The following is a 55,638-nucleotide window of genomic DNA, read 5'->3' on the forward strand; positions in this document are numbered from 1 at the left end:
CAGCGTCGTCTTGCCATGGTCCACGTGACCAATCGTCCCCACGTTCACGTGCGGCTTGGTCCGCTCAAACTTGCCTTTTGCCATTTTTCCGATCTCCTGACGGTGCAATGCCGAGGTTGGACGATGAGAGGGAGGTGGTGCCCATGACGCGGATCGAACGCGTGACCTCTCCCTTACCAAGGGAGTGCTCTACCACTGAGCCACATGGGCATCGACACGGGTTTGGGCGCACCCCGAAGGAACACCCAAACCCGTGTCGACGGGTCTTGCTGGAGCGGGAGACGGGAATCGAACCCGCGTCATTAGCTTGGAAGGCTAAGGTTCTACCATTGAACTACTCCCGCAAAGGAGTCGCTTCCCAACTCACCCGTCGCGCCCGTGCGCCAGCAAGATCGCACGAACGCCCAACATCGTTTCGCCTGGTGGAGGGGGCTGGATTCGAACCAGCGTAGGCGTAAGCCAACAGATTTACAGTCTGCCCCCTTTAGCCACTCGGGCACCCCTCCGCGGCGAACCACAGATTATATGTTGAGTTTTCGTCGCTGCCAATGCCCCCACGCGCGATGCGCGCTCACCAGCGGATCTCGCCCCTGCCGCGGCTGCTCAGCCAGGCATTGGCCTGGCTGAAGTGCCGGCACCCCAGGAATGGTGCAGGTGGACGGCGGGCCGACAGCGGCGAGGGGTGATTGCTGGCCAGGATGGCGTGCCGCGTGGTGTCGATCAGCGGGCACTTGGCCTGGGCGCTGGCGCCCCAGAGCAGAAAGACAGTGCCGCAAGAGGCCTCGGAGACGGCGCGGATCAGCGCGTCGGTGAGGCCTTCCCACCCTCGGCCGGCATGGCTGGCGGGCTGACCGTCTTCCACCGTGAGCACGGTGTTGAGCAGCAACACCCCCTGCGCCACCCACCGGCTCAGGTCACCGCTGCTCGGCGATGGATTCCCCGTATCAGCCGAGACTTCTTGATAGATGTTGCGCAGGCTCGGAGGCAGGCGCTGCCCTTCAGGCACGGAGAAGGCCAGCCCCTGCGCCTGCCCAGGGCCGTGATAGGGGTCCTGGCCCAGGATGAGCACCTTCACCGCGCCGGGATCGCCCACCTGCAGCGCGCGGAACACCTGGGCGGGATAGACGATGGCGCCGTCGCGCATGCGCCCATCGACGAAGTCGATCAGGGACCGACCGGCCGGGCTGGCCCGGAAAGCGTCTGTGATGGGGCGCCAGCCCGCGCCCACACGATCGAAACAGGCGCCGAGCGGCTCGCGCAGACGGTTGTCCGCGGTGTGCGCAGCCGCAAACAGCGGGGCCTGAGCGCTCACGCGAAAAGGGCCGCCAGGGCCTCACCAGGGTCGTCGGCGCGCATGAAGGCCTCGCCCACCAGGAAGGCATGGACCCCCGCGTTGCGCATGCGCTGCACATCCGCGCGCCCGAGGATCCCGGATTCGGTGACCAGCAGGCGATCGGCTGGCACGGCGGGCAGCAGGGTCAGCGTGGTGTCGAGGCTCACCTCGAAGCTGCGCAGGTTGCGGTTGTTGATGCCCACCAGCGGGGTCTTCAGGCGCAGGGCCCGATCGAGTTCGGCCCCGTCGTGCACCTCCACCAGCACGGCCATGCCCAGCCCGAGCGCCACCGCTTCGAGATCGGCCATCTGGGCGTCGTCCAGGCAGGCCGCGATCAGCAGGATGCAGTCGGCTCCCCACGATCGCGCCTCGAAGACCTGGTACTCGTCGATCATGAAGTCCTTGCGCAGCACCGGCAGCACGCAGGCGGACCGGGCCTCGCGCAAGTACTGCGGCGCGCCCTGGAAGAAGCGCTCGTCGGTGAGCACCGACAGGCAGGCCGCGCCGTGACGGGCGTAGCTCGCGGCGATCTCGGAGGGCACGAAGCGCTCGCGCAGCACGCCCTTGCTGGGGCTGGCCTTCTTGACCTCGGCGATCACGCCGGCGCCGCCGGCTGCGATGCGTTGGCGCAAGGCGCCGACGAAGTCACGCTGGCCGCCCAGCGCCTCGGCCTCGCGCCGCAGGCTGGGCAGGTCGCGCGCGCGGCGGGCCGCAACCACTTCTTCGCGTTTGACCTCGACGATGCGGTGCAGGATGTCGCTCATCTCAGGCCTTCCCACCCAGCTGCTGCGTGACGGCCACGAACTGGCTCAACTTGGCCAGGGCCTTGCCCGAGGCCACGGCTTCGCGGGCCAGGCGCACGCCCTCAGCGATGGACGGGGCCACGTTGGCGCAGTACAGGGCGCCCGCGGCGTTGAGCAGCACGATGTCGCGCACCGGCCCGTCCTCGTTGGCCAGCGCGCGCTGGATGCACTGCACCGACTCCTCCTTGCTGGCCACGCGCAGCACACGGGCATCGTAGACCGGCAGGCCGAAGTCGGCCGGATGGATGCTGTACTCGCGCACCTCGCCGTCCTTGAGTTCACCGACCAGGGTCTCGCCGGACAGCGAGATCTCGTCCATGCCGTTCATGCCATAGACGATCATCACGTGCTCGGCGCCCAGGCGCTGCAGCACGCGCACCTGGATGCCCACCAGGTCGGGGTGGAAGACGCCCATGAGCTGGTTGGGGGCCCCCGCCGGGTTGGTGAGCGGGCCCAGGATGTTGAAGAGCGTGCGCACGCCCAGCTCCTTGCGCACCGGCGCGGCATGCTTCATGGAGCCGTGGTGGTTGGGCGCGAACATGAAGCCGATGCCGGTTTCGGCCAGGCAGGCCGCCACCTGGTCAGGCGCCAGATTGATGTTGGCACCCAGGGCTTCGAGCACGTCGGCGCTGCCGGTGCTGGACGACACGGCCCGGCCGCCATGCTTGGCCACCCGCGCGCCCGCCGCTGCCGCCACGATCATGGCGGCGGTGGAAATGTTGAAGGTGTGGGCTGCGTCGCCGCCGGTGCCGCACAGATCGACAAGGTGCGCCTTGTCGGCCACGGGCACGGGCGTGGCGAACTCGCGCATGACCTGCGCAGCGGCGGCAATCTCGCCGATGGTTTCCTTCTTCACGCGCAGGCCGATGGCCAGGGCGGCAATCATCACCGGCGACATCTCGCCGCTCATGATGCGGCGCATCAGGGCCAGCATCTCGTCGTGGAAGATCTCGCGGTGTTCGATGACCCGGGTGAGGGCCTCGGTGTTGGTCATGGTCATCGTGGCCTCCTCAATGCAGGTTCAGGAAGTTCTTCAGCATGGCGTGGCCGTGTTCGCTGAGGATGGACTCGGGATGGAACTGCACGCCCTCCAGCGGCGTGCGCGTGCCGGCCAGGGCGGTGTGGCGCACGCCCATGATCTCGCCGTCGTCGGTGGTGGAGGTGATCTCCAGCCCGGCCGGCAGGGTCTCGCGCTCGATGGCCAGCGAGTGGTAGCGCACCACGCTGAACTGGCGCGGCAGGCCGGTGTACACGCCCTTGCCGTCGGTGGTGATGGTGCTGGACTTGCCGTGCATCTGCACTTTGGCGCGCACGATGCGCCCGCCCAGGGCCGCGCCGATGCTCTGGTGGCCCAGGCACACGCCCAGGATGGGCAGCTGTCCGGTGAAGTGGCGGATGGCCTCGACGCAGATGCCGGCCTCGGCCGGTGAACACGGGCCGGGCGAGAGCACGAGGTGATCGGGTTTGAGGCCCGCAATGCCTTCGAGCGTGATCTCGTCGTTGCGGAAGACGCGCACCTCCTGGCCCAGTTCGCCGAAGTACTGCACGAGGTTGTAGGTGAAGGAGTCGTAGTTGTCGATCATCAGCAGCATGACAGTCTCCTTCGCGCTCAGAAGCCTTCTTCGACCAGCTCGGCCGCGCGGATGAGTGCACGCGCCTTGACCTCGGTCTCGCGCCATTCCATCTCGGGCACCGAATCGGCCACCACGCCGGCCGCGGCCTGCACGTACAGGGTGTTGTCCTTGACGATGCCGGTGCGGATGGCGATGGCCACGTCCATGTCGCCGGCGAAGCTGAGGTAGCCGCAGGCGCCGCCGTAGATGCCGCGCTTGACGGGCTCGAGCTCGTCGATGATTTCCATCGCGCGGATCTTGGGCGCGCCGGTGAGGGTGCCGGCCGGGAAGCTGGCGCGCAGCACATCAAGGTTCGTCATGCCCGGCTTGAGCAGGCCTTCGACGTTGCTGACGATGTGCATCACATGCGAGTAGCGCTCCACCACGAACGCCTCGGTCACCTGGACGCTTCCCGTCTGGGCGATGCGGCCGATGTCGTTGCGGGCCAGGTCGATGAGCATGAGGTGCTCGGCGCGCTCCTTGGGGTCGGCCAGCAGTTCCTCTTCCAGCGCCTTGTCCTGTTCGGGCGTGGCGCCGCGCGGGCGGGTGCCGGCGATCGGCCGGATGGTGATCTTTTCACCCTCGGGGGCATGCTCGTGGCGCACCAGGATCTCGGGCGAGGCGCCGACGATCTGGAAGTCGCCCATGTCGTAGAAGTACATGTAGGGCGAGGGGTTGAGCGAGCGCAGCGCACGGTACAGCGACAGCGGTGACTCCGTGTAGCGCTTCTTCAGGCGCTGGCCGATCTGCACCTGCATCATGTCGCCGGCGGCAATGTATTCCTTCGCCCGGAGCACCGCGGCCAGGTAATCGTCCTTGGCGAATTCACGTTCCACCGCGTGCGAGACGCCACGGCGCACGGGCGGGGCGGTGACGCTGTACTTCAGCTTGTCGGTGAGCTCGGCCAGGCGGCGCTTGGCGCGGAAATAGGCCTCGGGCTCGCGCGGGTCGGCATAGACGATGAGGTAGAGCCGCCCCGAGAGGTTGTCGATGACGGCCAGTTCCTCGGTCTGCAGCAGCAGGATGTCGGGGGTGCCGATGCCACCGTCCTTGCGCACCTTGGCCAGCTTGGGCTCGACGTAGCGCACGGTGTCGTAGCCGAAGTAGCCGGCCAGCCCGCCGCAAAAACGCGGCAGGCCCGGACGCAGCGCCACCTTGAAGCGCGCCTGGTACTGCGCAATGAAGTCCAGCGGATTGCCCTCATGGCTTTCGACGACCTGGCCGTCGGTGACCACTTCGGTGGTCCAGCCCGTGGTGCGCAGCAGGGTGCGCGCCGGCAGGCCGATGAAGGAGTAGCGCCCAAAACGCTCGCCACCCACGACCGACTCCAGCAGGAAGCTGTGGCGGCCCTGACCGGCGCCGTAGGCCAGCTTCAGGTAGAGCGAAAGCGGGGTTTCGAGGTCGGCAAACGCTTCGGCGATGAGGGGAATGCGGTTGTAGCCTTGCTGGGACAGGCTCTTGAATTCGAGTTCGGTGATCACGGGGCCCTCCAGGCCTGGACGGGCGCTCCTAAGGAACGGCACCACCCCGGCGGGTCATGGGGAAAGGAATCCTGCGGGATTCCTGGGGCGCCGAACCCGTGCGGGCACGTCAGGACCCAACGGCCCGGCCGCGACACGGTGGACGGCAAACTAAACCGGCGAATGCGGGCGACGCCAGGGCCAAGCTCCCCGGTCGTTCTGACCCCTGGTTAGTTTGCGCGACAGAAACATGGCGTTGAGTGTAGCAGGGGGGCTCGAGGGTCTCTACCCCCACAAAACAACGAACGTTCGTGCGTTTTTACTGATGCGTTTCAGTCCGCGGTTCGGCACCATAAGGTGCCCGCGCAGCTTCGGCGACGGGCACTGTCCTGGAGAGTTGTACGACCATGCCCAAGCGCCCCCTTCCCTCACCCGGCCCGCTGCTGCTGGCGCTGACCCTGATCACGGCCCCGAGTCTGGCGCTCGCCCAGGCCGCTCCTGCATCCACGGCACCGGGCGCCGCCGCAGCCGCGCCGAAGCGGGTGGTCGATGTGCTGGGCACGAAGTTCGATGGCGAGATCGGTGTGGCCGGACAGCGTCTGCAGCTCAACGGGGCGGGCGTGCGCTTTCGCGCCGTGTTCCGGGTGTACGCGGCCGGGCTGTACCTGGCCCAGAAGGCCGAGACGCCCGAGGCCGTGCTGAGTGCCCCGGGCCCGAAACGCCTGAACATCGTGATGCTGCGCGACATCGACGCCAACGAGCTGGGCAAGCTCTTCACCCGCGGGATGGAGAAGAACGCCACGCGCGAGGACTTCGTCAAAGCCATCCCGGGCACCATCAAGATGGGGGAGATCTTCGCCGCCAAGAAGAAGCTGGCCAGCGGCGAGTCCTTCCAGGTGGACTGGGTGCCCGGCCTGGGCACGGTCATCCTGATCAACGGCAAGCCCGCCGCCGAGCCCATCAAGGAGCCGGAGTTCTACAGCGCGCTGATGAAGATCTGGCTGGGCAAGGACCCAGCCGATGCCAACCTGAAGGAGGCCCTGCTGGGCAAGGTGCCGCCGCCGGGGAACGAGACCGGCACCTAAGCCAGCCAGTCCTCGATCTGATCGAGCCGCTCGATGTGGGCCTGCGCCGGCACGGCGCGGACGTCCTCGCCATGGTTGTAGCCGTAGGTGACCAGCACGACCGGGCAGCCCGCAGCGTGGGCGGCCTGGGCGTCGTTGCTTGAGTCGCCGATCATCAGCGTGCGCGAGGGTTCGCTTTCGAGCGCCTCGCAGGTGCGCCACAGCGGCAAGGGGTCGGGCTTCTTGCGCTCGAAGGCATCCCCGCCAAAGACCTGCTCGAAGTAGCCGCACAGGCCCTTGCGCTCCAGCAGGGGTCTGGCAAAGGCCGTCGGCTTGTTGGTGAGGCAGGCCAGCCGCAGCCCACGCGAGCGCAGGCGATCCAGGCCTTCACGCACGCCGGGAAACACCTGCGCATGCTTGCCGTTGATGTCCAGGTAGCGGGCCTGATAGCGGGTCCATGCCGTCTCGTAGAGACCAGCCTGCGCACCGACCTGCGCCAAGGTGCTGCGCAGCAGATGCTCGGAGCCCTTGCCGATCGTCCGCTCGACGAAGGCCCGGTCAACCGAGGGCAGACCCAGGTCGTTGAGGGTGTGATTCAATACCACGACGAAATCACCCAGGGTGTCCACCAGGGTGCCGTCGAGGTCGAGGATGGCCGCGCGGGGCGAGGGAAAGATCGTCGATCGCTTCATAGGCGACACAGTATCCCCGAGCCGCGCGGGATGCGTCGCGACCGGTCTCCAGGTCTCTTGCCCAGATTCACGACAACATGGCAGATGAAGATCGAGGGTGGCGACGTCATGTCGCTCGCTGGCAGCGTTCGCTGCGCAAGCCCTGGCGCCACAAACTGGCCTCGGTGGGGCATGGCCTCAGGCGCTTGATCGGCCCGGCGCACGTGCATTGGCGCTGGCGGCTGAAGGATCGTCAACCGCCCCGCCCTCACGGCCTGCCGGGTGAACTGGTGGTCAGTCTCACCTCGTTTCCTGGACGCTTCGGGCTCCTGCACCTGACGCTGATGAGCCTGCTGTGCCAGACCGTGCGGCCGGACCGTGTGGTGCTGTGGGTGGACGAGGCGTTTGCCGAGCAGGTGCCGGACAAGGTCCGTGCACTCGAACCCCACGGCCTGAGCATCCGGACCTGGCCAGACCCGATCAGAAGCTACATGAAGATCGTGCCGACCCTTGCTCAGTGGCCGGATGCCACCGTGGTGACGGCCGACGACGACATCCACTACTGGCCCACATGGCTGGAGGAGATGCTTGCAGTGTCCTCTGAGGCACCCGGCTCGGTCGTTTGCCACCGAGCCCATCGGATCGTTCACGACGACGCGGGCCGGATGCGTCCCTACAAGGAGTGGCGCTGGGGTGTGGAGGGGCCGGCCCGTGGGCTTGACCTGTTCTTCACGGGCGTCGGCGGCGTGCTTTACCCCGCCGGAGCGCTGGCCCGCTGTGCCGCTGAGGGGGACCGCTACCGCGCGCTGGCGCCGCATGGTGACGACATCTGGCTGAACTGGATGACCCGCCTGCAGGGCTTGGATGTGGTCACCACCGGCCGAGGCCGCCATCTGGTGGCGTGGCTGGGCGGCCAGCGCTCGGGGCTGTACCGTCACAACGTGCGTGGCAACGGCAACGACGAGGCGCTGCGACGCATGACCGAGGCCTATGGTGAGGGGATGTTCCGGCCCGGCGGCGCCGCGCCGGATCAGGCCGACAGCCGCGCGCGCATGGCGTCGATCACCGCCTTGTAGTCGGGCTGGCCAAAGATGGCGCTGCCGGCCACGAAGGTGTCGGCGCCGGCATCGGCCACCTGGCGGATGTTGTCGATCTTGATGCCGCCGTCCACTTCCAGGCGGATGTCGCGGCCGCTGGCGTCGATGAGCTTGCGCACCTGCTCGACCTTGCGCAGCGCCGACGGGATGAAGCTCTGGCCGCCGAAGCCGGGGTTGACGCTCATGATGAGCACGAGGTCCACCTTGTCGAGCACCCACTCCAGCACATCGAGGGGCGTGGCCGGATTGAAGACCAGGCCGGCCTGGCAGCCTTGGGCCTTGATGAGCTGCAGGGTGCGATCGACGTGGGCACTGGCTTCGGGATGGAAGCTGATGAGGTCGGCACCCGCCTTGGCAAAGGCCTGGGCCAGCGCATCGACCGGCTGCACCATCAGGTGCACGTCGATGGGCACGGGGCGGCCGTCGGGCGTCTTGGCATGCGGCTTGAGCGCCTGGCAGACCATGGGTCCGAAGGTGAGGTTGGGGACGTAGTGGTTGTCCATCACGTCGAAGTGGATCCAGTCGGCACCGGCGGCGATGACGTGGCGCACTTCCTCGCCCAGGCGGGCGAAGTCGGCGGACAGGATGGACGGGGCGATGCGATAGGTCATGAGGCACTCCAGGGCAGGCGGATTGTAGAAGTCCGGCCGACACCAGGGAGGGCCCAGGGTTGCTACCATCCCGGGCCATGAGTGCCTACGAATTCAGCGTTGACGTGCAGCCGCGCTACCTGCCGGAGCAGTCTGCCCCGGAGGAGGGCGTGTTCGCCTTCGCCTACACCGTCACCATCCGCAACACGGGCCAGGTGGCGGCGCAGCTGATTTCGCGGCACTGGATCATCACCGATGCCAACGGGCGCGTCGAGGAAGTGAAGGGGCTGGGCGTGGTGGGCCACCAGCCGCTGCTCAAGCCCGGCGAGGGCTTCGAATACACGAGCTGGACGCGGCTGGCCACACCGCGCGGCACCATGGGTGGCAGCTACTTCTGTGTGGCCGAGGACGGCGAACGCTTCGAGGCGCCCATCCCGGCGTTTTCGCTGGCCGCCCAGCGCAACAACCTGCACTGAGCGCATGCCGGGCCTGTTCGCCCCCCGGCCGGCCGTGGCGGTGTGGGATCTCAACTCCCTGCTCGCGGCCCTGGACCCCAAGGCCGAACGCGCCGAGCGCAACCTCTGGCTGGTGCGCCTGGTGGAATGGTTGCGCCATGCGCGGCTGGCACCGAAGCTGGCCGACGGTGACGACCCCACCCAGCCGGCGGCGCCGGATCTGCCGCGTGCCACGCCACGCCCGGTGCTCAAGCTGCGGCATCTGCTCAACCTGCTGGACCGCGAGCCCGAGTACCGGGCGAAACTGGTCGAGCTGCTGGCCCGCACCCTGGTGGACATGGACGCCACGCTGCTGCTGGCCGACTTCGGCTTTGCCTCGCAGATGGCCTTCTTCGGCGAGGTGCTGGAGCGCATCCAGCGCAAGGTCCTGCCGGGCACGCCGGACACCGACGATCTGGCCGAGCTCTTCCAGCTCGCGTTCTCGGATGCCGAGGACGCGCAATGGCTGCAGGCCATCGACGACGACACGCTGGAACGGCTGGCCGCCCTGATGCGCGAGGCCGTGGCCGCCCGACGCCATCCACGCGCAGCCGAAAGCTGGCGCACCTCGCTGCTGGACGCCACCGTGTTCTGCCTGACGCAGGCGCGGGCGCTGGCCTTTTCGGCCGACATCCGCAGCCGCATGACCGGCGAGGCACGTGCCCTGGCGTCGTTTCACCAGCTGTTGCGAGCCTTCCAGGCAGTGCGCCAGGAACTCGAGTCCGACGAGCGCCGCGATGAAACCCTCGTCCCCGCCCTGCGCTACTTCCGCACCCTGCTCGACGCCTGCCGGCGCGATGCCGACACGGTGTACGACGCGCTGGAGGACACCGGCATCTCGGTGGACATCGTGTTTGGCGTGCAGCAGCTCCAGGCACGCCTGGACCGGGCCGGGCACTTGCTCGATGGCCTGCTGAGTGATGCCCCGGCCCGCGCCGTGCGCGACCTGGTGGTGCAACTGGCCGAAACCGCGCAGCGCAGGCGCAGCGTGCGGGCCCTGCTGGCGCGCAACTATTCGCTGCTGGCGCGCAAGATGGCCGAGCGCAACGCCGAGACCGGCGAGCACTACATCACCCGCGACCGGCGGGAGTACCTGCAGATGTTCTGGCGGGCGGCCGGTGGCGGCGCGGTCACGACGATCACGGTCTTCCTCAAGTTCCTCATCGGCCTGCTGGGCTTCTCTGGCTTCTTTGCCGGCTTCGCCGCCGGCCTGAACTACGCCGCCAGCTTCGTGGTGATCCAGCTCGCCCATTTCACGCTGGCCACCAAGCAGCCGGCGATGACCGCGCCGGCCATGGCCCGCAAGCTGGGCGACGTGGCCAGCGACGAGGCCGTGGAGGACTTCGTGGACGAGGTGAGCCACCTCATCCGCACCCAGGTGGCCGGCATCCTCGGCAACGTGAGCGTGGTGCTGCCCTGTGCGCTGGCGGTGCAGTGGCTGTGGGCCCTGGCCTTTGGCTCGCCGCTGATCGGCGCCGACAAGGCGCAGTACGCGGTCGATTCGCTCAGCGCCCTGGGCTGGACGCCGGTCTATGCGGCCTGCACTGGCGTGCTGCTGTTCGCCTCCAGCCTGATCGCCGGCTGGGCCGAGAACTGGTTCGTGCTGCATCGCCTGGGCAGCGCACTGCGCTGGAACCCGGGCATCGTGGCGCGGCTGGGCGCCAACCGGGCCGCACGATGGTCGGTGTGGCTGCAGGGCAATGTGTCGGGCCTGGCGGGCAACATCTCGCTGGGCATGATGCTGGGCCTGGTGCCGGCGGTGGCCGGGTTCTTTGGCATCGGTTTCGACGTGCGCCACGTGACCCTGGCCAGCGGTCAGCTCGGGGTGGCACTGGGGGCTCTCGGCTGGGATCTGCTGTCCACGCCGGGCTTCTGGCTGGCCGTCGTGGGCGTGATGCTGACGGGCGTGCTCAACGTCACGGTGAGCTTCGTGCTGGCCTTCCGGCTCGCCCTGCGCTCGCGCAACATCCGCCTGAAGGACCGGGGCCGCATTTACGCCGCCGTGCGCCTGCGCCTGCGCCAGCGTCCTGCGAGTTTTCTGTGGCCCGGCCGTGAACCCGCGCCCCCCGCGACGGTCTGAGCGAGGTCAGCGGGGCGGCGGCTCGCCGTCATCGGTGCGCTCACCCTTGCGGCGGCCGGAGAACATCGTCCACCACACGATGAGTATCAACAAGACCAGGGCGCCCAGCGCCTCCAGCAAAATCAACCACATGTCCTTGTCCTGTCTGGTGATGCCTGTACGCCCCGCGACGCCCTGGCGGCTGGCGATCGTCGCGGCGATTCTAGGGATGCTGGCGGCCTGCGGCACCACGCCGCCCCAAGCCCCCACGACCGAGCCCCCGCCGTCGGCGGTCACGGTGATCGAGCAGCCGAAGTCGCGCTGGGTTCCCGTGGGCTGGGAGGCCCTGCCGGGCTGGTCGCAGGACCAGACCGTGCTGGCCTGGCCCGCCCTGCTGCGCAGCTGCGCCCGGCCGGCGGCCGGCTGGGAGGCGGCCTGCGCCCGCGCCCTGGCCCTGAGCGAGCCTCACGAGGCCGCCGTGCGGGCCTGGCTGAAGCAGCATCTGCAGCCCTATCGTGTGGAAACGCTCGACGGCGCGCCGACGGACGGTCTGCTGACCGCTTATTACGAGCCGCTGATCGAGGCGCGCCGGGCACCGGATGCCCGCTTCCGGGTCCCGCTGTACCGCGCGCCGGCCGACCTCGCCCAGCGCCGTCCCTACTGGACGCGTGCCCAGCTCGAGACGCTGCCGGCGGCCAGGTCGGCGCTGCGGGGTCTGGAGATCGCCTACGTGGCCGACCCGCTGGATGCCCTGATCCTGCAGATCCAGGGCTCGGGGCGACTGAAACTCACCGAACCCGACGGCCAGCAGCGACTGGTCCGGGTGGCCTTTGCCGCGCACAACGACCACCCCTATCGCTCGGTGGGTCGCTGGCTGGTGGACCAGGGCGCCTTTTCGCTGGAGCAGGCCTCGTGGCCGGCCATCAAGCAATGGGCCCGCGCCAACCCGCGACGCGTGACCGAGATGCTGCATGTGAACCCGCGCTATGTGTTCTTCCGCGAGGAGCCGCTGCCCGACCCGAGCGTGGGCCCGGTGGGGGCACAGGGCGTGCCGCTCACGCCTGGACGCTCGATCGCCGTGGACCGCAACGCCATCCCCTATGGCACACCGGTATGGATCGCCAGCACCGAGCCCCCGCTGCAGCCCGGCGGCGAGCCTCGGCCGCTGCAGCGCCTGATGGTGGCGCAGGACACCGGCGGCGCCATCGTGGGCGCCGTGCGCGGCGATTTCTTCTGGGGTTGGGGCGAAGGCGCCGAGGAGCTGGCCGGGCGCATGAAGCAGCCGCTGAAGATGTGGGTGCTGTGGCCCCGGCCCTGAGGTGGTTCAGTAAGTCTTGTACGGCAGGAACTTGCCGCTCATCGTGATGCTGACCCGGTCGCCCTTCGGGTCGGCCTCGCGCTGCAGGTCCATCCTGAAGTCGATCGCGCTCATGATGCCGTCGCCGAACTCCTCATGGATGAGCTCCTTGAAGGTCGTGCCGTAGACGCTGACCAGTTCATAGAAGCGGTAGATCAGCGGGTCGGTAGGCACGGCGGTGGGCAGGGAGCCCTTGTAGGGCACCACCTGCAGCCACCTGGCTGCTTCGGGGGGCAGTCCGAAGATCTCGACCACGGTGGCGGCCTGTTGTTCGGTGAGCGTCATCTGCCCCAGGCAGGCCGCCGTCGTCCATTCCTTGCTCTGGCCCACGCGTTCGGCCACGGCCTCCCACTTCAGGCCCTTGCGGACCTTGGCTTCGATGATCATCTCGGTGACGTCGTTGCGGTTCATGCGGTGCTCCTTCGCTTGGTGCGGGCAAGACAATCCCCAAGCCCGTCGCAACGCGGGCTTCGAGGGTGGGTGGAAAAGCAGTTCAGGCGATGCGTCGCAGCGCCGGTGGCGCGCCGGCCGCTGGCGGAGGTTCGGCGTCGCCGTCCAGACCCGGGCGCACCACGGTGGGTGTGGCCGGGGCGCGGCCATGCGACAGATCGGCCGAGCGCTCGACGAGGAAGTCCACCAGGTGGTTGCGGATGCGGTAGTACTGCGGATCGTGGTGCATGCCGCTGCGGGTGCGGTCGCGCGGCAGGGTGTTCACCACGGCCTCGGCCACCCGGGCGCGTGGGCCGTTGCTCATCAGCAGAATGCGGTCGGCCAGCAGGATGGCCTCGTCCACGTCGTGCGTGATCATGAAGACGGTCTGGTGCGTCTCGCGGCAGATGCGCAGCAGCTCGTCCTGGATGGTGCCGCGCGTGAGCGCATCCAGCGCGCCGAAGGGCTCATCGAGGAGCAGCATCTTGGGCTGGATGGCAAAGGCCCGCGCAATGCCTACGCGCTGCTTCATCCCGCCCGACAGCTGGGCCGGCTTCTTGTCGATGGCCGCGGTGAGCCCCACCATGGCCACGTATTTCTCGACGTGGGCGTCCACCTCGGCGGCGCTCCAGCGCGGCCAGCGCGAGCGCACGGCAAAGGCGATGTTCTTGCGCACCGACAGCCAGGGCATGAGCGCGTGGCCCTGGAACACCACGCCGCGGTCGAGGCTGGGACCGGCCACCTCGCGGCCGTCCATGAACACATGGCCCTGCGTGGCCGACTCCAGGCCGGCCAGCACGTTGAGGATGGTGGTCTTGCCACAGCCGCTGTGGCCGATGATGCAGACGAACTCTCCGCGGTCGAGGCCGAAGTGGATGCCTTCGAACACCGGCTCGGGCGCACCGGGATAGGTCTTGGTGAGCCCCTCGATCTGCAGGAAGGGCGTGCCGGAGTTTTCAGTCGACATAGGTCACCGCCTTCTGGGCCCGCGCGAACATCAGGTCCAGCAGCATGCCCACCACGCCGATCACCAGGATGGCGAAGATCACGTTGGTGAGCGAGAGGTTGTTCCACTCGTTCCAGACGAAATAGCCGATGCCCGTGCCGCCCACCAGCATCTCTGCCGCCACGATCACCAGCCAGGCAATGCCCATGCTGATGCGCATGCCGGTGAGGATGGTGGGCGCCGCCGCCGGCAGGATCACCTCGAAGGCCTTGCGCATTGGTGAGACCTCAAGCGTGCGCGCCACATTGAGCCAGTCGCGCCGCACGCTGGCCACGCCGAAGGCGGTGTTGATCAGCATCGGCCAGATCGAGCAGATGAAGATCACGAAGATGCCCGAGATGGACGAGTCCTTGATGGTGTAGAGCGCCAGCGGCATCCAGGCCAGCGGCGAGATGGGCTTGAGCACCTGGATGAAGGGGTCGAGCGCCCGGTACACCAGAGGCGACATGCCGATCAGGAAGCCCAGCGGGATGGCCACCGCCGCGGCGATGAGATAGCCCAGCCCGACACGGCCCAGCGAGTAGGCCAGCTGCAGGCCGATGCCCTTGTCATTGGGGCCGTTGTCGTAGAAGGGCTGGGCGAGATGCCCGGCGATGGTCTGTCCCATCTGGCCCAGCGTGGGAAATCCGGAACCGGCCGCCGTGCCTTGCCCCGGGTCCTTGCCCAGCATCTTCGCGTACTCGATCTCCTCGGGCGTCATGGAGGCCGCCGGCCCGCTGGCGGTGGGCAGCGTGGCCAGGTGCCAGATGGCCAGCACCAGGCCCAGCAGCATCAGCGACAGCAGGGCCGACTTCAGGCGGGGGGAAGCGGCAGTCATCGCGTCATGTCCGCTTGATCGCAAAGCCCGAGAGGTAGGCTTCCGGCTTCATCGGGTCGAACTCCCGTCCCATGACCTTGAACTTCGGGTAGGCGCCCTCCGGGGCCTTCTGGTCGAGTTCGGCCATGCGCTTCTTCGCATCGGTGAGGAGGAAGACGCGCTCGGCAATGGCCTTGTAGTCGACCTCACCCTTGAGATAGCCCCAGCGCTTCATCTGCGTGAGCATCCACACCGCCATCGAGTGCCACGGGATGGGGTTGAAGTCCGCGCGGTCGGGCACGTTCTGGATCTTGCCCAGGCCGTCGGCAAACCGCCCGGTGAGCACCTGGGCCACGACGGTCTCGGGCTGGTTGAGGTAGGCCGCCGGTGAGATCACCTTGGCGATGAGCTCGCGGTTGCGCGCCTCGCGGGCCATGGCCGAGGCCGTGAGCACCGCGCGGTACAGCGCCGCGAAGGTGTTGGGGTTTTGCTGGATGAAGGCGGTGCTGGTGCCGAAGGCGCAGCAGGGGTGGCCCTCCCACAGGTCCTTGGTGAGCAGGTGGATGAAGCCCACCTCCTCGAACACGGCGCGCTGGTTGAAAGGGTCGGGGCCCAGGAAGCCATCGATGTTGCCTGCGCGCAGGTTGGCCACCATCTCGGGCGGCGGCACCACGCGGATCTGGATGTCGCGGTCGGGGTCGAGCCCCGCTTCGGCCACGTAGTAGCGCAGCAGGAAGTTGTGCATCGAGTACTCGAAGGGCACGGCGAACCGGAAGCCCTTCCAGTCCTTCGCATCGCGCTTGTCCTTGTGCCGGGTCGCCAGCGTGATGGCCTGGCCGTTGGTGTTCTGGATGGTCGCCACGTTCATGGGGGTGGCGGTGGAGCCCAGGCCCAGCGAGATGGCCAGCGGCATGGGGCTGAGGAAGTGGGTGGCGTCGTACTCGCGGTTGAGCATCTTGTCGCGGATCAGTGCCCAGCCCGCCGTCTTCACCACCTCCACGTTGAGCCCCTGCTTGCTGTAGAAGCCCAGCGGGTGAGCCATGATCAGCGGGGTGGCGCAGGTGATGGGGATGAAGCCGATCTTGAGGTCCTTCTTCTCCAGCGTGCCCTTGTCCTGGGCCATGGCCTGCAGGCTGGCCAGCGGCAGCACGCTGGCGATGGCGGCGCGCGCCGCGCTGGCACCCACCGCCCGCAGGAAGCGCCGGCGCACGGCATCGTGCGGGAACAGCGCCTTCACCAGCGAGGCCTCGACGAACTGGTTGGAATAAGCCTCGAACTCCGCTGTCTCGCTGCGCTGGCGCAGGGTGCCGATCGCGCTCTCTCGGTCGTGGTCGGCCGCATCGTGGTCTGCCCCGCAGCTGCAGCGCAGGCGCAAGGGCCGGTCGGCGTCGTAGGGATCGAAGTGCTGGGCCATCATGGTTCCTTCTTCAGCAGATGGGTTCATGCTAGGCAGCCACGCTGCAACGCGACATCGCGCGTTTCACCAAAGTCCTGTAGGGCTGGCACTACAGGCCCCGACGCTCACACGCTCAGCAGGTTCTGGCGCACGGCATACAGCGCCAGCTCGACGTCGTTCTTGACGCCGGTCTTCTCCAGGATGCGGGCGCGGTAGGTGCTCACGGTGTTGGGTGACAGCGCGAGCTGTTCGGCGATTTGGCCCACGCTGTAGCCCTGGGCGATGAGGCGGAAGACCTGGTATTCGCGGTGCGAGAGGCTGTCATGCGCCGCACCCTCACCCGGCTGGCTGATCGAGGTGGCCAGGGCCTCGGCCATCGCGGGCGTGACGTAGAGCCCGCCCGAGGCCGCCTTGCGCAGGGCGCTGAGCAGGTGATCGGCATCGGCGTTCTTGTTGAGGTAGCCGGCCGCCCCCAGCTTGAGCGAGCGCACGGCGTACTGCTTGTCGGGGTAGGTGCTGAGCATGAGCACCGGCAGGCGCGGGAATTCCTGCTTGAGCTGGCGCAGCACGTCCAGGCCGTCGCGCTGGGGCATGGCGATGTCCAGCAGCACCACGTCCACCCCACCGCCCCCTTCGAGCTGCTCGCGCACCAGGCGCACGCAGTCCGGGCCGTTGGCGGCCTCGCCGGCGACTTGCATGTCGGGTGCGTCGGCCAGGGTCTGCTTCAGGCCCTGGCGCACGATCCAGTGGTCATCGCAGATCAGCACATGGATCATGGCAGCAGCACCTCCTGGGGCTGTGGCTGCGGTGCGGCCATCGCGGGGATGAGCGGCATCACCAGGCGCACACAGGTGCCCTGGCCCGGCGCGCTGTCCACCAGCACCGTGCCGCCAAAGTGGCCGGCACGTTCGCGCATGCCCATCACGCCGTAGGCCTTGGGGCTTTCGAAGGCGTTGGGCGCCGCGCCCCGGCCGTTGTCATGGATGGCGATCGACAGCTGCAGCGGTGCGGCCTCGATGCGGATGCGCACCGCGCTGGCCTGGGCATGGCGCGCCACATTGCTGAGCATCTCCTGGAAGATGCGGAACACGGCCATGGCCTGTGGTGGTGGGGGCTCGGCCGTCGCCGGGTCCACCTCCAGGCGCCAGTCGCACTGCAGTTCGCTGCTGTCGATGAACTCCTGGGCCTGCCATTCCAGTGCTGCCCACAGGCCCTGATGATCGAGGATGGAGGGCCGCAGGTCGGTGATGATGCGGCCCACGTTGTCCACGGCGGTGTCGATGAGCCGGCTCATGGAATGGCACTTGCACTTGAGCTGGGGGCGGTCGTCCAGCCGGCGGTCGAGCCAGGTGACGTCCATCTTCAGTGCCACCAGCAGGCTGCCCAGCTCGTCGTGGATCTCGCGGGCGATGCGTGTGCGCTCTTCCTCGCGCACGGTGTCGAGGTAGGCGGAGAGCTGGCGCAGCTGGGCCAGGGCGTTGCTCAAGGCCTGGGTGCGCTCGGCCACGCGGGCTTCCAGTTCGTCATTGGCCTGGCGCAGCAGCTCCTCGGCCCGCTTGCGTTCGGTGATGTCCACGAAGGTGACCACGGCGCCCAGCACGCGCCCCTCGTCCAGGATGGGGTAGGAGGAATACTCGGCGTGGAAGGCGCTGCCGTCGCGCCGCCACAGCACCTCGTTGTCGATGCGGCAGGGCACGCCGTGGCGAAAGGCATTGAAGATGGGGCATTCGGCGGCCGGGTAGTGGTGGCCGTCGGCATGGCTGTGGTGAATCAGCTCATGCATGTTGCGGTGCAGCACCTCCTCGGGGGTGTAGCCCAGCAGGGCGGCCCCGGCCTGGTTGATGAACACGCACGCGCCGGCCATGTCCACGCCGAAGATGCCCTCGCCGGTGGATTCGAGCAGCAGAGCCAGCCGCTCACGCCAGGGGCGCGACGCCACGTAGGACGAGGTGTGGTGGGCCGGCAGGACTTCGGCGCTGATCTGGCGCATGGCGGCGTCTCCAGGACGGGCTCGGACCCGGAGTTCTGCAATCGCCATACCATCGTCAGGGCATGGAAACGCACGTGAATGGTGCATCACGGGTCGCACACGTCCACCCAACGAGCGCCCGGCGCGTTGAAGGTGGGAACCCGCAGGCCACAGGCTTTACAAACATTCACGTGCGGGATGCACGCCGGACGCACGACACTTGCACCATGCTGGTCATGAAGCTGCCCTCATTCCCCGCCTGCCGCCCCCCCCGGCTTCCCGTCGGTGGACGCACGCTCCTGGTGCTGCCCTTCGCCCTCGTGCTGGCCGCCTGCGCCACGCCGCAGGCCGTGCCCGTGCATCGCCCGGCGCCCGTGGCGGTGAACCAGCCGCTGTACTTCTACCCCATGCGAGGCCAGGACGAACGCACCCAGCAACGTGACCGCTACGAGTGCTATCGCTGGGCCTCGGACCAGACGCGCTCGGACCCCGGCATGACGCCCCTGCGCCACGTGGGCGCTCCGCCCCCCGCCGTGTACTACGACCCCCAACCCGGACGCGACACCGCATTGGGCGCGGCCACCGGCGCCATCATCGGTGGGATGACGGCCTCGTCCCCCCGCCATGCCGGTGACGCGGCCGCCGTGGGCCTGGTCCTCGGGGCGATCATCGGCGCGGCCTCCGACCACGCAAGGGCCGAGAACGCCCGTCAGGCGAACGCCCAGGCCGCGGCCGCCCAGACAAGCTCCACCCGTGTCCACGGCGACTTCCGCCGGGCCATGGCCGCCTGCATGAGCGGCCGCGGCTATGCGGTGCGCTGAACCGGTCCATCAGGAGACCATCATGTCCCCCACCTTCCTTCGCTCCGTGCTGAGTACCCTGCCGGCCTTGGCGCTGCTGACGGGCCTGGGCGCATCGCCCGCCTGGGCACAAGAGGGCTGGCGCGCCCAGGGCCGCGACAGCGGCCGCGGCGAGGCCCAGGACCGTCGCCACCCGATGGCCCGTGCGGCCGACCAGAACCAGGGGCCCCGGGTGGGCGAGCGCTACGGCGAGGGCCAGCGCCAGCCGCGCATCGGCGAGTCGCGGCTCTCCGGCGACCGCCCTCCCCCCGACCGCCGCGGTGAGCGTCCGGCCAGCTTGCGGGACGGATCGGGCAGCGGATGGCAGGAGCAGCGCCGCGACCGCGATCGTGATCGTGATGATGACCGCCGCCACTCCGGTCCGGGCCGCTCCTACCAGTCCAGCGGCCCGGGCTGGCAGCCGATCCCGCGTTCGGCGCCGCCGCGCCCGGGCTACACCGTGTACCACCGGCCGCCGGCCAGCTACCACACGGTCTATCTGGGCTCGCCCTACTGGTTCTACCAGGGGGCCTGGTACAGCCAGCGCGGCAATGCTTACGTGGTGGTGCGTCCCCCCGTGGGCTTGTACATGACCAGCCTGCCCTACTACCACCGCGTGGTGTACGTGGGCCCCTCGGTCTATTACGTCGCCCATGACGTCTATTACGCGCCGGTGGCCACGGGCGGCTACCAGGTGGTGGAGCCCCCCGCCGAGGCCGCCAGTGCCGCCTTCGACTATCCCATCGCCTATCCGGCGCGCAACCAGAGCGCCCAACAGCAGGCCGACGACCAGTTCCAGTGTCACGAATGGGCGGTCCAGCTCAGCCAGTTCGACCCGACCTTGCTGGGCAGCGGCCAACCCATGAACGACAGCCCGACGCTGCGCGACAACTACGTGCGCGCCTGGTCGGCCTGCATGGAGGGGCGGGGCTACAGCGTTCGCTGAGCGGCAATCCGTCATCTGTCACAGGACACCCCCTTTGGGGGGTTTGACATGCGTCAAGGTTTGGGAAAAGGTGCCGTCAGGGCCCTGATGGCGGTTTTCCCATGCAGATCGCACTCTCTGACCTCCTGGCGCGCGAGAACCCGGACGCGATCGTCGTCTTGCTGCCCGACGGGAGGGTCACCGAGTGGACGGCCGCTGCCGAGCAGATCTTCGGCCACACCTCGGCCCAGGCGATCGGCCAACCGCTGGCCGCACTGATCGCCCCGGCCGGCCAGGCCGATGCGATCGCCCAGTCGCTCGCGCAGGCCCGCAGCGAAGGTCTCGCCGTCGAGGAATCCGTGCGGCGGCGGCTCGACGGATCTCATGTCTATGTGAGCGTCTCCACCAAGGCGATCTTTGACGCCGCAGGCAGCCTTCAATGCTATCTGTGCAGGATGAAGGACGTGACGCACCTCAAGGTGCTGCGCGATGCCAAGCTGGTGGAGGCCCGCTACCGCACCCTGCTGGAATTCGTGCCCGACGCCATCGTGATCGTCAACGCCAGCGGGCGCATCGTCTTCGCCAACACCCAGGCCGAGAGGGTGTTCGGCTACCGGCACCGCGAACTGCTGGGTCAGCCGGTGGAGCACCTGATGCCCCTGCGCTATCGCGGGGCCCACGCCACCCATCGGGGCGGCTTCTTCCACGCGCCGCGCGCGCGCACCATGGGCGCCGGACTGGAGTTGCACGGCCAGCGCCGCAACGGTGAGGAGTTCCCGGTCGAGATCAGCCTAAGCCCCATGGAGACCGAAGAGGGCCCGATGGTGCTGAGCGCCGTGCGCGACGTGACCGAACGCCAGGAGGCCCGGCGCAAGGCCGACCGCATGTTCCGCGACCTGCTGGAATCGGCCCCCGATGCCATGGTCATCGTCGATGCGGGCGGGCGCATCGTGCTGGTCAACTCTCAGACTGAGCGGCTGTTCGGCTGGGCCCGCAAGGACATGCTCGGCCAGCCCATCGAGATGCTCGTGCCCGAGCGGCTGCGAGACGCGCACCCCATGCATCGCAGCCGCTTCGTGGCCAACCCCAAGGTGCGCGCCATGGGCGCCGGACGCGAACTGTCCGGGCTGCGCAAGGACGGCTCGGAGTTTCCCGTCGAGATCAGTCTGAGCCCCATCGAAACCGAGGATGGGCAGGTGGTTTCCGCAGCCATCCGCGATGCCACCGAGCGCAAGCGTTTCGAAGCGTCGCTGCATGAAGCCAACCGGCTCAAAAGCGAGTTCCTGGCCAACATGTCGCACGAGCTGCGCACGCCGCTCAACGGCATTCTCGGGTTCTCGGAGCTGCTGGTGGACGAGCTGCCCGGCCCGCTCAATGCCAAGCAGCGCGAGTACGTGCACGACATCCTCGGCTGTGGCCGCCACCTCCTGCGGCTCATCAACGACGTGCTCGACCTGTCCAAGGTCGAAGCCGGCAAGATGGAACTCTTCCCCGAGGTGTTTGCCGTGACCGATGCTGTCGCGGAGGTCTGCACCGTCGTGAACGCCCAGGCGCACAAGAAGTCGATCCGCGTGGCCACCGACATCGCCGACGATCTGCCGGCCGTGTTGCTCGACCGGCAGAAGTTCAAGCAGGTGCTGTTCAACCTCCTGTCCAACGCCGTCAAGTTCACCGAGGAGGGCGGCGAGGTCGGCGTGGAAGCCATGCTGGACGACTCGGCCACGCCGCCGCAGCTGTGCGTGGCCGTGCGCGACACCGGCATCGGGATCGCGCCCGAGCAGATGGGCCGGCTGTTCCAGGCCTTTCAGCAACTTGATTCCGGGTCCGCCCGGCGCTACGAAGGCACCGGCCTGGGGCTGGCGCTCACTCGCAAGCTGGTCGAGCTTCAGGGCGGACGCATCGGTGTGGAAAGCGCGCCGGGCCAAGGCAGCCGCTTCACCGTCTGGCTTCCCATGGCCCCCCAGGTGACGGACGCACGGTCATGAGCGCCACCCTCTTGCTGATCGACGACAACCCGCTGAACCTCAAGCTGGCACGCGATGTCCTGGAGCTCGGCGGCTACACCGTCGTGACCGCGGGCGACGCCGAAGAAGCCTTGCAACTGCTTGCGGGATCGCTGCCTGACCTGATCCTGCTGGACCTGGCCCTGCCCGGCATGGACGGGCTGAGCTTTTGCCGGCTGATCAAGGCCGACCCGCGCTGGCAGCACATCCCGGTGGTGGCCCTGACGGCCTTTGCCATGAAGGGCGACGACCGCAAGGCCCTGGACGCCGGCTGCGCCGCCTACATCACCAAGCCCATCGACACGCGGCGTCTGGCGCACCAGGTCGCGCAGGTGCTGCGCATGGATGCGCAAACGAATGCAAAGGTGCGCATCCTGGTGGTCGAGGATGACCGCATCGACCTGCGCCTGATGGGTGAGGTGCTCGAGATCAACGGCCACATGGTGCTGGCCAACACCTCGGCCGAGGCCGCCGCCCACACGGTGCAGCACAAGCACCCGGACGTGATCCTGCTGGATCTGCAACTGCCCGGCATGGACGGCCTGGCCTTCGTGCGGCAACTCAAGTCACAGCCTGATACCCGCAACATCCCCATCGTGGCCATCACCGCCTTCCACGACCGCTACCGCCGCGACGAGCTGCTCGCTGCCGGCTGCGCCGCCTATCTCGTCAAGCCCGTCGACACACGCGAGCTGGCCCGCCAGCTGGAGGCCGCCGCACGGCTCAGCGGCGCTCCCGCCGTCCCAGATGGTTCAGCGGCAGCGCCCGGCTCGCCTTGACCTCGCCCAGTGAAAAGCTGGTGTGCAGATCCTTCACGTTGGGCAGGCGAAACAGCGTGTCCATGGCCCAGCGTGAGTAGGCTTCCAGGTCGGTGGCCATGGCGGTGAGCTCGAAGGTACCGGTGCCCGAGATGTAGTGGCAGCTGATCACCTCGGGCAGCGCGCGGATGGCGTTTTCCAGCTCCTGCGTCGCGCCGGCGTTGTTGCGCTCGGCATCCACCCGCACGAAGGCCAGCACGCCCAGGCCGATCTTGTGGCGGTCGATCTCGGCCCGGTAGCCCTTGATGTAGCCCTGCTCCTCCAGCCACTTCACGCGCCGCCAGCAGGGCGTGGGCGACAGGCCGATGCGCGCGGCCAGTTCGGCATTGCTCAGGCGCGCGTCTTGCTGCAGCTCGGCCAGGATGGCCACGTCGTAGCGATCCAGGCCTTCGTGAGGTTCAGGGCGCAGCGCCCCATCGTCCGCCCCCGGCGAGGAGATTCGGGTTTTCCCTGATTCTGCAGATTTTGAGGGCACTTGTTTCTCGAAAGGTACGTCGAAGGGTCAATTATTCCTCCAATGACCGCTTGGCTGGCAAAGAAAGGAAAGACTTGTCAGCACGGGCTTTTTACACTGAGAGGCATTCCCAGGTCCTGTGGGCGGGCCACGAGCCCGCCTGCGGGACGGCCACCCCCGGACCACCACAAGGAGTCCCGCGATGAACGCCCCCCTGCCCGACGCCGTGCGCCGAGCGCTCGAATCCGTCACCCTGGACGACAAGTACACGCTCGACCACGGCCGCGCCTTCATGAGCGGTGTCCAGGCCCTGGTGCGCCTGCCCATGCTGCAGCGCCAGCGCGATGCCCTGGCCGGGCTGAACACGGCCGGCTTCATCAGCGGCTACCGTGGCTCGCCGTTGGGCGGCTACGACCAGGCCCTGTGGGCTGCCAAGAAGCATCTGGCGGCGCATCACATCGTCTTCCAGCCCGGCGTGAACGAGGAGCTGGCCGCCACCGCCGTGTGGGGCACCCAGCAGCTCGACCTCTACCCCGAACAGAAGAAGTTCGACGGCGTCTTTGGCATCTGGTATGGCAAGGGCCCGGGCGTGGACCGCTCGCTGGATGTGTTCAAGCACGCCAACATGGCCGGCACCGCGAAACACGGCGGCGTGATCGCGCTGGCCGGCGACGACCACATCGCCAAGAGCTCGACCGCCGCGCACCAGAGCGACCACGTCTTCAAGGCCGTGGGCTTCCCGGTGTTCTTCCCCACCAGCGTGCAGGAAATCCTCGACCTGGGTCTGCACGCCTTCGCGATGAGCCGCTTCTCGGGCCTGTGGGCCGGCATGAAGACCATCCAGGAGATCGTGGAGTCCTCCGCCAGCGTGAGCGTGGACCCCGACCGCGTGAACATCGTGCTGCCCGAGGATTTCATCATGCCCCCCGGCGGCCTGCACATCCGCTGGCCCGACGCGCCGCTGGAGCAGGAAGCGCGGCTGATGAACTACAAGTGGTATGCCGCCCTGGCCTACGTGCGCGCCAACCGGCTCAACCACACGGTCATCGATTCGCCCAACGCTCGCCTGGGCCTGATCGCCTCGGGCAAGGCCTACAACGACACCCGCCAGGCCCTGCACGACCTGGGCCTGAGCGATGAACTCTGCCGCGCCATCGGCATCCGCCTGCACAAGGTGGGGGTGGTGTGGCCGCTGGAGGCCAGCATCACGCGCGAGTTCGCCACCGGACTGGACGAGATCCTCGTGATCGAGGAGAAACGCCAGGTCATCGAGTACCAGCTCAAGGAAGAGCTCTACAACTGGCGCGAGGATGTGCGCCCCAACGTGCTGGGCAAGTTCAACGAACCCGAGGGCGACCACTCCGGCGGCGAATGGTCGATGCCCAACCCGGCCTCGAACTGGCTGCTGCGCGCCCAGGCCGACCTCAACCCCGCGCTGATCGCCAAAGCCATCGCGCAACGCCTGGACAAGACCGGCCTGATGCAGCGGCTGAGCGCCGACCAGCAGGCCTTGGTGCGCGCGCGCATCGCGCTCATCGAAGCCAAGGAGCGCAGCGAACAGACCCTGGTGGCCGCCACCGACCGCACGCCCTGGTTCTGCAGCGGCTGCCCCCACAACACCAGCACGCGTGTGCCCGAAGGCTCGCGCGCGGTGGCCGGCATCGGCTGCCATTACATGACGGTGTGGATGGACCGCAGCACCTCGACCTTCACGCAGATGGGTGGTGAAGGCGTGCCCTGGGTGGGCCAGGCGCCCTTCACCAAGGAGCGGCACATCTTCGCCAACCTGGGTGACGGCACCTACTTCCACAGCGGGCTGCTGGCGATCCGCCAGAGCATCGCCGCGGGCGTAAACATCACCTACAAGATCCTCTACAACGACGCCGTGGCCATGACCGGCGGCCAGCGCGTGGGTGAGCGGCCCGAAGGCCACTCGGTGCTGCAGATCATGCAAAGCCTGGTCTCCGAGGGCGTGGCCAAGCTCGTGATCGTGACCGACGAGCCGGCCAAGTATGCCGGCGTGGCGCTCTCGCCGGGCGTCACCGTGCACCACCGCGACGAGCTCGACCGCCTCCAGCGCGAGTTCCGCGAGATCGCCGGCTGCACCGCCATCATCTACGACCAGACCTGCGCGACCGAAAAGCGTCGCCGCCGCAAGCGCGGCACGATGGCCGACCCGGCCCGGCGGGTGGTGATCAACGAGCTAGTGTGCGAGGGCTGCGGCGACTGCTCCGAGCAGAGCAACTGCCTGAGCGTGGAGCCGGTGGAAACCGAATTCGGCCGCAAGCGCCGCATCAACCAGAGCACCTGCAACAAGGACTTCTCCTGCGTGAAGGGCTTCTGCCCGAGCTTCGTCACCGTGGAGGGCGGGCAACTCAGGTCGGCCAAGACGGCCGCCGACCGGCCCAACCCCCACGTGCTGGCGGCCCTGCCCGAGCCGACCCTGCCGCTGGCCGACACCGCCTACGGCATCGTCGTGGCCGGCGTGGGCGGCACCGGCGTGATCACCATCGGCCAGTTGCTGGGCATGGCGGCCCACTTGGAAGGCAAGGCCGTCGTCACACAGGATGCCGCCGGCCTGGCCCAGAAGGGCGGCAGCACCTGGAGCCATATCCAGATCGCCAACCGCCCTGAGGCCATCCTCACCACCAAGGTGGGCACGGCCGAGGCCGATCTCGTGCTGGGCTGCGACCCCATCGTGGCGGCCACCAAGACCACGCTCTCCGCCATGCGGGAAGGCCGCACCCGCGTGGCCCTGAACGTGCACGGCACGCCCACCGCCGCCTTCGTGCATGACCCGAACTGGCAGTTCCCGGCCGCCACCTGCGACACCGCCATTGCCCAGGCGGTGGGCGACGCCCAGGTGGGCCGCTTCGATGCCGACCAGAGATCTACACCAACCCGATGATGCTGGGCTACGCCTGGCAGAAGGGCTGGATCCCGGTGGGGCATGCCGCGCTGATGCGCGCCATCGAACTCAACGGCGTGCAGGTGGAGAACAACAAGCTCGCCTTCGAGTGGGGTCGCCGCGCCGCGCACGACCTGGCTTCGGTGACGGCCCTGGCCCAGCCGCAGGGCCAGGTGGTGCAGTTCGTGAAGAAGCCGGCCACCACGATCGACGAGATCGTGGCCCGGCGCGTGGACTTCCTCACCGGCTACCAGAACGCCGCCTACGCGAACCAGTACCGGACCTTCGTCGAGCGCGTGCGCGCGACTGAAGCCAAGCTCGGCAGCACCAAGCTCACCGAAGCCGTGGCCCGCTACCTCTTCAAGCTCATGGCCTACAAGGACGAGTACGAGGTGGCCCGCCTGCACACCGACCCGGCCTTCCTGGCCAAGATCGAACAGCAGTTCGAAGGAAACTACACGCTGCGTCACCACCTCGCCCCACCGGCGCTGGCCAAGCGCAACGACCGCGGTGAACTCGTCAAGCAGGCCTACGGTCCCTGGATGCGCACGGCCTTCAAGCTGCTGGCCCGGCTCAAGGGCCTGCGCGGCACCGCGCTCGACCCCTTCGGGCGCACCGAGGAACGCCGGATGGAACGCGCCCTGATCGGCCGCTACAAGGACACGATCGAGGAGCTGATGGCCGGGCTGAACGCCGCCAACCTGACGCTGGCCATCGAGATCGCCCGCCTGCCGGAGCAGATCCGCGGCTACGGCCACGTGAAGGAGCACCACCTGCAGGCGGCGCTGCCGAAGTGGGAGGCGCTGATGGCCCAGTGGCGTGGCGGCGAGGCCGTCTCCAAGGCCGCCTGAGAAGGCTCACCCGATGCCGGCGCCCTGGGCAGGGCGCCGGTCCCACCTCACACCGCAGCCAGAGCGCGGTCGAGGTCCTCGATCAGGTCATCGATGTGCTCGATGCCCACGCACAGGCGCACGGTGTCCTCGCCCACACCGGAGCGGGCCAGCTCCTCGGCCGAAAGCTGGCGGTGGGTGGTGCTGGCCGGGTGCGTGGCCAGGCTCTTGCAGTCGCCGATGTTCACCAGTCGGGTGAAGAGTTGCAGCGCATCGAGGAAGCGTTCGCCCCCGGCCCGTCCCCCCTTCACGCCGAAGGTCAGCAGGCCCGAGGCGCGCCCGCCCATCTGGCGCTGCACCAGCGCGTGGTCGGCATGGTCTTCCAGCCCCGCGTAGTTCACCCAGCCCACCTTGGCGTGCTGCTTCAGATGCCGCGCCACGGCCAGGGTGTTGTCGCAGATGCGGTCCATGCGCAGGGCGAGCGTCTCCACGCCCTGCAGGATCTGCCAGGCGTTGAAGGGCGAGATCGCCGCGCCCATGTTGCGCAGCGGCACCACGCGCGCCCGGCCGATGTAGGCCGCCGGGCCCAGCGCCTCGGTATAGACCACGCCGTGGTAGCTCACGTCGGGTTCGTTCAGCCGCCGAAAGCGCGCCTGGTGCTGGGCCCAGGGGAAGCGCCCGCTGTCGACGATGGCGCCGCCGATGCTCGTGCCGTGTCCGCCGAGGTACTTGGTCAGCGAGTGCACGACGATGTCGGCCCCATGCTCGATCGGGCGGCACAGGTAGGGGCTGGGCACGGTGTTGTCCACGATGAGCGGCACCCCATGACGATGGGCCACCTCCGCCAGCGCTGCGATGTCGGTGATGTTGCCCTGCGGGTTGCCCAGGCTCTCCACATAGACCGCCTTCGTGCGCGCGTCGATGAGCGGCTCGAAGCTGGCGGGGTTGCGGTAGTCGGCAAAGCGCGTTTCGATGCCGTACTGCGGCAGCGTGTGAGCAAAGAGGTTGTAGGTGCCGCCGTAGAGCGCATTGCTGGAGACGATGTTGTCGCCCGCCTCGGCGATGGTCTGGATGGCGTAGGTGATGGCGGCCTGCCCGGAGGCCAGCGCCAGTGCGGCCAGGCCGCCTTCGAGGGCAGCGATGCGCTCCTCCAGCACGGCCTGGGTCGGATTCATGATGCGCGTGTAGATGTTGCCCGCCACCTTCAGGTCGAAGAGGTCGGCCCCATGCTGGGCGCTGTCGAAGGAATAGGCGACGGTCTGGTACAGCGGGACGGCCACAGCATGGGTGGTCGGCTCGGGCGTGTAGCCCGCGTGAACCATCTTGGTCTCAAAGCGCCAGCGGCTGGTGTCTCGGGTCATCGGTTTCTCCTTTACGGGGTATCGGCCCCGTGACTCTACCCGCTCGAGTCTGGCAACCGCGGGCCCCGGTGCGCCAGACTCACGGCCCGGACTGTCACGCCTTGTTGCCACCAGCCGACGAACGGCCACTTCTGCCCCTCAGGACAGGGCCACGCCCCCCCGGCACACTGGCATGATTCACATCTTCATATTCCAGGAGGAACCCAACGTGAACGAAGGGAAATTTTCCCGGCGCGGGGTGCTGCGCGCGGGCCTGCTTGCGGTGACAGCGACCGGCACCCTCGGCTTGGCTGGCTGTGGCGGAGGCGAGGACGGCATGGACGACCCTCAGCTTCGTTTCGTCAATGCCACCGTCGACTTTTCACCGGCTGATTTCTGGGTGGACAACCGCCGCGGCCCCACGGTTCAAGCCGGTGGTGGGTTCACCAACTACGGTCTGGTTCGCGACGGTATGCGCCCCATCGGGGTGGGGCCGTCCGGCCAAAATGCCCAGGTGACGATCAGCCGCAACTTTGCGAAGGAAAGCTTCACGACGGCGGTTGCCTTGATGGGAGCCAGCGGCAACGAGGAGTTCCGCTTTCTGGACGAGGACAACGCCCTCCCGCCCGGGGGCAGCGTGAAGTTGCGTGTCCTCAATGCAACCAGCGCCACCGGCTACGACGTTTATGTCCAATCCGTCGTCCCGGCCACGGGAAACACCCACATCGTTGCGGCGGGCTACAACAACCTGACTGAGTTCACCAACTTCGCCTCCGGCACGAGGCGGGTTTACATCACGAATCGAAACAGCCTCGCGGTGATCTTCCGATCGGCCGAGTTCACCTTTCCCAGCCGGACGGTAGGGACCCTCGTGATCGTGCCCAACGGCTCGGGCATTGCCGTGGTTGCCCTTCAGGAGCAAGGCAACGGCGCGCGCCTGACGCACCAAGCGCCCTGAGCGCCCTTCAATCACGCCGCATCCAGCAGATGCCAGTCCGGCCTTGTGCCGGACGGCTCCCGCGCCAGCAGCAACGCCAGCAGCCTGAGGTAATGACCCAGGGGGGGCGTGCGCTGGCCCGGGGTCCTGGCCAGGTCGTCCCAGCGCCGCAGCTGGATGGCCGCCACGGCATGCGGCCGTTTCTCGAAGGCGTGCGCCTCGTCATCCGTCATCACGCCGCCCTGCAGCAACAGGGCGTGGCGAGAGGCCGGCGTCAGGCTCAGCAGGTAGGCGCCATCCCGGGCGCAGAGGTAGCGCTTGGCGGCCACGTGCAGACGGATGGGCTCGGTCACGGCGGGGCCGAAACCCGGACGCAGGAACTGCAGCGCCCGCAGGGCGTGATGCTCGTCCTCTTGGCCGGCGGTGGGATCCTCGTGCAGCAGGTGGCCCACGTCATGCAAGAAAGCCGCCGCCACGAGGCTTTCGTCGGCATCCGCCCATTCCGCGAGCTGGGCGCATTGCAGGGCGTGTTCCAGCGCCGTCACACGCCCGGCAGGCCCGTCATCGACATGCAGGCGCTGGCCGCGGGTCCGGTAGAGCTGCTCCAGGCGTTCAATCAGGCTTCGGTCGGAGTGGTCCATCGTGGGTTCGCGAAGGCAGTAAACCAGACGCCATCAGACCCGTGGTTTGCGCAACGGTGATGACACCCCTTCATCCCGCATGTGACAGCGGCGTGACCATCCCCGGCACCGGGGGTGCGCAAGCCCAAAGCCCGCGCCTACACTCGGTGCGCGATGCCTTTTCCCGACTATTGCCCTGCCATCGAGGCAGCACGCGCGCTGCAGCCGGGCCAGCGCCTGCCCTTCTACATCTACCGCGACCCGGTCGGCTCCGTGGCGCGTTCGCTGCTGCCCGTGCTCGCCACCTGCGCGCCCTGGCTGAAGGTGGGCGAGCAGGCGGTGCAGATGGACGACCGGCTCTACAGCGTCGAGCAGCGCTCCGCGGCTTTGGCGCAGACCAACGCCACGCTGAGGGCACATGGTCTGGTGCCGGGCTGGCGCGACGAGGTGTACGGCGTGGGGGTCAGTGCCGACGAACCGCCGCTGGCGCGCATCGAGCGGGCGGCCGCACGCGTGTGGGGCACGCTCACCTTCGGCGCCCACCTGAACGGCTATGTGCGCGCACCGGGTGGCGCCATCACGCACCTGTGGATCGCCCGGCGGTCCCACGACAAACCCACCGACCCCGGCAAGCTCGACAACTTGGTCGCCGGCGGTGTGCCGCTGGGTCAGACGCCCTTCCGCACCCTGGTGCGCGAATGCTGGGAAGAGTCCGGCCTGCCCGAAGCCACGGCCCGACGGGCCACCCCCGGACGGGTGGTGCACCTGCTGCGCGACGTGCCGGAAGGGGTGCAGAACGAACAGGTCTATGTCTACGACCTGGAGCTGCCCCGGGGCCTGTCCCCGCACAATGTGGACGGCGAAGTGGCCGAGCACCGGCTCCTGCCCATCGACGAGGTGGTGGCACTCCTCGGGACCGAGGAGATGACCACGGACGCCGCCCTGGTCACGCTGGACTTCCTGCTGCGCCGCCGCCTGCTCCCCGCCGCTTTGCAGGAGGCCTGGGGCGAAGCGGCCCGCCTGCTGTGGCAGGCTCCCGAATGCGGGACTGTGGAGGCCTGACGCTGTTCAGGCTCGCGTTCGCGCCTTGGCGAACCAGCTTCTGAGCAACGACCACAGGGCACCGCCCGTGAACATGCCCAGCACGTAGATGGCCATCACCAGCAACGACACCGGCATCGAAAAGCTCAGGTTGAGAAAGCTCACGGTCACGACCTCGAGGTTCTGAACCTTGAACAGCAGCACGGCCGCCGTGGCCATCACGATGAGTGCGATATAGACGTAGCGCATCGATGCACACCCCCTGAGGCGATGATGCCCTCGCCTTGCGGGGTGCGCATCGGAAATCCCCCGAGTCAGGTCAGAACTCGAACAGCGTGAGCCCCAGGCCCACGCTGGTCTGGCGCACGTTGTAGTCGAGCAGGGTCTCGCCGTAGCCGTGGAAGACCTGGACGTACCATCGCAGACCGCGTGGGTTCGAAGGGTCCACCGGGTAGGTCCAGTCGAACTGCAGCGCCCCGCGATCGAAGTCGCGGAAGGTGGTACGGTACAGCAGCGAGGCCGTGGCACGGCCCGGCACCCAGGTCAGGGCCAGGTCGCCCCGGCCGCGGTAACGGGTGAGGTCGGGGTTGTCGTCGTCGGACGCTGATTCGGGCAGGCGGCGCAGCACCCGCGCCAGCAGGCTCACGTCGCCGCGCTCGAAGCCGGCGCCCAGGTAGACGCGGTTCCACGAGCGAGAAAGCGGCTCGGCCTGGCCGTTGGACTGGTGGGCCAGGCCGAGCTGGGCCATGCGCCATTGCCAGCCCCAGGGCAGGGCCCGCAGCGGCCCGGGCACCGGCGTCACATAGATCAGCTCGGGCTCGTAGTCGGTGCTGCGAAAGGGGGCGGATTCACCCGGATTCCACACCTGCCACAGCGACTGCTGGGTGAAGCCGAACCACAGATCGCCGTCGGGCAGCAGCAGGCTCTGGGCGATCTTGGTGCGGATCGACAGCTGCAGCTTGGCCCCCAGGTGCTTGTACTCGGGCAGGTCGGCCGGGCTGTCCCGCGTCGGGCTGCGTGGGCTCTGGTTGACCCGGCTGGTGTGGTGCAGGGGCAGCAGGAAGTTGGGGCGGTAGGTCTGGAAGCGGAAGGTGCCGCGCTTGTCGGCACGCTCGAGCTCCCAGTAGCGCGACCACAGGCCGGTGTCGGGGCGGGCCGTCTCTGCGGCCGATGGCTCGGCCGCCCGGGCCGGGGCCTCCGCCGCAGCTGCCACCGGAGCCCCCTTCGGGCGTCCGGCCAGGCGGTCATAGCAGGTCAGGCGCTCACGGTCATCCTCCTGGGCGGCACACACGGCAAGCTCCCTGGACAGGGCATCCGCCGGTGTCTGCGGGGTATCGGCGCACGCCAGGGTCGGACCGAGGATCATCAGGCCGGCCAGGACAGTGCAAGGTCTGAAGAGGTTCGGGCTGCGCATGAGGCGAGATTGTCGCTGGGGACGGTGACGGCGGTGGGGCGGTCACCAGCGGTTTCAAAGCCTTCGAACGAAGGCGTGAAGAAGGATGAACCTGCGGCCCGTATCGGCCTCTATGCTTCAATCCTGTTGTCTGGCCCCGTGCTGCCTGCGTGCTGTCGGCGCCCCGGCGCGGCCCCTCCCTATGACGAGCACCTCCATGCCACGTCCCTCCGACCGCTACACCGCCACCGCCGTGGCACTGCACTGGCTGCTGGCGCTGGCCATCGTCGGCATGTTCGCGCTGGGGCTTTACATGACGAGCCTGTCGATGTCACCGACGCGGCTCAAGCTCTACAACTGGCACAAGTGGGCCGGCATCCTCGTCCTCGCCCTGTCGGCCGCGCGGCTGCTGTGGCGCCTGACCCACCGTCCGCCCGAACTGCCCGGCGCCATCGTGCGCCACATGCCGGCCTGGCAACGCCTGGCCCACCAGGCCACCCACGCCGGCCTGTACCTGCTCTTTTTCGCCGTGCCGCTGGTGGGCTGGGCCTACAGCTCGGCGGCGGGCTTTCCCATCGTGCTGTTCGGGGTACTCCCGCTGCCCGACTTCGTGCCCGTGAACCGCGAACTGGCCGAGGCCCTGAAACCCTGGCACGGTTGGCTGGCCTACGCCTTGGCCGCGCTGGTGGTGCTGCACGTGCTGGGCGCGCTGAAGCACCAGTTTGTGGACCGAGACGGCCTGCTCTGGCGCATGTGGTTCGGCCGTTGACTCCTTGTGGAAAGGACCCCGATGATCAAGACACTGACCGCTTCGGTGCTGGCCGCCGGCCTGCTGATGGCAGCCCCTGCCTTTGCGCAGCAAAAGCTCGTGCCCGCCCAGAGCGAAATCGCCTTCACCAGCCGACAGCTCGGCGTGCCGGTGGACGGCCGCTTCAAGCGCTTCGATGCCCAGGTGACCTTCGACCCGAAGAAGCCCGAGGCCGCGAAGATCGGCTTCACCGTTGAGCTCGGCAGCGCCACGCTCGGCTCGGCTGAAGTGGAGGCCGAACTCGTCAAGCCGGAATGGTTCAACACCCCGAAGTTCCCCCAGGCCACCTTCACCTCGCGCAGCGTGAAGGCCCTGGGCGGCGGCAAGTTCGAGGTGGCCGGCCAGCTCAGCATCAAGGGCACCGCGCGCGACGTGGTGGTGCCCGTGGCCCTCACGCAGGCCGGTGGCACCACCACCGCCACCGGCCAGTTCACGCTGCAGCGCCTGGCCTTCAAGATCGGTGACGGCGAATGGGCCGACACCTCGATGGTGGCCAACGATGTGCAGGTGCGCTTCAAGCTTGCGCTGACCGGCGTGCCCGCCCTGTGACACCCTCCCCGCTTTCCTTCACGACCCCTCAACCAGGAGAACCCATGCACAAGTCCCTGATTGCCGCCTCCCTCGCCACTGCGATGCTGGCCGTGTCCTTCGGCGCCCAGGCCCAGTCGGCCACCTACGCCATCGACCCGACGCACACCTTCGTGACCTTCGAGATCGACCACCTGGGCATCAGCACCAACCGGGGCCGCTTCGACAAGAAGGAAGGCAGCGTGCAGCTCGACCGCGCCGGCAAGGCAGGCAAGGTGGAACTGACCATCGAGACCGGCTCCATCAATACCGGCGTGGCCCAGTTCAACCGCCATCTGCAGAGCAAGGACTTCTTCAACAGCGAGGAGTTTCCGACCGCCAAATTCGTGGGCGACAAGTTCGGCTTCGACGGCGACAAGGTCACCGAAGTGGCGGGCACGCTCACGCTGCTGGGCAAGACCCACCCGGTGGTGCTTAAGGCCAAGCGCTTCAATTGCACCGAGCACCCCATGCTCAAGCGTGAAGTCTGCGGCGGTGACTTCGAAGCCACCATCGCCCGCAGCCAGTGGGGCATGAACTGGGGCCTGGATCGAGGCTTCCAGGACAACGTCCGTCTGGTGATCCAGGTCGAAGCCGTCAAGCAGTAAGGACCGCCGACCTCCACGCAACGCCCCCGCCGGGGGCGTTGCATGGGCGCGTCCGGCGCAGCAGCTGCTTCAGCGCGGAAAGAGGCGCCTGGGCACCGCCCACACGTAGGCCACCATCCCCAGCAGCTCCACCAGCGACTGCGCCACGATGACCACGGCCACGACTTCCCACCCCGCCGGCAGGGCCAGGGCCAGCGGCAACACCACGAAGGAGTTGCGCGTGCCCAGGCTGAAGGCCAGGGTGCGGCCCTGCTCGGGCGGCAGGCCCAGCGCATGGGCCAGGGCCTTGGCCAGCGCGGCCGCCAGCACAAGGAACAGCACGAACAGGGGCAGCACGGCCCCCAGCGCCGGCCAGGCCTGCCGCACGGCGCCCACCTGGGCCGCGGCGATCAGGAAGACCACCACCGCCAGCAGCGGCACCGGCCACCAGGCCATCGCCTCGCGCACCCGCTCGGCGCGGGGGTGGCTCTCCATCCATCGCTCGGCCAGGGCGGCCAGCGCCAGCGGCACCACCACGATCAGCACCGCCGGCGCCAGCGCCGCGGCTTCCCATGCCCCCAGGCTGCTGGCATCGGCCATCGCCCACAGATAGACAGGCAGCAGCAACAGCTGCAGCACCAGGTTCAGCGGTGTCACCGCGATCGCGCGGGGCACGTCACCGCGGCCGAGCTGGCTGAAGGTGATGAACCAGTCGGTGCAAGGCACGAGCAGCACCAGCAGCACCCCCAGGCGGGTAGCCGCGTCCAGATCGAAGGCCTCCACCAGGGCCCAGGCCAGCAGTGGAACGGCGACGAAGTTACCCAGCAGCGTTGCCAACGCGAACCGCCCGTCACGCAGGGCGTCACGCACGTGCAGCAGGGGAATCTGCAAGAAGGTGGCCAGCAGCAGCAGTGCCACCACCGGCCACAACAGCGACTCCAGGGTCGGGCCCAGCGCGGGCCACACGCTGCCCACCACCAGCCCCCATCCGATGGCAGCAAGGTAGATCCAGACCTGATGCCGCTCCAGCGACAGGCGACTCATGAGGCCTCACCCGTTTCCTGCCGGATCAGCGCCATCAGGGCCGGCAAGCGCTTGAGCATGGCGCGGTGGGCATCGGCCTCGATGCCACGGTACAGCGCCAGCACCTGGTGCCCCATGGGGGTGAGCTGCGCCCCGCCGCCGGCGGAACCACCGCGTTGCGTGGCCACCAAGGGCTCCACGAAGTCGCGGTTCATCGCCTGCACCAGCGACCACGCGCGTTGGTAGCTCATGCCCAGCCGACGCCCCGCTTCTGCGAGGGACCCTGTCTCGGCGATGGCTTGCAGCACGTCGGCCTTGCCCGGGCCAATGGCCACGGCGTGCTTGACCTGCACCCGGAATCGGGCGCTGGCGTTCGGCTGGTGGGGACGGATGGACGTCATGGCGAACCGGGTTCAAGGGGATATCGTTATACTCTCTCATCGATATCGTTGATCATATATATCGAATCCACTGGAGGCATCCCGATGCGGCGTGCATTGACTCGTTTTCTGTTCGCGGCTCTTTTTGCGACAGCCCCTGCCGCCTGGGCCCAGACGCTGCCCACCCTGGCGGCCGCCTCAGACCTGAAGTTTGCCGTCGAAGAGGTGGCTGCCCAGTTCGAACGCGACACCGGCCACCGGCTGCGCCTGGTGTTCGGGTCTTCGGGCAACTTCTACGCCCAGATCCTGCAGGGCGCTCCCTTCCAGATGTTCATGTCGGCCGACGAGGACTTCGTCTACAAGCTGGCCGATGCCGGCAAGACGCGTGATCGCGGACGGCTGTATGCCGTGGGCCGCATCGGTATCATGGTGCCGCATGGCTCCCCCCTGAAGGCCGATGGGCAGTTGCAGGACCTCGCCGCCGCGCTCAAGGACGGCCGTGTCAAACGCTTTGCCATCGCCAACCCCGAGCATGCCCCTTATGGCGCCCGCGCGAAGGAGGCGCTCCAGCACGCCGGACTGTGGGCCAGCATCGAGCCGCGCCTGGTGTACGGCGAGAACATCTCCCAGACTGCGCAGTTCGCCACCTCCGGTTCGGCCCAAGGTGGCATCATCGCCTTGTCGCTCGCGCTGGCGCCGTCGGTGGCTCGGCTGGGCCAGTTCGAGCTCATCCCGCAGGAATGGCATCAGCCCTTGCGGCAGCGCATGGTGCTGCTGAAGGATGCCCCTCCCGCGCTCGTCGCCTTCTATGACTACCTCAGCCAACCGAGTGCCCAGACGATCATGAAGCGCTACGGCTTCGAGATGCCCAGGGAGTGAGCCGGCTTTGGACTGGGAGGCCCTGCTTCTTTCGCTGGAACTGGCCGCCGCGACCCTGGCCGTGCTGCTGCCGCTGGGGCTGTGGCTGGGCCGCTGGCTGGCGCGCACGCGTATCGGCATCAAGGCCTGGATCGAAGCCGTGGTGGTGTTGCCGCTGGTGCTGCCGCCCACCGTGCTGGGCTACTACCTGCTGGTCTCTCTGGGTGGGGCCTCGCCGCTGGGCCGCTTCCTGGCCGAGCACTTCGACCTGCGCCTGACCTTCAACTTCGCCGGCCTGCTGATCGCCTCGGTGGTGTTCAACATCCCCTTCATGGTCCAGCCGGTGCAGCGCGCCTTCGAGGCCATCCCGCGCAACCTGGCCGAAGCGGCCGCGGTGAGCGGCCTGTCGGGCTGGCAGACCTTCTGGCGCATCGAGCTGCCGCTGGCCTGGCCAGGCGTGCTCTCGGCCATGGTGCTGACCTTCGTGCACACCCTGGGCGAGTTCGGTGTGGTGCTGATGGTGGGCGGCAGCATCCCCGGCGAAACCAAGACCATCGCCATCTCCATCTATGACCGCGTGCAGGCCTTCGACCTGCACAGCGCCGACCAGATGGCCCTGGTGCTGCTGCTGTTCTCGCTGGGCGCGGTGGCGGCCTCCTTCTTCGCCTCGGCGCGGCTGGTGGTGAAGCGGTGAGCCAGGACCTGTTCGTCGACATCGCGCAGTCGCACCCGATGCCTTTGCACGGTCGCTTTGGCTGCGCCGCCGGTGAGTTGACCGCGCTGGTGGGCCCCTCGGGCGCCGGCAAAACCTCGATGCTGCGCGTGCTGGCCGGCCTGATGCGCCCGACCCACGGCCGCGTGCAGGTGGGCAACGAGGTCTGGTGCGACACCACCGCCGGTGTGTTCCGCCCCGCCCAGGCTCGCCACGTGGGTCTGGTGTTCCAGCACTACGCGCTCATGCCGCACCTCGACGCGGTGGACAACGTGGCCTTGTCGCTGCTGCATCTGCCGCGCGCGCAGCGGCGCGCAGCGGCGCAGCAATGGCTGGCCCACGTGCGGCTTGAAGCCGAGCACCACCACCGTCGCCCGGCGGGCCTGTCAGGCGGGCAGCAGCAGCGGGTGGCCGTTGCCCGCGCCCTGGCGCGCGAGCCGCGGCTGCTGCTGCTGGATGAGCCCTTCTCGGCCGTCGATCAGATGAACCGCCAGGGCTTGTACACCCTGCTGGCCGACCTGAGGCGCGAGCTGTCCATCCCCATCGTGCTGGTCACCCACGACCTGCAGGAAGCCCGGTTGCTGGCCGACCAGCTGGTGGTGCTGGACGCCGGCCGTGTGCTCCAGCAAGGCAGCCCCGCCGCCATCCACCGCGCCCCGCGCAACGCCCGGGTGGCCGACCTGGTGGGGCTGCAGAACCGCTTCGAAGGCGAGTGGCTGGGCCCGGCCGATGCCCCCGGCTGGGGCTGGTTGCGCTGGCAGGCACCCGGTGCGGCGCGGGGCCAGGGCCCCCGCCTGCGCGTGCGCGACAAAGGCAAGATCACGGCCGGCCAAGCCGTGCACTGGGTGATCAGCAGCGAAGGCCTGCACCTGCTCGACCCCCACGCCGCCGGCCCCGACGCCTGGCGAGCCACCGTGCGCGAAGCGCGCCACCTCGGCGAAATCAGCCTCGTGGTATGCGAACTGGCCGACCTGCCCGGCGTGAGCCTCAAGCTCAGCGTGGCCGGCCCGCGCCGTGTGGGCCTGGAGCCCGGCACGGTGCTGGGCGTGCGGCTCGATCCGGAGCTGGTGCACGTGATGCCCTTTCGGGCCGCCGCCGGCTAGGACGCTTTGCCGGCAGCGCCCAGGCCGCGCAGATCATCCAGCACGGGCAGCAACGCCATCACCACCAGCAGCGCGGCAAACGGCACCGCCGCGCTGAAGCCCAGCGACTTGAAGGCTGCCGCACCGACGACCCCACCGCCCAGGAAGGCCACCAGCACCGCCGCATGCACCTTCAGCCGATCACGGTTGGCGCGCACGAAATGCTGCGCGTTGGCCTGTTCGGAGCGGTTCCAGTAGATCAGCCGGCCCAGTTCGATGCCCAGGTCGGTGATGATGCCTGTCATGTGCGTGGTGCGGATCTCGGCTTTCGAAATTTTCGTGACCACGGCGTTCTGCAGGCCCATCACGAAACACAGCAGCAGCACGGTGGCCGGCACCATCAGCCCCGTGTGCAGCGCGAGGTTGGCGCCAAGCAAACCGAACACCAGCAGCAAGACCGCTTCGAGCAAGAGCGAGAGCGCGTACTCGCTGTGCATCTGGCGACGTCGCGCCCAGTTGATCAGCACCGCGGTGAGGGCCGCCCCTGCAATGAAGGCGCCCACCGACACAAGCCCCCCCAGCACCAGCGTGATCTGCCCCAGCACCAGGTCGTCGGCGATGGCCGAGACGATCCCTGTCATGTGCGAGGTGTAGCGGTGCACCGCCAGGAACCCCCCGGCATTGATGCCGCCCGCCACGAAGGCAAGCAGCAGGCCGAGCTGCCGGTTGGCCTGCCGAGTTCGGTCACGTCCGGTCAATCGTCTGAGGAACTGCGCGGGCATGGCGCCATTGTGTGTCATGTCCCAGCACCTGCGGCCCCGCAGCAACCAGGCGAGGGGCCAGACCTGCGCAGGCCGCCCAGCACAGCCAGGCCGTCCACAGGTTGTGGCTCACGAAATGGGCGCCGCGCACCGTCTGTGCCAGGGAAACGAGCACGCCCGCCACCAGCACCGCACCGCCCCAGGCCACCGCCTTGCGCCGATCGTGCCGCCACCACAGCCACACGCCTGGCAGGAAGGCGAACGCCGAGGTGGCATGCCCCGCGGGAAAACAATGCCCCGGGCCGCCATCGCCACTGCCCGGCCACCACAGCGTCCAGTGAGACAGGTACTGGGCGGTGCCGCCAAAGAGCGCCAGATCCCAGGGGCAGCTGGCCAGGCTCAGCCGCTTCACGGCAGGCACCAGCAACAACAAGGTCACCGCCAGGCCCCAGGCGCGCCAGCGTTCGCTGCGGCTCGGGCCGACGGCCCGCTCACCCCTGCCAGCCGCCCAGAGCGCCCAGGCCGCGAGAGCAAAGCCGGACAACCAGCGCGCGTCGTCATGCAGGAGGTCGCGAAACACCCACTGACCACGCCCAGGGAACCCGTCGGCGGCGCCCACCGCGCGGGCCACCCACAGATCCCCACCACCAGCCTCCCACGCCAGGATGAAAAGCGCAGCCACCACCAGCGCGACCCATGCCCGCCGCCCGCTCATCGGACCTCCCCGGCCGCCGGCGCCGACGGCGGTTCCGGCCGGCAGCCGCCCGTCAGGTCCCATGCAGCGTCATGCAAGGCCGTTCCCACCCCGGTCAGCCCCAGCACGGTATGGAACAGATGATCATGCTGCACGGGTTGGCCGGCCTGTCCCGCCAGACAGGCCGTATCCAGACCCGATACCTGCGCGAAGCCCTGGGAGAACCACATCACCATCGGCACGCGGGTCTGCTCGGCCGGCGCAATGGCATACGGCAAACCGTGCAGGTACAGCCCGGACTCGCCCAGCGACTCGCCATGGTCGGACACGTAGAGCATCGCACTGTCCACCCGCCCGGCATGCGCGGCCAGGGTGTCGATCAGGCGGCTGAGCACATGGTCCGTGTAGAGCAGCGCGTTGTCGTAGGCATTGACGATGGCCTCACGCGAGCAGCGTTGCAGCTCATCCTCCCGGCATTCGGGTTGGAATTGGGCAAAGGCCTCGGGATAGCGGCGGAAGTAGGACGGCCCGTGGTTGCCCAGCATGTGCAGCACCAGCACCTGCCGCCCGTGCAGGCTTGTCAGCCGCTCGTCGAGCCCGGCCAGCAGCCCTTCGTCGAGGCAGCGCCCACCCTCGCACATCCCGGGGGGGTTCAGCTCGGCCACCGTGGTGGTGGGCAAACCCTCGCACACGCCCTTGCAGCCGGTCTGGTTGTCGATCCACTGCACGTCCACGCCGGCTCGCGCCAGCACATGCAGCAAGGATTCGCTGCGCCGGATGCGGGCTTCATCGTAATCACGCCGCCCCACCGGTGCGAACATGCACGGGACCGACACCTCGGTGTTCGTGCCGCAACTGGTCACGTTGGTGAAGTTGATCACACCGCGCGCGGCCAGACCGGGCGTGGTCTGTCGCGGGTAGCCGTTCAGGCCCCAGTTGGCCGCACGCGCGGTTTCGCCCACCACCAGCACGAGGAGCTGGGGTCGCGCCGCCGCGGGGCGGATGCTGGCGGCGTCCAGGCCGATGGCCTGCCGCGGCCCGGCCGCCTCCTGAGCGTCGAACACCAGAACCCGGGCCGAGGACCAGACCGCCGCCGCCGGAACCAGCAGATAGCGCAACTCCTTGTGGTTGCGCATCAGCGAGGCCAGGGGCTGGAAGCTCATCAGCACCGCCAGCACCAGCACCCCCGCCGACCCCGCCACCAGCCCCGCACGCCAGGCCAGGGCGCGGCGCCAGGGGCGGGCCCGCACAGGGCACAGCGCCAGCACCAGCAGCGGCGGGCCGGCATGTACCAACAGGTGACCCGCCAGCGCCCACCCCAGCAGCTCGCGGGCCTCGGCCGGCTGTGTGTGCAGCACATTGCGCAGCATCGACGGGTCGAGATAGACGCCGTAGCGGTCGGCGTAGTAGCTCGACAGCGCCGCCACCACGGTCAGGAGCGCCGCCACGGGGCGCAAGGCCCGCCCGGGGGCCAGCACTGCCAGCAGCAGCATGTTCAGCCCGAGCACACCCACGCCCAGCGCCAGCTGCAGCGTCGTGGGCACCGGCGCCGCATGCTCGGCCACCAGGGCGAAGAAGCGGCCGTGCTCCATGACCAGCCACCACAGGCTCAGGCCGAGGATGAGCAACTCGGGGGGGAGGGACCAACGGGGAGAGGAGGTTTTCCCAGGGCGAAGAAGAGGTCGGGTCTGCAGACGCATTATGGCATTGCATCCGCGGCAGATGAAGCCTGCCTTAAGCGCCCCCCAATGACCGTCCGGCACCAAGCCCCGCTATCCTTCGCCCCATGTACGCGCAATTCTTCGGCCTGGCGCACGCGCCCTTCTCGATCGCGCCCGACCCGCGCTACCTCTACATGAGCGAGCGCCACCGCGAGGCCCTGGCGCACCTGCTCTACGGGGTGGGCGGTGGCGGGGGCTTCGTGCTGCTCACCGGCGAGATCGGCGCGGGCAAGACCACCGTGTGCCGCTGCTTCCTGGAGCGCATCCCCAAGCGCTGCAACGTGGCCTACATCTTCAACCCCAAGCTCACGGTCGAAGAACTGCTGCGCACCATCTGCGAAGAATTCCAGGTGCCCATCGAGCACCTCGGCACCGGCACCGCCACGCTCAAGGACCATGTCGATGCGCTGAACGCCTTCCTGCTGCGCATGCACTCGATCGGGCGCAACAACGTGCTCATCATCGACGAGGCCCAGAACCTGTCGCCCGACGTGCTGGAGCAGCTGCGCCTGCTCACCAACCTCGAAACCCACGAACGCAAGCTGCTGCAGATCATCCTCATCGGCCAGCCCGAGCTGCGCCGCATGCTGCGCCGGCCTGAACTCGAACAGCTCGCCCAGCGCGTGATCGCCCGCTACCACCTGCGCGCGCTCGACATGAAGGAAACCGCCGCCTACGTGCGCCACCGCATGGGCGTGGCGGGCCTCACCACCCCGCTGCCCTTCGACCGCGGTGCGCTCAAGCGCATCCACCAGCTCTCGCGCGGCGTGCCCAGGCGCATCAACCTGCTGTGCGACCGTGCGCTGCTGGGGGCCTTCGCCACATCCCAGGCCCGTGTGGATGCCGCCATCGTCGAACGTGCAGCCCACGAAGTCTTCGACGAGGAGGAGCCCTTCGACGAGCGCCCTCGCGGCTGGTGGCACGCGCTGCGCGCAGGCCGCCGCGGCCCGTGGCTGCCCGCCGCGGCCGCCCTGTCCGCTGGGCTGGGCCTGGCCGGCCTGGGCTACGCCGCCTGGACCCTGGCACGGCAGGATGCCCCCCCGGTCGCTGCAGCCGCCTTGCCCACCCCCGCGGCCCCCGCGCCCGCCGCCTCCACCCCGCCCTGACCGACAAGAGCCTCGCCCATGTCCTACATCCTCGATGCCCTGCGACGCGCCGACGCCCAGCGCGAGCGCGGCGCCGTGCCCGGGCTGGATAGCCAGCACATCGTCGTCGACGACCCCGACGGCGAACGCCCCCGCTCGCGCGCCGGCCTGTGGCTGGCCGTGGGCCTGGTGCTGGGCATCGCCGTGCCTGGCGTGGCCTACTGGATGGGCCGAAGCACCCCGGCCCCGATGCCGCCCGCCCCCCTGCCCGTAGCCGCGGCACCCGTGCCCGCGCCCGTCCTTGCGCCCGCCCCGGCCCCGGTGGAGGCGACACCACCTGCGCAGGCCGAAGCACCCACGCCTCCACCGCCGCCGCCCGCGCCACCACCAGCTCCGGCACCGCCTCCCCCACCCGCACCGCCGCCCCCGCCTCCTGTGCCCGCTCCGGCACCGATCCGCGCCCCGGCCCCGGCGCCCGCGCGGCCCGCCCCGGCACCTGCGCCCACCCCCGCAGCGGCGGTGGTGCCCGCCCCCGCGCCCCGCCCCGCCGCCGCACCCGTCCCGGCCCCGTCGGCCGCCGCCCCGCGCCTGCAGGATCTGCCCGACCACGTGCGCAGCCAACTGCCCCCGCAGTCACTCGGCGGCCTGATCTACTCGTCCACCCCGGCCGACCGCATCGCCATCGTCAACGGCCAGCCCTACCGCGAAGGCGACACCGTGGCCCGCGACCTGGTGGTGGAAGAAATCCTGCCCCGCGCCGCCGTGATGCGCTGGCGTGACCAGCGCTACCAGCTCACCTACTGACACCTCGCGAGGCATCCCCTTGACCCCGCCCGCCTCGCCCTCCGCCTTGCGCGAGATCCCACGCGGCATCTGGGTGCTGGGTTTCGTCTCGATGCTCATGGACATCTCGTCCGAGATGATCCACGCGCTGCTGCCCGTGTACCTTGTCACCGTGCTGGGCACCTCGGCCCTGGTGGTCGGTGTGATCGAAGGCATCGCTGAAGCCACCGCCTCGATCACCAAGGTGTTCTCGGGCGCCCTGTCTGACCGGCTCGGCCGCCGCAAGCAGCTCGCCGCCATCGGCTACGGCCTGGCCGCCGTCACCAAACCCGTCTTCCCCCTGGCGCCCACGGTGGGCTGGCTGGTGGCCGCGCGCTTTATCGACCGCGTGGGCAAGGGCATCCGCGGCGCCCCGCGCGACGCGCTGGTGGCCGACATCGCACCGCCCCACCTGCGCGGCGCAAGCTTCGGGCTGCGGCAGTCGCTCGACACCCTGGGCGCCTTCCTCGGCCCGCTGCTGGCCATCGGCCTGATGTGGTGGACCCAGGACGCCTTCCAGACGGTGTTCTGGTTCGCCGTGGTGCCGGCCTTCCTGGCCTTCGGCCTGATCGTGTTTGCCGTGAAGGAACCCGCGCACCCACCGGGCCACCGCTCCGTGCGCGCACCGCTGAGTCGCCGCGAACTGGCTCGCCTCGGCGGTGCCTACTGGTGGGTCGTGGCCGTGGGCGCCGTCTTCACCCTCGCGCGTTTCAGCGAAGCCTTCCTGGTGCTGCGCGCCCAGGAGGCCGGCCTCGCCCTCATGTGGGTGCCGGCGGTGCTGGTGGTGATGAACCTGGTGTACTCGGTGGCGGCCTACCCGGCTGGCGCTCTGTCCGACCGCGTGGGCCGCATCCGGCTGCTGGTGGCCGGGCTGGTCGTGCTGGTGGCCGCCGACCTCGCGCTGGCCTTCGTGCCGGGCCTGTGGGGCGTGGGGGTCGGCGTGGTGCTGTGGGGCCTGCACATGGCCTTCACCCAGGGGCTGCTGGCCACCCTGGTGGCCGACACCGCGCCCGCCGACCTGCGCGGCACCGCCTTCGGCTTCTTCAACCTCGTCACCGGCGTGGCCCTGCTGGCCGCCAGCGTCGTCGCCGGGCTGCTGTGGGACCAGCTCGGCTCCAGCGCCACCTTCCTGGCCGGCGCCGGCTTTGCACTGGTGGCCCTGGTGGGATTGGTGGCCTTGCAGGGGCGGCTGAACAGCAACCGGAGAATCACCCCATGATGCATTCCATACACTGCACCCTGGTCGTCCTGAGCACGGCACTTGTCGCTCTCCCGAGCCAGGCGCAGAAGATCGGCGAAGTCGACACCGTCTTCCAATGGCTCGGCCCCGACCACAAGATCGTCGTCGAAGCCTACGACGACCCCAAGGTGCCGGGCGTCACCTGCTACGTCTCGCGAGCCCGCACCGGCGGCATCAAGGGCGCGCTCGGCTTGGCCGAAGACCGCTCCGAAGCCTCCATCGAATGCCGCCAGGTGGGGCCCATCAACTTCAAGGAACCGCTGCCGCAGCAAGAGGACGTGTTCACCGAACGCATGTCCCTCCTCTTCAAGCGCTTGCATGTGGTGCGCATGGTCGACGTGCAGCGCAACACCCTCGTCTACCTCACCTACTCCGACCGCGTGATCGAAGGTTCGCCGCAGAACAGCGTGACGGCGGTGACGGTGGAGAGGGGGGTGAAGATTCCAGTGAAAGAGAGAAGGTAACTCGAATGAGCTTACGAACGGCGCTAAGCATCTTCGTCGAGGAGTATCCGAAGGCCGTCGAGCGGCCGTTCTCAGGAGATGCGCTGGCGGAGTTCATTCGACGCGACATCCCCCAAGCGCTCCAGAAAGTCATTGGACCAAACCCTCGGTATCTGATGCACGGCAGCCCAGGCCAAGGCAACTGGGCAAGGGCGCCTTGGGCGGCCATCTATGATCGATTCGTCACGGATAGCGCGCAAGACGGCTACTACGTGGTCTACCTGGTCAGAGAAGATTTCAAGGGAATTTACCTCTCCCTAAACCAGGGGGTAACGAGCACTCGAAAGCAGTACGGTGCTGAGGCCAAGTCAGCACTTCGGGTCCGTGCTGCCGACTTTCTCGCAAGACTCGGCTCCCAATCAGCCGGGCTGGTCACAGGCCAGATTGACCTGGCCTCGAGTGGTCCCGCCAATCTCAGCGCTTACTACGAGGCAGGCAACATTTGCTCCCTGCTCTACCCCAGCGATGGACTGCCTCAGGACGAGGTCCTTGAATCAGACCTTAGGCGATTTGTTGATCTCTACTTCTCTCTGGTCTCACGTGAGCCGCAGCTCTTTGAAAGGGCAGATGCAGAGGAAGACGAGGGCACGTTGGGTGATGAGGACCTGCGCAGGTTGCGAGAGCACAAGCGGGTAGAGAGAAACCGAAAGCTTGCCCTTCGCGCAAAGCAAGCTCACGGGTATGTTTGCAAGGCGTGCGGATTCGACTTCGAGGCGCGGTATGGCGTAATCGGGAAGTCCTTCATCGAGGCTCATCACCTCACGCCACTTTCGGAGTTCAAAGGGCAGAGATTGACGCTTGATCCGAAGAGGGACTTCACGGTGCTCTGCTCAAATTGCCATCGGATGATTCACCGCACGTCATTCGTCCACTCTGTCGAGGAGTTTCGCGCCGCCTACATCGCCAAAGATGCAGGCGCCTTCTGAGTGTCCACCGCCCCGAAACAATCCGAAAACTTCCGATACCGCCCCGAGATGCTCCTGCACGCTGCCTTGCGCACCATGGCGGCATGTTCAACGCCTTGTGCAAAAGGAGCCTCTCATGAAAACCTGGATTCGACGCACCCTCTTCGGCTTGCTGGGCACGGCCGCCCTCGTGGGCGGGCTGTCCGCCTGTGGCACCCGCGGCCATGAGCGGCAGGGTGGGTGGAGCGACGAGCGCGTGACCGAGATGCGCGGCAAGGCCATCGAGCGCATCGGCAGCAAGCTCGACCTGAACGATGCACAGAAGCAGAAGCTGGGCGTGCTGGCCGATGAGCTGATCGCGCAGCGCAAGGCCCTGCGGGGTGAGGGCAGCAACCCGCGCTCGCAGATGCAGGGGCTGATTGCCGGCACCACCTTCGACCGCGCCGGCGCCCAGCGGCTGGTGGACCAGAAGACGCAGGCCGTGCAGGCCGGGGCGCCGCGGGTGATTGCGGCGATGGCCGACTTCTACGACAGCCTCACGCCCGAGCAGCAGGCGAAGGTGCGCGAGCGCCTGGCCGAAGGGCGCCGCTGGGGCTGGGGCCGCGGCTGAGCTGAGCCACAATGCCGGCCATGGCGCGCATCCTGCTGATCGACGACGATGAACAGCTCGGTGCGCCCCTGGCCCAGTACTTCGCGCGCTTCGAGCTGGAACTGGTGCAGGCCACCCGCCCCAGCGAAGGCCTGGCCCTGCTGCGCGGCGGCGGTTTCGACGCCGCCCTGCTCGACGTGATGCTGCCCGAGATGGATGGCTTTGCGCTGTGCCGCGCCATCCGCCAGGACAGCGACATCCCCCTCCTGATGCTCACCGCCCGCGGTGAACTCACCGACCGCGTGGTGGGCCTGGAACTGGGCGCCGACGACTACCTGCCCAAGCCCTTCGAGCCGCGCGAGCTGGTGGCGCGCGTGCAGGCCATCCTGCGGCGGCGTCCGGCAGGCCACGCCGTCCCGGACGACGGTCTGCTGCGTTTCGACGGCCTGGTCGTCGACCCGGTGCGCCGCAGCGTGGTGCGCGACGGCGCCGAGGTGGACCTCACCGCCAGCGAGTTCGAGCTGCTGCTGATGCTGGCGCGCGAGCCGGGGCGCGTGTTCAGCCGTGACGACATCCTCATCTACACGCGCGCGGTGGACATCGTGGTGAGCCGCCTGCGCAAGAAGCTCGAGCCGCTGGAATGCATCAAGACTTTGCGCAACGCGGGCTACACGCTGGCGCTGCGGCGCACCCCCTCATGAACACCGAACGCTGGCACCAGCGCGCCGGGCGGCGGCTGCGCCACTCCATCCAGCTGCGCATGGTGCTGGTCTTCCTGCTGCTGGCCGCGGCCATGACCTTCGTGCTGGTGAGCGGTGCGCAGCGGGCGTTTTCAGTGGGCTGGCGCGAAGCGGCCCGGCCGATGCTGGCCGACTATGTGGACCGCCTCGCCAGCGAAGTGACTGCGGGCGGCGCCACCCCGCAGATCGAGCGGGCCGAAGCCCTGGTGCGCCGGCTGCCGATCACCGTGCGCATCGAAGGCCCCCGCGTGCAATGGGCCTCGCACGACGACACCACCCACCGCGACTGGGAAGACCGTCGGGACCGCCGCCGGCTCCACGACGGCCCCCCCTTGCTCGAACGTGTGACGGCCGACGGCCACCGGCTGTCCTTTGGCATTGACGAGGCCGTCTTCGAGCGCCGACCGCGGCTCATCGGCTATGCGCTGGCGGCCGTGCTGCTGATCACGGGGCTGGCCTGGCTGTATGTGCGCCGCCTCCTGCGTCCGCTGAACGACATCAGCGCCGGTGCGCGGCGCTTCGGCGCGGGCGACTTCGGCGAGCCCATCCCCGTACGCCACCCGCGCCGCCCCGACGAACTCGGCCAGCTCGCGTTGACCATCAACACCATGGGCCACGACATCCACCAGATGCTCGAGGCCAAGCGCGCCCTGCTGCTGGCCATCAGCCACGAGCTGCGCAGCCCGATCACACGCGCGCGGCTGAACGCCGAACTGCTGCCGGAAGACGGTGAGGTGCGTGCGCCGCGCGAGGCCCTGCTGCGCGACCTGCAGGAGATGGCCACGCTGGTGTCCGACCTGCTGGAAAGCGAACGCCTGGCCACGCGCCATGCCGCCTTGCAGCGCGAGCCCACCGACCTCGGCGCGCTGGTGGCCGAGGTGCTGCGCGAGCTGGGCGCCCGGCACGCGGGGGCCCCGCAGGTGACGGTGCATGTGCAGGGTGATCTGTCAGCGCTGCCGTTGGATGCCGCCCGCATCCGCCTGCTGCTGCGCAACCTGCTCGACAACGCCTTGCGCCATGGCGGCGATGCGGCCCGGCCGCCCGAACTACACCTGCGGCGCACGGCCGCCGGCGTGGAGATCGAGGTGCGCGACCACGGCCCCGGCGTGCCCGAGGCGCAGTTGCAGCAACTGGCCGAGGCCTTCTACCGCCCCGACAGCGCCCGCACGCGCACGGCAGGTGGCGTGGGCCTGGGGCTCTACCTGTGCCGCCTGGTCGCTCGGGCGCACGGCGGCACACTCACGCTGCGCAACGCCGAGCCGGGCCTGTCGGCGGTGGTGGTGCTGCCCGGGGCCTGACGCCTCCAGGCGCTCAGGGCGTGGCAGGCCCCTGGCAGTTCCGAGGCAGGAAGCGACGCTCGATGTCGGTGCGGTCGGCCCCACGCGCCACCATGGGCTCGGGTGGCGCGGCGTGGCCGCACACCCAGGCCACCGGCACCACCGGGGAGTCCTCCACCACGCCGGGGCGCAGGCTGAGCGTCTTGCCTCGCAGCGCGCCATTGGCCTGGTGACCAAAGACGATGTGCAAGGCGCCGTCTTCCACCGTGAGGCTGGCCACGTGGTTGCTGACGATGCGGTGGGGCTCAGGCAGGCCGGCGGCGGCGTTGTCGGCCGGCAGGGTGGCGGTGGTCCGCCAGGCCTGGGCGACGGGCGCCTTGGCGAAGTCGGCAAAGCGGGCGGCTTCCACGATCTGTTCGCGCACGAGCCGGCCCTGCATGGAGGGCATGGCCATCAGCGCGAGGATGGCGATCACGGCGAGCACGACCATCACTTCGATGAGGGTGAAGCCGCGGCGAAAAGGCATCATGGTGGCGAGTGCTTTCACGAGAAGACAGGGGCGATCTTAGAGCCTGCCCCGCGGCATCGAGCCGCGGCTTATGATCCCTGGCATGAACGCCAAGGTCATCCCCTTGCAGCCGGCGGGGGCCCCCAGCCGCGAGCGCAAGCGCCAGGCCCCGCGCGGGCGCCAGGTGGGTCCTGACGCCCTGCGCGAGGTGCAGGCCACGCTGAACCAGGTGCTGCCACGGCGCGACCAGCTCATCGAAGCCCTGCACGCCCTGCAGGACCGCTTCCACCAGCTGCGCACCGACCACCTCGCCGCCCTGGCGCAGTGGATGCGCCTGTCGCAGGCCGAGGTCTACGAAGTGGCGAGCTTCTATCACCACTTCGACGTGGTGCGCGAGAACGCTGATGGCGGCTTCGACGCCCCGCCGAAGCTGACGGTGCGCGTGTGCGACAGCCTCTCGTGCGAGATGGCGGGTGCGCGCGAGTTGATGACGAAGCTGCCCGCGCTGCTGGGCGCCGACGTGCGTGTGATGCCTGCGCCTTGTGTGGGCCGCTGCCACGAAGCGCCGGTGGCCGTGGTGCACCAACGGCAGATCGCCCACGCCACAGCACAGGCGGTGCAGGCGGCTGTCGCGCAAGGCTTGCTCCACGATGAGGTCCCGCAAGCCCCCGGCCTGGACACCTACCGCGCCCAGGGTGGCTATGCGCTGTTGCAGGCCTGCGTGAACGGCACCCGGCCCGTGGAAGACGTTCTGAAAGCCATGGAAGACTCGGGCCTGCGTGGCCTGGGGGGCGCCGGCTTTCCGGCCGGGCGCAAATGGCGCATCGTGCGCGAGCAGCCCGCCCCGCGGCTGATGGCGGTGAACATCGACGAAGGCGAGCCCGGCACCTTCAAGGACCGGCACTATCTGGAACGTGACCCGCACCGCTTCCTGGAAGGTGTGCTGATCGCCGCCTGGGCCGTGGGGGTGGAGGCCATCTACCTCTACCTGCGCGACGAATACCACGGCTGCCGCACGATGCTGACGCGCGAGCTCGCCGCCCTGCAGGCGAACCCGCCGGTGCCGTTGCCGCACATCGAGCTGCGCCGCGGTGCGGGCGCCTACATCTGCGGCGAAGAGTCGGCCATGATCGAATCCATCGAAGGCAGGCGGGGCCTGCCGCGGCTGCGCCCGCCCTATGTGGCCCAGGTGGGCCTGTTCGGCCGGCCGACGCTGGAGCACAACTTCGAGACGCTCTACTGGGTGCGCGACATCCTGGAGCGCGGGCCGCAGTGGTTCACTTCGCACGGCCGCCACGGCCGGCAGGGCTTGCGTTCGTTTTCCGTGTCGGGCCGCGTGAAGCAGCCGGGCGTCAAGCTCGCCCCCGCCGGCATCACGCTGCGCGAACTGATCGACGAACACTGCGGCGGCATGCTCGACGGCCACACGCTCTACGCCTACCTGCCCGGCGGCGCCTCGGGCGGCATCCTGCCCGCGCGGCTGGCCGATGTGCCACTCGACTTCGACACCCTGCAGCCCCACGGCTGCTTCATCGGCTCGGCCGCCATCATCGTGCTCTCGCAACACGACCGCGCGGTGGACGCGGCGCGCAACCTGATGCGCTTCTTCGAGGCCGAATCCTGTGGCCAGTGCACGCCCTGCCGCGTGGGCACCTCGAAAGCACGGGCCCTCATCGAAGCACCCCACTGGGACACCGCCTTGCTGGCCGAGTTGTCGCAGGTGATGCGCGACGCCTCGATCTGCGGCCTGGGCCAGGCGGCGCCGAATCCGGTCGATGGCGTGATCCGGTACTTCCCCGAGGAGCTCGCATGAGCGCCGTGATGCAGCCCGAGGTCGTCATCGACTTCACCCTCAACGGCCAGCCCGTGCGGGCCCGCTCCGGTGAGACCATCTGGTCCGTCGCGCAACGCCATGGCATCGAGATCCCCCACCTGTGCCACAAGGACGGCCTCAGCCCCGCCGGCAACTGCCGCGCCTGCATGGTGGAGGTGGACGGCGAACGGGTGCTGGCGCCCTCGTGCTGCCGCGCGCCCACGCCCGGCATGGTGGTGCGCAGCGACAGTGAACGTGCGGTGGCGGCTCAGAAGATGGTGGTCGAGCTGCTGCAGTCCGATCTGCCCGAGACACCTTACACCCGCCACAACGAGGTGGACGACTGGGCGATGAAGCTCGGTGTGGGCCGCCCGCGCTTCCCCTCGCGCGAGCAGCCGGCGCCCGATGCCTCACACCCCGCCATCGCCGTGAACCTGGACGCCTGCATCCAGTGCACCCGCTGCCTGCGCGCCTGCCGCGACGAGCAGGTGAACGACGTGATCGGCCTGGCCGGGCGCGGCGCACACGCGAGGATCGTCTTCGACATGGACGACGCCATGGGCGCCTCCACCTGCGTGGGCTGCGGCGAATGCGTGCAGGCCTGCCCCACCGGGGCGCTCAGCCCGGCCCAGGGCGTGGCCCTGGTGCAGGCCGATCGCACGGTGGATTCCGTCTGCCCCTATTGCGGCGTCGGGTGTGCGCTCACCTACCACGTCAAGGACAACCGCATCCTGCACGTCGAAGGCCGCGACGGCCCGGCCAACCAGGGGCGCCTGTGCGTGAAGGGGCGCTATGGCTTCGACTACGCGCATCATCCACACCGGCTGACGGTGCCCCTCGTCCGGCGCGAGGATGCGCCCAAGCAGGCCCACGCCACGCTCGATCCGGCGCGCTGGCAGGAGGTCTTCCGCGAAGCCAGCTGGGACGAAGCCCTGACGCTCGCCAGCAGCGGCCTGCGACGCATCCGCGACACCCAGGGCCCACGCGCGCTGGCCGGCTTCGGCTCGGCCAAGGGCAGCAACGAAGAGGCCTACCTCTTCCAGAAACTGGTGCGCACCGGTTTTCGCAGCCACAACGTCGACCATTGCACGCGGCTGTGCCACGCCTCGTCGGTGGCGGCGTTGCTTGAAGGCATCGGCTCGGGCGCGGTGTCGAACCCCGTGCGCGATGTGGCGCTGGCCGAGTTCGTGCTGGTGATCGGCGCCAACCCCACGGTCAACCACCCGGTGGCCGCCTCGTGGATCAAGAACGCGGTGCGCCAGGGCACGACACTCGTGGTGGCCGACCCGCGGCGCACGGAACTGTCCCGCCATGCCTGGCGCACCCTGCAGTTCCGCGCCGACACCGACGTGGCCCTGCTCAACGCCATGATGCATGTGATCGTGCACGAAGGCCTGGTGGACCCGGCCTTCATCGCGGCGCGCACGGTCGGCTACGAGGATCTCAAAGCCAACGTCGCGGCCTACAGCCCCGAAGCGATGGCGCCGGTGTGCGGCATCGACGCCGGCACCATCCGCGAGGTGGCGCGCGCCTATGCCACGGCCCGGGCCTCGATGATCCTCTGGGGCATGGGCATCAGCCAGCACGTGCACGGCACCGACAACGCCCGCTGCCTGATCGCGCTGGCCCTGATGACCGGCCAGATCGGCCGGCCCGGCACGGGGCTGCACCCCTTGCGCGGCCAGAACAACGTGCAGGGCGCGTCGGATGCGGGGCTGATCCCGATGATGTTCCCCGACTACCAGCGCGTGACCGATGCGCAGGCGCGCGCGAAGTTCGAGCAGCTCTGGGGCGTGCCGCTGGACGACCGGCCCGGCCTCACCGTGGTGGAGGTGATGGACGCGGCCCTGCGCGGCGAGGTGCGCGGCATGTACATCCTGGGCGAGAACCCCGCCATGAGTGACCCTGACGCCAACCACGCGCGTGAGGCCCTCGCCTCGCTGGAGCACCTCGTGGTGCAGGACATCTTCCTCACCGAAACCGCGGTCCTGGCCGATGTGGTGCTGCCGGCCTCGGCCTTCCCCGAAAAGACCGGCAGCTTCACCAACACCGACCGCCTGGTGCAACTCGGCCGCCAGGCGCTGCAGCCCCCCGGCCAGGCGCGCCAGGACTGGCTCATCCTCCAAGCGATGGCGCAGGGTCTGGGGCTGCAATGGCACTACGCCGACATCGGCGAGGTGTACGAAGAGATGCGCCAGTGCATGCCCAGCCTCGCGGGCCTGAGCTGGGCGCGCCTGCAGCGCGAAGGCGCCGTCGTGCACCCCTGTCCCGACGAGGACGCGCCTGGCGAAGCCGTGGTGTTCACCGACCACTTCCCCACCCCCACGGGCCGTGGCCGCTTCGTGCCGGTCGACATCGTGCCGGCCCACGAGCGACCCGACGCCGACTACCCCTTCGTGCTCATCACCGGCCGCCAGCTCGAACATTGGCACACCGGCAGCATGACGCGGCGCAGCGCGGTGCTCGACCAGCTCGAGCCCGACCCGGTGGCCTCGCTGCATCCGCTCGACCTCGAGCGCCTGGGCGTGCAGCCCGGCGGCGTGGTCACGCTGCGCTCGCGCCGCGGCGAAGTGGCGCTCTACGCCCGCGCCGACGATGGCACGCCGCCGGGCGCCGTTTTCGTGCCCTTCTGCTATGCCGAGGCGGCCATCAACAAGCTCACCAACCCTGCGCTCGATCCCGTCGGCAAGATCCCGGAGTTCAAGTACTGCGCGGTAAGCGTGCATGCCGGCGGCGCCCTGGATGCGCCCTGCGCGGTGCTCGGCACGAATGTGTGAGCACGCGTAACACAGGCGCCTTTCAGGCGCCGAACTTGCACCTCTGACAGCACAAGCGCAAACGCCTGCCCGCCGCCTGGCAGCGCCGTCGCGCCGTGACGTTTTCTGACAGACCTTGTCGATCCCCGGGTGACACTGCCGCGCCCGACGGAGGAGAGCTTGCAAGTGGATACAGGAAAAGTGGGCAACCTTCCCATTCGCGCACATCGTCTCGCGCTGTGTGCTGCCCTGTCGGCCGCCGTCGTGGGCCTGGCCGCCTGTGGTGGCGGTAGCGACAGCCCCAGTCCCAGCCCGGCGCCGCCGGCGTCCGGCTCACCCAGCCCGGCCCCTGCACCGGGCCCGGCTCCGGCGCCAGGGCCAGTCCCCACGCCGCCGGCCTCACCCGCACCGCCGGCTTCGCCCCCGCCGGCCTCGCCGCCGCCCGCGACCGGCCTGCCCGACACGCCTACCACCCAGCGCGACGCCGTGCGTCTGGCCGACCAGGCCACCTTCGGGCCCACCGAGGCCCTGATCGCCACGATCCGCACGCAGGGCCCGGCCAAGTGGATCAGTGAGCAGATGGCCGCGCCGATGTCTCGCTACACCAGTGGCGGCACCGGGGCCGTGCATCAGTACACCGGCAGCGGTGACTTCTGCGACGGGCGCGGCGCCAACTGCTGGCGCGACTGGTCGTCCACCACGCCGCTGGTCTGGGACTTCTACCGCAACGCGGTGAACAACCCCGACCAGCTGCGCCAGCGCGTGGCCCTGGCGTTGCAGCAGATCGTCGTGGTGTCCAACCTGGAGGTGAGCGGCACCTATGGCTTCCGCAACTATCACAACATGCTGCTGGAGCAGTCCTTCGGCAACTACCGCGAGGTGCTGCGCAAGGTGAGCCTGTCGCCGGTGATGGGTGACTTCCTCAACAACGCCAACAACGACCGGGCGGCCCCGAACGAGAACTTCGCGCGCGAGCTGCTGCAGCTCTTCTCCATCGGCACCTGCGAACTCAATGCGAACGGCACGCTCAAGGGGGGCAGCTGCACGCCCACCTACAACAACGACACCGTGCGCGCCTATGCCTATGCGCTCACCGGCTGGACCTACCCCGCCGGCGGCGCCACGCCCTGGGGCTGCTGGCCGCAGGGCGCCAACTGCCGCTATTACGATGGCGACATGGTGCCGGTGGCGCGATACCACGACACCGGCGCGCGCACCCTGCTGTCCGGCGTGAGCCTGCCGTCCGGCCACACCGCGCCACAGGCCCTGGAAGCCGTGCTGGACAGCCTGATGAACCACCCCAACATCGGGCCCTTCATCGGCAAACAGCTCATCCAGCACCTCGTCACCAGCAATCCTTCGCCTGCTTATGTGCAGCGTGTGGCCACGGCCTTCAACACCGGCCGCTTCGACAGCTTCGGCAGCGGCCAGCGCGGTGACATGCGCGCCACGGTGGCCGCCATCCTGCTCGACCCCGAGGCCCGCAGCCCGAGTCCGGGAGTGGACTTCGGCCGCCTGCGCGAGCCGGTGCAGCTCTTCACCGGCGTGCTGCGTGCGCTGGATGGGCGCACGGACGGTGAAGCCCTGGGCTGGTGGTGGGGTGAACAGCTGCGCCAGCACATGTTCCGCCCACCCTCGGTGTTCAACTTCTATCCGCCCGACTACCCCGTGGCCGGTACCGCGCTGGTGGGCCCGGCCTTTGGCATCCACAACGCCAATGCCGCCTTGCAGCGCATCAACTACGTGAACTACCTGCTCTTCTGGGGGGGCTCGGGCCCCGTGTCGAGCGTGCCCAACGCGGTTGGCACACGTGTGGATCTGGGCCGTTTCCTGGCCGATGCCGACAATCCGGCCGCGCTGGTCGATCGCCTGTCCATGCTGGCCCTGGGCGAGCTGCTCCCGTCGGGGCCGCGCACCCAGGTCATCAACGCGGTCTCGGCCTACACACCGGTCAGCAACGAC

The 55,638-nt window shown here is 68.8% G+C and carries 53 protein-coding genes, 3 tRNA genes and 2 pseudogenes (1 of these 58 only partly in view); 29 read left to right on the forward strand and 29 right to left on the reverse strand.

The features are described from left to right. The 9 genes from C1704_RS15740 to trpE all read right to left on the reverse strand — a co-directional run. Positions 1-84, reverse strand: an 84-nt coding sequence (locus C1704_RS15740; protein WP_042615313.1) for a GTP-binding protein, incomplete at its 3' end; no start/stop codon positions are given. Between the two features lie 51 nt (positions 85-135). Further along, positions 136-210: transfer RNA gene (locus C1704_RS15745), tRNA-Thr, on the reverse strand. A gap of 60 nt (positions 211-270) precedes the next feature. Next, positions 271-344: transfer RNA gene (locus C1704_RS15750), tRNA-Gly, on the reverse strand. A 76-nt stretch (positions 345-420) separates the two neighbouring features. Then, positions 421-506: transfer RNA gene (locus tag C1704_RS15755), tRNA-Tyr, on the reverse strand. A gap of 65 nt (positions 507-571) precedes the next feature. Then, the gene (locus C1704_RS15760) at positions 572-1,312 is read right to left on the reverse strand and encodes a uracil-DNA glycosylase (RefSeq protein WP_419186810.1); all 741 of its coding nucleotides are present in this window, start codon (positions 1,310-1,312) and stop codon (positions 572-574) included. Continuing rightward, positions 1,309-2,097 carry an indole-3-glycerol phosphate synthase TrpC gene (gene trpC, locus C1704_RS15765; RefSeq protein ID WP_104303696.1) on the reverse strand — a complete coding sequence of 263 codons (789 nt, stop codon included), beginning with the start codon at positions 2,095-2,097 and terminating at the stop codon, positions 1,309-1,311. The genes C1704_RS15760 and trpC overlap by 4 nt, the downstream gene beginning before the upstream one ends. A 1-nt stretch (position 2,098) precedes the next feature. Beyond that, positions 2,099-3,136, reverse strand: a complete 1,038-nt coding sequence (gene trpD, locus C1704_RS15770; protein WP_104303697.1) for an anthranilate phosphoribosyltransferase — start codon at positions 3,134-3,136, stop codon at positions 2,099-2,101. A gap of 10 nt (positions 3,137-3,146) precedes the next feature. Then, complete coding sequence (locus C1704_RS15775; protein WP_104303698.1) at positions 3,147-3,728, reverse strand: aminodeoxychorismate/anthranilate synthase component II; 582 nt, start codon at positions 3,726-3,728, stop codon at positions 3,147-3,149. Between the two features lie 17 nt (positions 3,729-3,745). Continuing rightward, positions 3,746-5,230, reverse strand: coding sequence for an anthranilate synthase component I (gene trpE / locus C1704_RS15780; RefSeq protein WP_104303699.1), 1,485 nt, complete (start codon positions 5,228-5,230; stop codon positions 3,746-3,748). Between the two features lie 386 nt (positions 5,231-5,616). Between trpE and C1704_RS15785 the strand changes: the two genes are divergently transcribed. Further along, positions 5,617-6,294, forward strand: a complete 678-nt coding sequence (locus C1704_RS15785) for a chalcone isomerase family protein (protein WP_104303700.1) — start codon at positions 5,617-5,619, stop codon at positions 6,292-6,294. On the opposite strand, the gene gph is transcribed toward C1704_RS15785, so the two are convergent. Continuing rightward, the gene (gene gph / locus C1704_RS15790; RefSeq protein ID WP_104303701.1) at positions 6,291-6,965 is read right to left on the reverse strand and encodes a phosphoglycolate phosphatase; all 675 of its coding nucleotides are present in this window, start codon (positions 6,963-6,965) and stop codon (positions 6,291-6,293) included. The two genes, C1704_RS15785 and gph, sit on opposite strands and share 4 nt — an antisense overlap. A gap of 77 nt (positions 6,966-7,042) precedes the next feature. Here gph and C1704_RS15795 point away from each other — a divergent pair, with 77 nt between their 5' ends. Next, positions 7,043-8,020: a glycosyltransferase gene (locus C1704_RS15795; protein ID WP_104303702.1), complete on the forward strand. Its 978-nt coding sequence runs from the start codon at positions 7,043-7,045 to the stop codon at positions 8,018-8,020. Here the strand turns inward: C1704_RS15795 and rpe are convergent. Then, a complete protein-coding gene (gene rpe / locus C1704_RS15800; protein WP_104303703.1) occupies positions 7,975-8,652 on the reverse strand; it encodes a ribulose-phosphate 3-epimerase in 678 nt (225 codons plus the stop codon). The genes C1704_RS15795 and rpe overlap by 46 nt on opposite strands. Before the next feature lie 77 nt (positions 8,653-8,729). On the opposite strand from rpe, the gene apaG reads away from it, so the two are divergent. Further along, a complete protein-coding gene (apaG, locus tag C1704_RS15805) occupies positions 8,730-9,107 on the forward strand; it encodes a Co2+/Mg2+ efflux protein ApaG (protein WP_104303704.1) in 378 nt (125 codons plus the stop codon). Between the two features lie 4 nt (positions 9,108-9,111). Further along, positions 9,112-11,205, forward strand: a complete 2,094-nt coding sequence (locus C1704_RS15810) for a site-specific recombinase (RefSeq protein WP_104303705.1) — start codon at positions 9,112-9,114, stop codon at positions 11,203-11,205. Between the two features lie 6 nt (positions 11,206-11,211). Here C1704_RS15810 and C1704_RS17890 read toward each other — a convergent pair whose 3' ends face one another. Continuing rightward, positions 11,212-11,337, reverse strand: coding sequence for a hypothetical protein (locus C1704_RS17890; RefSeq protein ID WP_259371324.1), 126 nt, complete (start codon positions 11,335-11,337; stop codon positions 11,212-11,214). On the opposite strand from C1704_RS17890, the gene mltA reads away from it, so the two are divergent. Continuing rightward, a complete protein-coding gene (mltA, locus tag C1704_RS15815) occupies positions 11,336-12,502 on the forward strand; it encodes a murein transglycosylase A (protein ID WP_245876521.1) in 1,167 nt (388 codons plus the stop codon). The two genes, C1704_RS17890 and mltA, sit on opposite strands and share 2 nt — an antisense overlap. 6 nt (positions 12,503-12,508) lie before the next feature. Here mltA and cynS read toward each other — a convergent pair whose 3' ends face one another. From cynS to C1704_RS15845, 6 genes are all read right to left on the reverse strand, one after another. After that, positions 12,509-12,952, reverse strand: a complete 444-nt coding sequence (gene cynS, locus C1704_RS15820) for a cyanase (RefSeq protein WP_104303707.1) — start codon at positions 12,950-12,952, stop codon at positions 12,509-12,511. An 82-nt stretch (positions 12,953-13,034) separates the two neighbouring features. Further along, on the reverse strand, positions 13,035-13,937 hold the full coding sequence (locus C1704_RS15825) for an ABC transporter ATP-binding protein (protein ID WP_104303708.1): 903 nt from the start codon (positions 13,935-13,937) through the stop codon (positions 13,035-13,037). Next, entirely contained in the window at positions 13,927-14,793 is an 867-nt protein-coding gene (gene ntrB / locus C1704_RS15830) for a nitrate ABC transporter permease (protein ID WP_104303709.1), read from the reverse strand. Before ntrB ends, C1704_RS15825 begins: the two co-directional genes overlap by 11 nt. Before the next feature lie 4 nt (positions 14,794-14,797). Beyond that, entirely contained in the window at positions 14,798-16,186 is a 1,389-nt protein-coding gene (locus C1704_RS15835) for a CmpA/NrtA family ABC transporter substrate-binding protein (protein ID WP_104303780.1), read from the reverse strand. A 107-nt stretch (positions 16,187-16,293) separates the two neighbouring features. Next, positions 16,294-16,944, reverse strand: a complete 651-nt coding sequence (locus C1704_RS15840; protein ID WP_104303710.1) for a response regulator — start codon at positions 16,942-16,944, stop codon at positions 16,294-16,296. After that, the gene (locus C1704_RS15845) at positions 16,941-18,158 is read right to left on the reverse strand and encodes a PAS domain-containing sensor histidine kinase (protein WP_104303711.1); all 1,218 of its coding nucleotides are present in this window, start codon (positions 18,156-18,158) and stop codon (positions 16,941-16,943) included. Before C1704_RS15845 ends, C1704_RS15840 begins: the two co-directional genes overlap by 4 nt. A 215-nt stretch (positions 18,159-18,373) precedes the next feature. Here C1704_RS15845 and C1704_RS15850 point away from each other — a divergent pair, with 215 nt between their 5' ends. The 4 genes from C1704_RS15850 (at position 18,374) to C1704_RS17610 (ending at position 22,683) form a co-directional block, all read left to right on the forward strand. Beyond that, entirely contained in the window at positions 18,374-18,958 is a 585-nt protein-coding gene (locus C1704_RS15850; RefSeq protein WP_146076100.1) for a glycine zipper family protein, read from the forward strand. 22 nt (positions 18,959-18,980) lie between these two features. Beyond that, entirely contained in the window at positions 18,981-19,922 is a 942-nt protein-coding gene (locus C1704_RS15855) for a DUF6515 family protein (protein ID WP_146076101.1), read from the forward strand. A 101-nt stretch (positions 19,923-20,023) separates the two neighbouring features. Next, the gene (locus C1704_RS15860) at positions 20,024-21,886 is read left to right on the forward strand and encodes a PAS domain S-box protein (protein WP_104303714.1); all 1,863 of its coding nucleotides are present in this window, start codon (positions 20,024-20,026) and stop codon (positions 21,884-21,886) included. After that, a complete protein-coding gene (locus C1704_RS17610) occupies positions 21,883-22,683 on the forward strand; it encodes a response regulator (RefSeq protein ID WP_170064720.1) in 801 nt (266 codons plus the stop codon). The genes C1704_RS15860 and C1704_RS17610 overlap by 4 nt, the downstream gene beginning before the upstream one ends. On the opposite strand, the gene C1704_RS15870 is transcribed toward C1704_RS17610, so the two are convergent. Next, positions 22,628-23,197 carry an Lrp/AsnC family transcriptional regulator gene (locus tag C1704_RS15870; protein ID WP_419186811.1) on the reverse strand — a complete coding sequence of 190 codons (570 nt, stop codon included), beginning with the start codon at positions 23,195-23,197 and terminating at the stop codon, positions 22,628-22,630. The two genes, C1704_RS17610 and C1704_RS15870, sit on opposite strands and share 56 nt — an antisense overlap. A gap of 181 nt (positions 23,198-23,378) precedes the next feature. On the opposite strand from C1704_RS15870, the pseudogene C1704_RS15875 reads away from it, so the two are divergent. Continuing rightward, positions 23,379-26,935 (forward strand): annotated as a pseudogene (locus C1704_RS15875) (indolepyruvate ferredoxin oxidoreductase family protein). A 47-nt stretch (positions 26,936-26,982) separates the two neighbouring features. Here the strand turns inward: C1704_RS15875 and C1704_RS15880 are convergent. After that, a complete protein-coding gene (locus tag C1704_RS15880; RefSeq protein WP_104303715.1) occupies positions 26,983-28,275 on the reverse strand; it encodes an O-acetylhomoserine aminocarboxypropyltransferase/cysteine synthase family protein in 1,293 nt (430 codons plus the stop codon). Positions 28,276-28,447: 172 nt separating this feature from the next. Here C1704_RS15880 and C1704_RS15885 point away from each other — a divergent pair, with 172 nt between their 5' ends. Continuing rightward, positions 28,448-29,212, forward strand: a complete 765-nt coding sequence (locus tag C1704_RS15885; protein ID WP_104303716.1) for a DUF4397 domain-containing protein — start codon at positions 28,448-28,450, stop codon at positions 29,210-29,212. Positions 29,213-29,223: 11 nt separating this feature from the next. Here C1704_RS15885 and C1704_RS15890 read toward each other — a convergent pair whose 3' ends face one another. Continuing rightward, the gene (locus C1704_RS15890) at positions 29,224-29,832 is read right to left on the reverse strand and encodes an HD domain-containing protein (protein ID WP_104303717.1); all 609 of its coding nucleotides are present in this window, start codon (positions 29,830-29,832) and stop codon (positions 29,224-29,226) included. A gap of 153 nt (positions 29,833-29,985) precedes the next feature. Here C1704_RS15890 and C1704_RS15895 point away from each other — a divergent pair, with 153 nt between their 5' ends. Further along, positions 29,986-30,873 carry an NUDIX hydrolase gene (locus C1704_RS15895; RefSeq protein ID WP_104303718.1) on the forward strand — a complete coding sequence of 296 codons (888 nt, stop codon included), beginning with the start codon at positions 29,986-29,988 and terminating at the stop codon, positions 30,871-30,873. A gap of 6 nt (positions 30,874-30,879) precedes the next feature. Here the strand turns inward: C1704_RS15895 and C1704_RS15900 are convergent, their stop codons facing one another. Continuing rightward, positions 30,880-31,101 carry a LapA family protein gene (locus C1704_RS15900; protein WP_104303719.1) on the reverse strand — a complete coding sequence of 74 codons (222 nt, stop codon included), beginning with the start codon at positions 31,099-31,101 and terminating at the stop codon, positions 30,880-30,882. Positions 31,102-31,171: 70 nt separating this feature from the next. Continuing rightward, the gene (locus C1704_RS15905) at positions 31,172-32,266 is read right to left on the reverse strand and encodes a phospholipase A (protein WP_245876522.1); all 1,095 of its coding nucleotides are present in this window, start codon (positions 32,264-32,266) and stop codon (positions 31,172-31,174) included. 196 nt (positions 32,267-32,462) lie between these two features. On the opposite strand from C1704_RS15905, the gene C1704_RS15910 reads away from it, so the two are divergent. From C1704_RS15910 to C1704_RS15920, 3 genes are read left to right on the forward strand one after another with little or no spacing between them, the layout of a single operon-like run. After that, positions 32,463-33,014 (forward strand): cytochrome b, encoded by a 552-nt coding sequence (locus tag C1704_RS15910; RefSeq protein WP_104303782.1) that lies wholly within the window; start codon positions 32,463-32,465, stop codon positions 33,012-33,014. Between the two features lie 21 nt (positions 33,015-33,035). After that, positions 33,036-33,602 (forward strand): YceI family protein, encoded by a 567-nt coding sequence (locus C1704_RS15915; RefSeq protein ID WP_104303721.1) that lies wholly within the window; start codon positions 33,036-33,038, stop codon positions 33,600-33,602. Between the two features lie 44 nt (positions 33,603-33,646). Further along, positions 33,647-34,228 (forward strand): YceI family protein, encoded by a 582-nt coding sequence (locus C1704_RS15920; RefSeq protein ID WP_104303722.1) that lies wholly within the window; start codon positions 33,647-33,649, stop codon positions 34,226-34,228. 69 nt (positions 34,229-34,297) lie between these two features. Here C1704_RS15920 and C1704_RS15925 read toward each other — a convergent pair whose 3' ends face one another. Continuing rightward, a complete protein-coding gene (locus C1704_RS15925) occupies positions 34,298-35,251 on the reverse strand; it encodes an arsenic resistance protein (protein WP_104303723.1) in 954 nt (317 codons plus the stop codon). Continuing rightward, on the reverse strand, positions 35,248-35,631 hold the full coding sequence (locus C1704_RS15930; protein WP_104303724.1) for a winged helix-turn-helix domain-containing protein: 384 nt from the start codon (positions 35,629-35,631) through the stop codon (positions 35,248-35,250). The genes C1704_RS15925 and C1704_RS15930 overlap by 4 nt, the downstream gene beginning before the upstream one ends. 84 nt (positions 35,632-35,715) lie before the next feature. Here C1704_RS15930 and modA point away from each other — a divergent pair, with 84 nt between their 5' ends. From modA to C1704_RS15945, 3 genes are read left to right on the forward strand one after another with little or no spacing between them, the layout of a single operon-like run. Then, positions 35,716-36,489 carry a molybdate ABC transporter substrate-binding protein gene (modA, locus tag C1704_RS15935; protein ID WP_104303725.1) on the forward strand — a complete coding sequence of 258 codons (774 nt, stop codon included), beginning with the start codon at positions 35,716-35,718 and terminating at the stop codon, positions 36,487-36,489. A gap of 7 nt (positions 36,490-36,496) precedes the next feature. Beyond that, complete coding sequence (gene modB, locus C1704_RS15940) at positions 36,497-37,162, forward strand: molybdate ABC transporter permease subunit (RefSeq protein WP_104303726.1); 666 nt, start codon at positions 36,497-36,499, stop codon at positions 37,160-37,162. Further along, on the forward strand, positions 37,159-38,283 hold the full coding sequence (locus tag C1704_RS15945; RefSeq protein WP_211286952.1) for an ABC transporter ATP-binding protein: 1,125 nt from the start codon (positions 37,159-37,161) through the stop codon (positions 38,281-38,283). The genes modB and C1704_RS15945 overlap by 4 nt, the downstream gene beginning before the upstream one ends. On the opposite strand, the gene C1704_RS15950 is transcribed toward C1704_RS15945, so the two are convergent. From C1704_RS15950 to C1704_RS15960, 3 genes are read right to left on the reverse strand one after another with little or no spacing between them, the layout of a single operon-like run. Further along, positions 38,280-39,044 carry a YoaK family protein gene (locus C1704_RS15950; protein ID WP_104303727.1) on the reverse strand — a complete coding sequence of 255 codons (765 nt, stop codon included), beginning with the start codon at positions 39,042-39,044 and terminating at the stop codon, positions 38,280-38,282. The two genes, C1704_RS15945 and C1704_RS15950, sit on opposite strands and share 4 nt — an antisense overlap. Beyond that, positions 39,007-39,738: a phosphatase PAP2 family protein gene (locus C1704_RS15955; protein ID WP_170064721.1), complete on the reverse strand. Its 732-nt coding sequence runs from the start codon at positions 39,736-39,738 to the stop codon at positions 39,007-39,009. The genes C1704_RS15950 and C1704_RS15955 overlap by 38 nt, the downstream gene beginning before the upstream one ends. Continuing rightward, positions 39,735-41,345, reverse strand: coding sequence for a phosphoethanolamine transferase (locus tag C1704_RS15960; RefSeq protein ID WP_245876523.1), 1,611 nt, complete (start codon positions 41,343-41,345; stop codon positions 39,735-39,737). The genes C1704_RS15955 and C1704_RS15960 overlap by 4 nt, the downstream gene beginning before the upstream one ends. A 158-nt stretch (positions 41,346-41,503) precedes the next feature. On the opposite strand from C1704_RS15960, the pseudogene C1704_RS15965 reads away from it, so the two are divergent. The 8 genes and pseudogenes from C1704_RS15965 to C1704_RS16000 form a co-directional block, all read left to right on the forward strand. Beyond that, positions 41,504-42,541, forward strand: a pseudogene (locus C1704_RS15965) (ExeA family protein); the annotation flags it as partial. A gap of 21 nt (positions 42,542-42,562) precedes the next feature. Then, positions 42,563-43,327 carry a general secretion pathway protein GspB gene (locus tag C1704_RS15970; protein ID WP_104303731.1) on the forward strand — a complete coding sequence of 255 codons (765 nt, stop codon included), beginning with the start codon at positions 42,563-42,565 and terminating at the stop codon, positions 43,325-43,327. Between the two features lie 19 nt (positions 43,328-43,346). After that, the gene (locus C1704_RS15975; protein ID WP_245876524.1) at positions 43,347-44,564 is read left to right on the forward strand and encodes an MFS transporter; all 1,218 of its coding nucleotides are present in this window, start codon (positions 43,347-43,349) and stop codon (positions 44,562-44,564) included. Then, on the forward strand, positions 44,564-45,049 hold the full coding sequence (locus C1704_RS15980; RefSeq protein WP_419186812.1) for a CreA family protein: 486 nt from the start codon (positions 44,564-44,566) through the stop codon (positions 45,047-45,049). The genes C1704_RS15975 and C1704_RS15980 overlap by 1 nt, the downstream gene beginning before the upstream one ends. Positions 45,050-45,054: 5 nt before the next feature. After that, positions 45,055-46,014 carry an MrcB family domain-containing protein gene (locus C1704_RS15985; protein WP_104303733.1) on the forward strand — a complete coding sequence of 320 codons (960 nt, stop codon included), beginning with the start codon at positions 45,055-45,057 and terminating at the stop codon, positions 46,012-46,014. Between the two features lie 115 nt (positions 46,015-46,129). Then, positions 46,130-46,603, forward strand: coding sequence for a Spy/CpxP family protein refolding chaperone (locus tag C1704_RS15990; RefSeq protein ID WP_104303734.1), 474 nt, complete (start codon positions 46,130-46,132; stop codon positions 46,601-46,603). Between the two features lie 20 nt (positions 46,604-46,623). Next, a complete protein-coding gene (locus C1704_RS15995) occupies positions 46,624-47,283 on the forward strand; it encodes a response regulator transcription factor (protein ID WP_104303785.1) in 660 nt (219 codons plus the stop codon). After that, the gene (locus C1704_RS16000; protein ID WP_104303735.1) at positions 47,280-48,620 is read left to right on the forward strand and encodes a sensor histidine kinase; all 1,341 of its coding nucleotides are present in this window, start codon (positions 47,280-47,282) and stop codon (positions 48,618-48,620) included. Before C1704_RS15995 ends, C1704_RS16000 begins: the two co-directional genes overlap by 4 nt. Positions 48,621-48,633: 13 nt before the next feature. Here the strand turns inward: C1704_RS16000 and C1704_RS16005 are convergent, their stop codons facing one another. Then, a complete protein-coding gene (locus tag C1704_RS16005) occupies positions 48,634-49,128 on the reverse strand; it encodes a pilin (protein ID WP_104303736.1) in 495 nt (164 codons plus the stop codon). An 82-nt stretch (positions 49,129-49,210) separates the two neighbouring features. On the opposite strand from C1704_RS16005, the gene C1704_RS16010 reads away from it, so the two are divergent. The 3 genes from C1704_RS16010 to C1704_RS16020 all read left to right on the forward strand — a co-directional run. Then, positions 49,211-50,920 (forward strand): NADH-ubiquinone oxidoreductase-F iron-sulfur binding region domain-containing protein, encoded by a 1,710-nt coding sequence (locus C1704_RS16010; protein ID WP_104303737.1) that lies wholly within the window; start codon positions 49,211-49,213, stop codon positions 50,918-50,920. Continuing rightward, positions 50,917-53,697 carry a formate dehydrogenase subunit alpha gene (gene fdhF / locus C1704_RS16015; RefSeq protein WP_104303738.1) on the forward strand — a complete coding sequence of 927 codons (2,781 nt, stop codon included), beginning with the start codon at positions 50,917-50,919 and terminating at the stop codon, positions 53,695-53,697. Before C1704_RS16010 ends, fdhF begins: the two co-directional genes overlap by 4 nt. Positions 53,698-53,862: 165 nt before the next feature. Continuing rightward, on the forward strand, positions 53,863-55,638 hold the 5' portion of the coding sequence (locus C1704_RS16020; protein ID WP_245876525.1) for a DUF1800 domain-containing protein. It continues 75 nt past the right edge of the window; only the first 1,776 of its 1,851 coding nucleotides appear in the window; it begins with the start codon at positions 53,863-53,865; its stop codon lies beyond the right edge, outside the window.

Source organism: Caldimonas caldifontis, assembly GCF_002930615.1.
Lineage (GTDB): Bacteria > Pseudomonadota > Gammaproteobacteria > Burkholderiales > Burkholderiaceae_C > Caldimonas > Caldimonas caldifontis.

Coding starts and splice junctions, on each gene's coding strand:
- trpC (WP_104303696.1), bottom strand. CDS start 2,097: ATGAGCGACATCCTGCACCGCATCGTCGAGGTCAAACGCGAAGAAGTG.
- trpD (WP_104303697.1), bottom strand. CDS start 3,136: ATGACCATGACCAACACCGAGGCCCTCACCCGGGTCATCGAACACCGC.
- C1704_RS15775 (WP_104303698.1), bottom strand. CDS start 3,728: ATGCTGCTGATGATCGACAACTACGACTCCTTCACCTACAACCTCGTG.
- C1704_RS15785 (WP_104303700.1), top strand. CDS start 5,617: ATGCCCAAGCGCCCCCTTCCCTCACCCGGCCCGCTGCTGCTGGCGCTG.
- gph (WP_104303701.1), bottom strand. CDS start 6,965: ATGAAGCGATCGACGATCTTTCCCTCGCCCCGCGCGGCCATCCTCGAC.
- C1704_RS15795 (WP_104303702.1), top strand. CDS start 7,043: ATGGCAGATGAAGATCGAGGGTGGCGACGTCATGTCGCTCGCTGGCAG.
- rpe (WP_104303703.1), bottom strand. CDS start 8,652: ATGACCTATCGCATCGCCCCGTCCATCCTGTCCGCCGACTTCGCCCGC.
- apaG (WP_104303704.1), top strand. CDS start 8,730: ATGAGTGCCTACGAATTCAGCGTTGACGTGCAGCCGCGCTACCTGCCG.
- C1704_RS15810 (WP_104303705.1), top strand. CDS start 9,112: ATGCCGGGCCTGTTCGCCCCCCGGCCGGCCGTGGCGGTGTGGGATCTC.
- mltA (WP_245876521.1), top strand. CDS start 11,336: ATGTCCTTGTCCTGTCTGGTGATGCCTGTACGCCCCGCGACGCCCTGG.
- C1704_RS17890 (WP_259371324.1), bottom strand. CDS start 11,337: ATGTGGTTGATTTTGCTGGAGGCGCTGGGCGCCCTGGTCTTGTTGATA.
- cynS (WP_104303707.1), bottom strand. CDS start 12,952: ATGAACCGCAACGACGTCACCGAGATGATCATCGAAGCCAAGGTCCGC.
- C1704_RS15825 (WP_104303708.1), bottom strand. CDS start 13,937: ATGTCGACTGAAAACTCCGGCACGCCCTTCCTGCAGATCGAGGGGCTC.
- ntrB (WP_104303709.1), bottom strand. CDS start 14,793: ATGACTGCCGCTTCCCCCCGCCTGAAGTCGGCCCTGCTGTCGCTGATG.
- C1704_RS15835 (WP_104303780.1), bottom strand. CDS start 16,186: ATGGCCCAGCACTTCGATCCCTACGACGCCGACCGGCCCTTGCGCCTG.
- C1704_RS15840 (WP_104303710.1), bottom strand. CDS start 16,944: ATGATCCATGTGCTGATCTGCGATGACCACTGGATCGTGCGCCAGGGC.
- C1704_RS15845 (WP_104303711.1), bottom strand. CDS start 18,158: ATGCGCCAGATCAGCGCCGAAGTCCTGCCGGCCCACCACACCTCGTCC.
- C1704_RS15850 (WP_146076100.1), top strand. CDS start 18,374: ATGAAGCTGCCCTCATTCCCCGCCTGCCGCCCCCCCCGGCTTCCCGTC.
- C1704_RS15855 (WP_146076101.1), top strand. CDS start 18,981: ATGTCCCCCACCTTCCTTCGCTCCGTGCTGAGTACCCTGCCGGCCTTG.
- C1704_RS15860 (WP_104303714.1), top strand. CDS start 20,024: ATGCAGATCGCACTCTCTGACCTCCTGGCGCGCGAGAACCCGGACGCG.
- C1704_RS17610 (WP_170064720.1), top strand. CDS start 21,883: ATGAGCGCCACCCTCTTGCTGATCGACGACAACCCGCTGAACCTCAAG.
- C1704_RS15880 (WP_104303715.1), bottom strand. CDS start 28,275: ATGACCCGAGACACCAGCCGCTGGCGCTTTGAGACCAAGATGGTTCAC.
- C1704_RS15885 (WP_104303716.1), top strand. CDS start 28,448: ATGATTCACATCTTCATATTCCAGGAGGAACCCAACGTGAACGAAGGG.
- C1704_RS15890 (WP_104303717.1), bottom strand. CDS start 29,832: ATGGACCACTCCGACCGAAGCCTGATTGAACGCCTGGAGCAGCTCTAC.
- C1704_RS15895 (WP_104303718.1), top strand. CDS start 29,986: ATGCCTTTTCCCGACTATTGCCCTGCCATCGAGGCAGCACGCGCGCTG.
- C1704_RS15900 (WP_104303719.1), bottom strand. CDS start 31,101: ATGCGCTACGTCTATATCGCACTCATCGTGATGGCCACGGCGGCCGTG.
- C1704_RS15905 (WP_245876522.1), bottom strand. CDS start 32,266: ATGCGCAGCCCGAACCTCTTCAGACCTTGCACTGTCCTGGCCGGCCTG.
- C1704_RS15910 (WP_104303782.1), top strand. CDS start 32,463: ATGCCACGTCCCTCCGACCGCTACACCGCCACCGCCGTGGCACTGCAC.
- C1704_RS15915 (WP_104303721.1), top strand. CDS start 33,036: ATGATCAAGACACTGACCGCTTCGGTGCTGGCCGCCGGCCTGCTGATG.
- C1704_RS15920 (WP_104303722.1), top strand. CDS start 33,647: ATGCACAAGTCCCTGATTGCCGCCTCCCTCGCCACTGCGATGCTGGCC.
- C1704_RS15925 (WP_104303723.1), bottom strand. CDS start 35,251: ATGAGTCGCCTGTCGCTGGAGCGGCATCAGGTCTGGATCTACCTTGCT.
- C1704_RS15930 (WP_104303724.1), bottom strand. CDS start 35,631: ATGACGTCCATCCGTCCCCACCAGCCGAACGCCAGCGCCCGATTCCGG.
- modA (WP_104303725.1), top strand. CDS start 35,716: ATGCGGCGTGCATTGACTCGTTTTCTGTTCGCGGCTCTTTTTGCGACA.
- C1704_RS15950 (WP_104303727.1), bottom strand. CDS start 39,044: ATGCCCGCGCAGTTCCTCAGACGATTGACCGGACGTGACCGAACTCGG.
- C1704_RS15955 (WP_170064721.1), bottom strand. CDS start 39,738: ATGAGCGGGCGGCGGGCATGGGTCGCGCTGGTGGTGGCTGCGCTTTTC.
- C1704_RS15970 (WP_104303731.1), top strand. CDS start 42,563: ATGTCCTACATCCTCGATGCCCTGCGACGCGCCGACGCCCAGCGCGAG.
- C1704_RS15980 (WP_419186812.1), top strand. CDS start 44,564: ATGCATTCCATACACTGCACCCTGGTCGTCCTGAGCACGGCACTTGTC.
- C1704_RS15985 (WP_104303733.1), top strand. CDS start 45,055: ATGAGCTTACGAACGGCGCTAAGCATCTTCGTCGAGGAGTATCCGAAG.
- C1704_RS15990 (WP_104303734.1), top strand. CDS start 46,130: ATGAAAACCTGGATTCGACGCACCCTCTTCGGCTTGCTGGGCACGGCC.
- C1704_RS15995 (WP_104303785.1), top strand. CDS start 46,624: ATGGCGCGCATCCTGCTGATCGACGACGATGAACAGCTCGGTGCGCCC.
- C1704_RS16000 (WP_104303735.1), top strand. CDS start 47,280: ATGAACACCGAACGCTGGCACCAGCGCGCCGGGCGGCGGCTGCGCCAC.
- C1704_RS16005 (WP_104303736.1), bottom strand. CDS start 49,128: ATGATGCCTTTTCGCCGCGGCTTCACCCTCATCGAAGTGATGGTCGTG.
- C1704_RS16010 (WP_104303737.1), top strand. CDS start 49,211: ATGAACGCCAAGGTCATCCCCTTGCAGCCGGCGGGGGCCCCCAGCCGC.
- fdhF (WP_104303738.1), top strand. CDS start 50,917: ATGAGCGCCGTGATGCAGCCCGAGGTCGTCATCGACTTCACCCTCAAC.